The sequence below is a fragment of the Haladaptatus cibarius D43 genome, from assembly GCF_000710615.1.
Taxonomy (GTDB): domain Archaea; phylum Halobacteriota; class Halobacteria; order Halobacteriales; family Haladaptataceae; genus Haladaptatus; species Haladaptatus cibarius.
In genome coordinates this window covers 1-57671 of record NZ_JDTH01000012.1, presented here as the reverse complement: position 1 = coordinate 57671, position 57671 = coordinate 1, and the positions used below count along the sequence as shown (strand labels likewise).

At 55.3% G+C, this 57671-nt stretch carries 49 protein-coding genes and 4 pseudogenes (1 of these 53 running past the window's edge); 23 read left to right on the top strand and 30 right to left on the bottom strand.

The window, feature by feature from the left end; all coding sequences use genetic code 11:
* Positions 1–247: the start of a nucleotidyltransferase domain-containing protein gene (locus HL45_RS19190; RefSeq protein ID WP_084157181.1), read on the bottom strand. It extends 464 nt beyond the left edge of the window; 247 of the gene's 711 nt are visible here — the first part of the coding sequence; its start codon is at positions 245–247; the stop codon falls past the left edge of the window.
* Between the two features lie 165 nt (positions 248–412).
* Positions 413–832: a hypothetical protein gene (locus tag HL45_RS19185; RefSeq protein WP_049972826.1), complete on the bottom strand. Its 420-nt coding sequence runs from the start codon at positions 830–832 to the stop codon at positions 413–415.
* A 328-nt stretch (positions 833–1160) separates the two neighbouring features.
* Between HL45_RS19185 and HL45_RS20175 the strand changes: the two genes are divergently transcribed.
* On the top strand, positions 1161–1397 hold the full coding sequence (locus HL45_RS20175) for a hypothetical protein (RefSeq protein WP_084157180.1): 237 nt from the start codon (positions 1161–1163) through the stop codon (positions 1395–1397).
* A 789-nt stretch (positions 1398–2186) separates the two neighbouring features.
* Here the strand turns inward: HL45_RS20175 and HL45_RS21015 are convergent.
* Positions 2187–2333, bottom strand: a complete 147-nt coding sequence (locus HL45_RS21015) for a hypothetical protein (protein ID WP_162472542.1) — start codon at positions 2331–2333, stop codon at positions 2187–2189.
* A gap of 382 nt (positions 2334–2715) precedes the next feature.
* On the opposite strand from HL45_RS21015, the gene uvsE reads away from it, so the two are divergent.
* Positions 2716–3624, top strand: a complete 909-nt coding sequence (gene uvsE, locus HL45_RS19170; RefSeq protein ID WP_049972823.1) for a UV DNA damage repair endonuclease UvsE — start codon at positions 2716–2718, stop codon at positions 3622–3624.
* 889 nt (positions 3625–4513) lie between these two features.
* Here uvsE and HL45_RS19165 read toward each other — a convergent pair.
* Together HL45_RS19165 and HL45_RS19160 are read right to left on the bottom strand one after the other, a co-directional pair.
* Positions 4514–5335, bottom strand: a complete 822-nt coding sequence (locus HL45_RS19165; RefSeq protein ID WP_049972822.1) for an ABC transporter permease — start codon at positions 5333–5335, stop codon at positions 4514–4516.
* Positions 5322–6317, bottom strand: a complete 996-nt coding sequence (locus HL45_RS19160; protein WP_233274861.1) for an ABC transporter ATP-binding protein — start codon at positions 6315–6317, stop codon at positions 5322–5324. The genes HL45_RS19165 and HL45_RS19160 overlap by 14 nt, the downstream gene beginning before the upstream one ends.
* Before the next feature lie 199 nt (positions 6318–6516).
* Here HL45_RS19160 and HL45_RS19155 point away from each other — a divergent pair, with 199 nt between their 5' ends.
* Positions 6517–6969 (top strand): SHOCT domain-containing protein, encoded by a 453-nt coding sequence (locus HL45_RS19155; protein WP_049972820.1) that lies wholly within the window; start codon positions 6517–6519, stop codon positions 6967–6969.
* Between the two features lie 504 nt (positions 6970–7473).
* On the opposite strand, the gene HL45_RS19150 is transcribed toward HL45_RS19155, so the two are convergent.
* The 3 genes from HL45_RS19150 to HL45_RS19140 form a co-directional block, all read right to left on the bottom strand.
* Positions 7474–8364 carry an ABC transporter ATP-binding protein gene (locus tag HL45_RS19150; protein ID WP_049972819.1) on the bottom strand — a complete coding sequence of 297 codons (891 nt, stop codon included), beginning with the start codon at positions 8362–8364 and terminating at the stop codon, positions 7474–7476.
* Positions 8365–9231: an ABC transporter permease gene (locus tag HL45_RS19145; RefSeq protein ID WP_084157191.1), complete on the bottom strand. Its 867-nt coding sequence runs from the start codon at positions 9229–9231 to the stop codon at positions 8365–8367.
* 186 nt (positions 9232–9417) lie between these two features.
* The gene (locus HL45_RS19140) at positions 9418–10758 is read right to left on the bottom strand and encodes an acyl-CoA thioester hydrolase/BAAT C-terminal domain-containing protein (protein ID WP_084157179.1); all 1341 of its coding nucleotides are present in this window, start codon (positions 10756–10758) and stop codon (positions 9418–9420) included.
* 118 nt (positions 10759–10876) lie between these two features.
* Between HL45_RS19140 and HL45_RS19135 the strand changes: the two genes are divergently transcribed.
* Positions 10877–11488: a CPBP family intramembrane glutamic endopeptidase gene (locus HL45_RS19135; RefSeq protein ID WP_049972816.1), complete on the top strand. Its 612-nt coding sequence runs from the start codon at positions 10877–10879 to the stop codon at positions 11486–11488.
* A 75-nt stretch (positions 11489–11563) separates the two neighbouring features.
* Here the strand turns inward: HL45_RS19135 and HL45_RS19130 are convergent, their stop codons facing one another.
* The 5 genes from HL45_RS19130 to HL45_RS19115 form a co-directional block, all read right to left on the bottom strand.
* Positions 11564–12859: a YcaO-like family protein gene (locus tag HL45_RS19130; protein ID WP_049972815.1), complete on the bottom strand. Its 1296-nt coding sequence runs from the start codon at positions 12857–12859 to the stop codon at positions 11564–11566.
* A complete protein-coding gene (locus tag HL45_RS19125; RefSeq protein ID WP_049972814.1) occupies positions 12860–13987 on the bottom strand; it encodes a TOMM precursor leader peptide-binding protein in 1128 nt (375 codons plus the stop codon).
* Positions 13977–14906, bottom strand: a complete 930-nt coding sequence (locus HL45_RS19120; RefSeq protein ID WP_049972813.1) for a SagB/ThcOx family dehydrogenase — start codon at positions 14904–14906, stop codon at positions 13977–13979. Before HL45_RS19120 ends, HL45_RS19125 begins: the two co-directional genes overlap by 11 nt.
* A 201-nt stretch (positions 14907–15107) precedes the next feature.
* The gene (locus HL45_RS20980; protein ID WP_158413735.1) at positions 15108–15281 is read right to left on the bottom strand and encodes a hypothetical protein; all 174 of its coding nucleotides are present in this window, start codon (positions 15279–15281) and stop codon (positions 15108–15110) included.
* A 110-nt stretch (positions 15282–15391) separates the two neighbouring features.
* Positions 15392–18511: a type 2 lanthipeptide synthetase LanM family protein gene (locus HL45_RS19115; RefSeq protein WP_049972812.1), complete on the bottom strand. Its 3120-nt coding sequence runs from the start codon at positions 18509–18511 to the stop codon at positions 15392–15394.
* Between the two features lie 299 nt (positions 18512–18810).
* Here HL45_RS19115 and HL45_RS19110 point away from each other — a divergent pair.
* The 3 genes and pseudogenes from HL45_RS19110 to HL45_RS20640 form a co-directional block, all read left to right on the top strand.
* A pseudogene (locus HL45_RS19110) lies at positions 18811–19545 on the top strand (ATP-binding protein); the annotation flags it as partial.
* 210 nt (positions 19546–19755) lie between these two features.
* Positions 19756–20112 carry a MarR family transcriptional regulator gene (locus HL45_RS19105; RefSeq protein ID WP_049972810.1) on the top strand — a complete coding sequence of 119 codons (357 nt, stop codon included), beginning with the start codon at positions 19756–19758 and terminating at the stop codon, positions 20110–20112.
* A gap of 730 nt (positions 20113–20842) precedes the next feature.
* Positions 20843–21712 carry a winged helix-turn-helix domain-containing protein gene (locus HL45_RS20640; RefSeq protein WP_144240153.1) on the top strand — a complete coding sequence of 290 codons (870 nt, stop codon included), beginning with the start codon at positions 20843–20845 and terminating at the stop codon, positions 21710–21712.
* Here the strand turns inward: HL45_RS20640 and HL45_RS19100 are convergent.
* The 3 genes from HL45_RS19100 to HL45_RS21500 all read right to left on the bottom strand — a co-directional run bounded on the left by HL45_RS19100 (position 21690) and on the right by HL45_RS21500 (position 23702).
* The gene (locus HL45_RS19100; protein WP_049972809.1) at positions 21690–22862 is read right to left on the bottom strand and encodes an MFS transporter; all 1173 of its coding nucleotides are present in this window, start codon (positions 22860–22862) and stop codon (positions 21690–21692) included. The genes HL45_RS20640 and HL45_RS19100 overlap by 23 nt on opposite strands.
* 205 nt (positions 22863–23067) lie before the next feature.
* The gene (locus tag HL45_RS20975) at positions 23068–23277 is read right to left on the bottom strand and encodes an SWIM zinc finger family protein (RefSeq protein WP_158413734.1); all 210 of its coding nucleotides are present in this window, start codon (positions 23275–23277) and stop codon (positions 23068–23070) included.
* A 158-nt stretch (positions 23278–23435) separates the two neighbouring features.
* Positions 23436–23702, bottom strand: a complete 267-nt coding sequence (locus tag HL45_RS21500; RefSeq protein WP_049972808.1) for a hypothetical protein — start codon at positions 23700–23702, stop codon at positions 23436–23438.
* 75 nt (positions 23703–23777) lie between these two features.
* Between HL45_RS21500 and HL45_RS19090 the strand changes: the two are divergent.
* Positions 23778–24953, top strand: a pseudogene (locus HL45_RS19090) (restriction endonuclease); the annotation flags it as partial.
* 108 nt (positions 24954–25061) lie between these two features.
* On the opposite strand, the pseudogene HL45_RS19085 reads toward HL45_RS19090, so the two are convergent.
* Both HL45_RS19085 and HL45_RS19080 read right to left on the bottom strand, forming a co-directional pair.
* Positions 25062–25616 (bottom strand): annotated as a pseudogene (locus HL45_RS19085) (SIMPL domain-containing protein); the annotation flags it as partial.
* Positions 25617–26081: 465 nt separating this feature from the next.
* Entirely contained in the window at positions 26082–26636 is a 555-nt protein-coding gene (locus HL45_RS19080; RefSeq protein WP_049972805.1) for a hypothetical protein, read from the bottom strand.
* Positions 26637–26989: 353 nt separating this feature from the next.
* Between HL45_RS19080 and HL45_RS19075 the strand changes: the two genes are divergently transcribed.
* A complete protein-coding gene (locus HL45_RS19075) occupies positions 26990–27916 on the top strand; it encodes a hypothetical protein (protein WP_144240152.1) in 927 nt (308 codons plus the stop codon).
* A gap of 77 nt (positions 27917–27993) precedes the next feature.
* On the top strand, positions 27994–28842 hold the full coding sequence (locus HL45_RS19070; RefSeq protein ID WP_158413733.1) for a DUF429 domain-containing protein: 849 nt from the start codon (positions 27994–27996) through the stop codon (positions 28840–28842).
* Positions 28843–28914: 72 nt separating this feature from the next.
* Here the strand turns inward: HL45_RS19070 and HL45_RS19065 are convergent, their stop codons facing one another.
* A complete protein-coding gene (locus HL45_RS19065; protein ID WP_049972802.1) occupies positions 28915–30426 on the bottom strand; it encodes an amidase in 1512 nt (503 codons plus the stop codon).
* Between the two features lie 284 nt (positions 30427–30710).
* Here HL45_RS19065 and HL45_RS19060 point away from each other — a divergent pair, with 284 nt between their 5' ends.
* On the top strand, positions 30711–31694 hold the full coding sequence (locus HL45_RS19060) for a hypothetical protein (RefSeq protein ID WP_084157177.1): 984 nt from the start codon (positions 30711–30713) through the stop codon (positions 31692–31694).
* A gap of 369 nt (positions 31695–32063) precedes the next feature.
* Here HL45_RS19060 and HL45_RS22005 read toward each other — a convergent pair whose 3' ends face one another.
* Positions 32064–32471 carry a Zn-ribbon domain-containing OB-fold protein gene (locus HL45_RS22005; protein ID WP_158413732.1) on the bottom strand — a complete coding sequence of 136 codons (408 nt, stop codon included), beginning with the start codon at positions 32469–32471 and terminating at the stop codon, positions 32064–32066.
* The gene (locus tag HL45_RS19055; protein WP_158413731.1) at positions 32461–33705 is read right to left on the bottom strand and encodes a thiolase family protein; all 1245 of its coding nucleotides are present in this window, start codon (positions 33703–33705) and stop codon (positions 32461–32463) included. The genes HL45_RS22005 and HL45_RS19055 overlap by 11 nt, the downstream gene beginning before the upstream one ends.
* A gap of 308 nt (positions 33706–34013) precedes the next feature.
* Here HL45_RS19055 and HL45_RS19050 point away from each other — a divergent pair, with 308 nt between their 5' ends.
* From HL45_RS19050 to HL45_RS19040, 3 genes are all read left to right on the top strand, one after another.
* The gene (locus HL45_RS19050; RefSeq protein ID WP_049972800.1) at positions 34014–34649 is read left to right on the top strand and encodes a hypothetical protein; all 636 of its coding nucleotides are present in this window, start codon (positions 34014–34016) and stop codon (positions 34647–34649) included.
* A 91-nt stretch (positions 34650–34740) separates the two neighbouring features.
* Positions 34741–35397: a nucleotidyltransferase domain-containing protein gene (locus HL45_RS19045; RefSeq protein ID WP_049972799.1), complete on the top strand. Its 657-nt coding sequence runs from the start codon at positions 34741–34743 to the stop codon at positions 35395–35397.
* Positions 35394–35879 carry a hypothetical protein gene (locus tag HL45_RS19040; RefSeq protein WP_049972798.1) on the top strand — a complete coding sequence of 162 codons (486 nt, stop codon included), beginning with the start codon at positions 35394–35396 and terminating at the stop codon, positions 35877–35879. Before HL45_RS19045 ends, HL45_RS19040 begins: the two co-directional genes overlap by 4 nt.
* Positions 35880–35979: 100 nt before the next feature.
* On the opposite strand, the gene HL45_RS19035 is transcribed toward HL45_RS19040, so the two are convergent.
* A complete protein-coding gene (locus HL45_RS19035) occupies positions 35980–36660 on the bottom strand; it encodes a hypothetical protein (protein WP_049972797.1) in 681 nt (226 codons plus the stop codon).
* Positions 36661–36772: 112 nt separating this feature from the next.
* Complete coding sequence (locus tag HL45_RS19030; RefSeq protein WP_049972796.1) at positions 36773–37009, bottom strand: hypothetical protein; 237 nt, start codon at positions 37007–37009, stop codon at positions 36773–36775.
* Positions 37010–37677: 668 nt separating this feature from the next.
* On the opposite strand from HL45_RS19030, the pseudogene HL45_RS19025 reads away from it, so the two are divergent.
* The 3 genes and pseudogenes from HL45_RS19025 to HL45_RS19015 form a co-directional block, all read left to right on the top strand.
* A pseudogene (locus tag HL45_RS19025) lies at positions 37678–38862 on the top strand (orc1/cdc6 family replication initiation protein); the annotation flags it as partial.
* 427 nt (positions 38863–39289) lie between these two features.
* Positions 39290–39892: a DUF7437 domain-containing protein gene (locus HL45_RS19020; RefSeq protein WP_049972794.1), complete on the top strand. Its 603-nt coding sequence runs from the start codon at positions 39290–39292 to the stop codon at positions 39890–39892.
* Positions 39892–40434, top strand: coding sequence for a hypothetical protein (locus HL45_RS19015; RefSeq protein ID WP_049972793.1), 543 nt, complete (start codon positions 39892–39894; stop codon positions 40432–40434). The genes HL45_RS19020 and HL45_RS19015 overlap by 1 nt, the downstream gene beginning before the upstream one ends.
* Before the next feature lie 177 nt (positions 40435–40611).
* Here HL45_RS19015 and HL45_RS19010 read toward each other — a convergent pair whose 3' ends face one another.
* The 5 genes from HL45_RS19010 to HL45_RS18990 form a co-directional block, all read right to left on the bottom strand.
* Positions 40612–40920: a hypothetical protein gene (locus HL45_RS19010; protein ID WP_049972792.1), complete on the bottom strand. Its 309-nt coding sequence runs from the start codon at positions 40918–40920 to the stop codon at positions 40612–40614.
* Positions 40921–40946: 26 nt separating this feature from the next.
* Entirely contained in the window at positions 40947–41879 is a 933-nt protein-coding gene (locus HL45_RS19005; RefSeq protein ID WP_049972791.1) for a hypothetical protein, read from the bottom strand.
* 395 nt (positions 41880–42274) lie between these two features.
* Positions 42275–42922, bottom strand: coding sequence for a CHRD domain-containing protein (locus tag HL45_RS19000; RefSeq protein WP_049972790.1), 648 nt, complete (start codon positions 42920–42922; stop codon positions 42275–42277).
* A gap of 184 nt (positions 42923–43106) precedes the next feature.
* Positions 43107–43835 carry an ABC transporter ATP-binding protein gene (locus tag HL45_RS18995; protein WP_049972789.1) on the bottom strand — a complete coding sequence of 243 codons (729 nt, stop codon included), beginning with the start codon at positions 43833–43835 and terminating at the stop codon, positions 43107–43109.
* Positions 43836–43888: 53 nt separating this feature from the next.
* Entirely contained in the window at positions 43889–46897 is a 3009-nt protein-coding gene (locus tag HL45_RS18990; protein ID WP_049972788.1) for an ABC transporter permease, read from the bottom strand.
* A gap of 399 nt (positions 46898–47296) precedes the next feature.
* On the opposite strand from HL45_RS18990, the gene HL45_RS18985 reads away from it, so the two are divergent.
* From HL45_RS18985 to HL45_RS18975, 3 genes are read left to right on the top strand one after another with little or no spacing between them, the layout of a single operon-like run.
* The gene (locus HL45_RS18985; RefSeq protein WP_049972787.1) at positions 47297–48334 is read left to right on the top strand and encodes a DUF1616 domain-containing protein; all 1038 of its coding nucleotides are present in this window, start codon (positions 47297–47299) and stop codon (positions 48332–48334) included.
* Between the two features lie 4 nt (positions 48335–48338).
* Entirely contained in the window at positions 48339–51323 is a 2985-nt protein-coding gene (locus HL45_RS18980) for an FtsX-like permease family protein (protein ID WP_049972786.1), read from the top strand.
* Positions 51316–52938, top strand: coding sequence for a hypothetical protein (locus tag HL45_RS18975; protein ID WP_049972785.1), 1623 nt, complete (start codon positions 51316–51318; stop codon positions 52936–52938). Before HL45_RS18980 ends, HL45_RS18975 begins: the two co-directional genes overlap by 8 nt.
* 55 nt (positions 52939–52993) lie before the next feature.
* Here the strand turns inward: HL45_RS18975 and HL45_RS18970 are convergent, their stop codons facing one another.
* Positions 52994–53884, bottom strand: coding sequence for an NAD-dependent epimerase/dehydratase family protein (locus HL45_RS18970; protein WP_368085959.1), 891 nt, complete (start codon positions 53882–53884; stop codon positions 52994–52996).
* A 273-nt stretch (positions 53885–54157) separates the two neighbouring features.
* Here HL45_RS18970 and HL45_RS18965 point away from each other — a divergent pair, with 273 nt between their 5' ends.
* The 3 genes from HL45_RS18965 to HL45_RS18955 are packed head-to-tail and all read left to right on the top strand — an operon-like array spanning position 54158 to position 57373.
* On the top strand, positions 54158–55501 hold the full coding sequence (locus HL45_RS18965) for a glycosyltransferase family 2 protein (RefSeq protein ID WP_049972783.1): 1344 nt from the start codon (positions 54158–54160) through the stop codon (positions 55499–55501).
* 13 nt (positions 55502–55514) lie between these two features.
* Positions 55515–55730, top strand: coding sequence for a hypothetical protein (locus HL45_RS18960; RefSeq protein ID WP_049972782.1), 216 nt, complete (start codon positions 55515–55517; stop codon positions 55728–55730).
* Positions 55727–57373 (top strand): alkaline phosphatase family protein, encoded by a 1647-nt coding sequence (locus tag HL45_RS18955; protein ID WP_049972781.1) that lies wholly within the window; start codon positions 55727–55729, stop codon positions 57371–57373. Before HL45_RS18960 ends, HL45_RS18955 begins: the two co-directional genes overlap by 4 nt.
* A gap of 55 nt (positions 57374–57428) precedes the next feature.
* Here the strand turns inward: HL45_RS18955 and HL45_RS18950 are convergent.
* The coding region (locus HL45_RS18950; protein WP_144240151.1) for a glycosyltransferase at positions 57429–57671 on the bottom strand (243 nt) is incomplete at its 5' end.

Here is a 57671-nt window from a genome sequence, read left to right as displayed (position 1 = left end):
CGAGGTCATTCGACGCGAGCACATCGACTGCTTTTCCGACGGTTCGATGTGTTACGTCTACGATCGACGCAAGCGTTCGAATCGTATACTCCTCGAAAGGGCGGTCTACTAACAATTGAAGTAATTCATCCGTTGCTTTGTGCCGATAGAGATTGGGATTGCTGGCTGGTACAGGTACCTGTATTGTCGCTCCGGATGTTTCTTCACTTCCTCTTGGCCCCACTTGATGGACACTCTCATTCTCCATAGGTACTCTAAGTAGCCACTAATATAAAAACTTTATACGTATACTCCCGGCTGATCATACAAGAATCGGTATGAGAAATGTGGGATCAGAGTGCATTGAAGGGTGATAAAAGGGAACCGGTTGGACTAGGGTTAGTATGTAATATTAACCTGCGACGCAACCCTTTCAGACCTGTTCTTTCCGAATCGTCACTATATCTGCCGCCACACGTCCCGATCCTTCTGCTGCAATCACGAGCAGATTTGGCGCTGGTGTGCAGGGTGCTCGATCACCGACGTGAAATCCAGCATCTGCAGCACCCGGAAGTTGGACTTGATACCCATTGCCTGCGATTTGGAGAGAGGCGTTTGCGACTCGATGAATTGAGACGGTGTCTAAAGCGGCTGACGTGGCGAGCTCGACGATATCCTCGTTACTGATGCGGTCGATGTCGACGACGAGGAGGAGACCGTCGAATGCAAACACGCGAATGTCTGCTAGGCGGGCGGGCTCGTTGTCAGTTTCTTCAACGAGCCCAGCGGTTCTGGCAGGCTTTGTGACTTGGAGAGCAAGCCCATCGCCAGACCGTTTGATTGTGTTAGGCATTGTTGGTTAGTATTATATGCTAACCCAAGAGCGTTCGCCTTGGCGGATGCGCTCTCGGGTCGGCGTTGTCGATAGGAAGCGTTGGGGCCGCAAATCATCTCATGTTTTCAGTTTCACTTCCGCTCTGGTTGGCTGAAGTCTTTATCCATCACGTACGAAGCGTCATATGCAGTCAACGTAACCTAGCAGGCGATGTGGACTCGTGTGCCCAGACCAACCCATCCGTCCACGTTGTTTGCTCATTTCCCTTATGGTACTACAGTAGCTGTCGATAGCCCTCGCTCCGTCCAAGGGTTTACCTGTTCTGTACTCGAATCTCCGAACACAGATGGTCTCTACTGATGAATCGCCACTCACACCACTTGCGCAAGACGCCCTTGAGGCACTCGCGAGCACGATCCCACCCGGTGATGAACTCACCTACGAGCAAGCCTATGCTGTTCTGGCTGAGAAAGAAGATCTCGAGCGACCTACTGCCGAAGATATCATCGAACGGCTGTACAATAAGGGTCATGTGTACGAAGTCGAGGGAAAGCTTCGACTCACCGATTATGGGTCTGAATAGCTGGACTCGCGTCGGTGCCAGCGTTAAATTCAGGACGCGTATTCTGCACGAAGTTACACCAGCTTCCAGTGATACAAACAAGAAAATACAGATCATAAGATAGTTTCTGTCCTCTGATGAGTACAGACCTATCGACGCTTGCGAAATATGGACTCGGTGTCGCTGTCGGCCTCGTTGTGATGGTTTGGGCTTTCGAGTCGTTTCACTGGTATAATTATATGAAGGCTAATCCTCAGGTCGGATCCATTTCGGGGGGTGGTATGTGGCTCTACTATCCGGTGTTCATGCTGGGCGCTGTGATTACGTTCACCGCGTTGATGATCGGACTACAGCGAGCGATTCACGGCGAAGCCGAAGGATGAGGTTTCCTACCGCCTGAGTGCCGTCTCGTCGGAATAGCCTGTTACAGACGCTCGCTCATTTTACTGAATCTGTCCACTTTTGATGGGCTGAAACGAATCGACACTATTTGCTGAACTTTGCCCCTCTAACATGCCCTTCCTAACAGGTCGCTGGTGGGTGACGCTCAACTACTGGCTCGTCAGCTCGAACCATGTCGGCACGATCTCATTCACCCTGTCCTCACCTGTCGCTAGCGGGAGTAGTCGATTATACCGTTGTATAAAGGGGGACCGAGAGAGCGACCCCCTCCATTTCGCAGAAATAGGCGCACTCCACCGTAACCAACCGATTACTACCACCATGTGTCACCGGCAATGCGGTGTGAATCTCGTGTGGCGGTGCCGCCAGAATGGGGGTTCTGCAAACCCCGTGATTACAACACTATAATCAGCGCCCTCCGTTTCGTTCCGCGTTCGCTTCGTGTGCTCGCATCCATCCGGCTAAGTCGGGATGTGCGAACGTGATCTCGATGTGGTGGCCACCGACACCCATGGCGTCATCCACGGACAGCGTTCGAGATTCCTTATAGGTCACGCCGGGCACATTGGGTCTTCATCTGTTCAATCGTCGTTTAGGAAGCGGTCTGGCAGTATAAAGGCTACAGGCCACCAACCCGCCATGCGCCATCTAAAATCGATATGAGCGTTACAATGTTGTAACGCTCTCCTTGTCGGTGGTGTCTTTTACCATCCGACCGTAGTGTCTGCCGTGTCCGATCGGGTGACACTCCGATGTAACAGAGTCCAATCGATCATCTTGCTAGGTGCGTTTTTTGTCCTCGAGATGCTCGCTGATTCTTTCACTCGTTTTGATCCGCAACGAGTGGAAACCGGATATAACTCACCTTTGCTGTCGAAGGATTTGACCGAAGAAGCCAGTAGTGCGGATGACGTAGTACCGGTACTGAATCACTCTAATGACACGCTATGGCTATGCGGCAATGAATATCACACTTCGAGAAAAAGGCGTGCGAACGAACCGTGGAATGCGGAAAACGACCTTCCAAGAGCGTGGTCTCACATATGCTGGCGAACTCGCCGAGCAGAACTGCCGCGATCTCAAACGTATCATTGAATGGAATATTGATCATGACATCTACTACTATCGAATTTCATCCGATCTTCTCCCATGGTTTAGCCAATATGATCTCGGGGAACTACCCAACGCCACGACAGTTCGTTCGCTCCTTGCAGAGGTCGGCGACCATGCTCTTGAGCAGGATCTCCGTCTTACGTTCCACCCAGATCACTTCGTGAAGCTAGCAAGTGACGACGACGCCGTCGTCAAACGGTCGATAACAGATTTAGAGAATCACGGTACTATTCTCGATACGATGGGACTGCCGCGAACACCCTACAACGCTATTAACATCCATATTGGCGCTCACTATGGTGATAAAGAAAGAACCAGCAAACGATTCTGTGACCACTTCAGGCAACTCTCACCGGCAGTTCGAAAGCGACTAACCGTTGAAAACGACGATACCGAATCCCTGTGGAGTATTCCCGAGCTGGTTGACGCAGTTTATGACTGTATAGAAATTCCGATTACGTACGACGATCTCCACCATCAGTTCACGAGCCGTGGATTGACGCGCCGTGAAGCGCTCACTCGCGCAACCGACACGTGGGAGACGACGCCAATCATCCACTATAGTGAATCTCGACGCCTCCACGAGGCCGATCCATCGATTCGGCCACAGAACCATAGTGACTACGTTATCGGACCAATTCGCACTTTCGGTACAGGTGCTGACGTTATGATCGAAGCAAAGCAAAAAGAATTGGCGGTGCTCCGATACCAAAAAGCCACACGGACAGCGTAATTAAACTCTATTCACACGACCGAGTTCTATCCAGTCACTGATCAACAAGAAGAATAAAGGGTTGCGCCTGCAAACCTACTGCGAGCTCACCGGCAGTGCGATATCTATTGAACAATGATGCATCACCGAGGTACTCTGTGAAGTGTCGACTCTTTCAAAGGAAGAGAGCCTCGTCCTCGACTACCGGCGAGAAAATAGTGCATTGAGACCGCAAGCCACGCCTTCACTCTTACCGAGACGGCGGCGGCCATAGAGTACGAGCAATTCGGCAGTGTCGCTCTAAAACCGAGACTGCAGCGTGTCGAGTCCCTGCTCCCGGTTGACGAAGCGTGAGCGAGTCATACAACTACTTCGAGGAGGGCGGTAGATAGTGTTGGTGATTATCTAAATCGTGATTTTACTAATTTTGATTTTACTAATTGGCGTTCAATATCTGTCAGCCGATGTAACTGGACACTTGATACAGAGACAGAAACGTACCACTGACGCTATCTGGAGTAAAAGTAGGCGTGTCAAACATTTCTACTCCGTCCACAACTCGGCAGTCCGCGCTTCGACTTCGTCAAGGACGATCCGTAACACGTCACGATGGTCAGCGAGCCAAGACGCATCGTCACCTGGTGTTGGGGCTATAGTTGGCGGAGGAAAATGGTCGCGAGTGTTGTGAGAGTTTGGATGTCGATCCTATCGACATTCCCAAGCATGATCCGGATGCACCTTCCGATAGTGGATTTTGAAGTCATCGTTCGTGTACCAGGGACTAGCTAGACTCGTCTCTTCGACGGTTGCAGGACAATATAAGAATGCAAGCATGGCACGAAGTTGATACTGGCTTGCTCGGGGGTCTTCTAAACGGGCACGAATTGCTGACGGAAAATCGGTCAAACAGTTAGTAGTGACCGAGCAAGCCATTCTTGCGCGCTTTGATTCCTGACCGATAGAAACTGTAGTAGCCGATTACAAGATAGATGACGCTAGTGGCCACAAGCAGGCCGATTTCAGTGGGCTGAAATTCCCAGAGTCGGAGACTGTCCTGCATTGCTCTTTGAGTCAAATGACTACCATGAGTGACTGGGAGCAGTTTCAGTGCTTCAACCTCTCCGGCGGGGGCAGCAATCAGTCCGACAAATGCGAATTGTACTATTTGAAACAGATTTTCGATACGCTTGTACACCAGTGCGAGTCCTGCGAAGAAAAATCCGATACCGACGACAGACATCAGCGTGAGCGCTAACAACGGAACAATCGTTAGCGGATCGATGGTCAGCCAACGACCGGTCGTCGCCATCATGAACACCAGTAACACACCACCCCAGAAGAAACTGAAACAGATGTTAACAACCGATTTCACGGCCATGATGGTTCCAAACCCGTGCGGTGACATGAACAACCGTTCTAACGTTCCCCACTGAGCCTCGTGCGTAACGTTCCACGCGAGTCCCGAGTAAGACGTAATCGAGAGCGTGAAGAGAAAGAAACCGACGATGATTCCGTTGAGTGAGTCGCTCAGCGAAGGGCCTGCAATGGCCCTTCCGCCGAAAAATATCAGCGTGAAGAACGTGATGAGCGTCAAAAGCAGGCTCGCCGTGTTGATAGGGTAGCGAACGAAGAGAACGTACTGTTTGTAAAAGACAACTTTTACCAGTGCCAGCAGGGATGGGCTATCGTCGTCGGCAGATTCGGTCGATTGTCCCGTCTCAGTCGTTGCCAACGTTGCTCACCTCCTGTGCGACGCCTGACCCATCCGATTTCGGGCCCGTTTCGGTGAGTCGAAGGAACACGTCCTCCAAGTTCGGTTCGACAGAAGTGATGTCCCGAATGTCCTGTTCGTTGTCCTGAAGGATGTTGACCGCGTCGTATATTTCGTCCCCCTCAACGACGGTGAACACAACGGTGAGTCGGTCACCCGCCTCCGTGATGTCCGCGTCTATCACCCGTTCAAGTTGCTGTCGGACGTGACTGCCAACCGGACGTTCGAGAGTAATTTCGTACTGGCGCGTGTGGAATAAGTCCAGCAACGCGTTCACCTCGTCGTACTCGATGATGGAACCGTTGTTGAGTATTAAAACGCTGTCACAGACCGTTTCGATGACATCCATGTCGTGACTACAGAGTACGATGGTTACGTCCTCGTCGGCGAGTCGCTTGAGTTCGGCACGGAGTTCGAGTGACGTTTCGATGTCGAGTCCGAGGGTCGGTTCGTCCATGAACACAACGTCAACGTCACGCGCTAGTGTCGATGCCAGAGAGGCTTTTTGTTTCATCCCCCGGGAAAGGTCGTTAACTGGGGTGTCAGCGTAATCGTCGAGGTCGAACTGTTTCAGCAGTGCTTCGTGTCGGTCGTATAATTCGCTTGGGTCGTCTCCGCCGATGCCCGCAAAAAAGGAGAGATTTTCCTGCACCGTGAGTTTCCAGTAGATGTTCCGTGCACCTTCGAGTATCGCACCGACGTTTTTGTACGCGCGGCTCGGCCGTTCGTGAACATCTTGTCCCGTGATTTCGACGGTTCCTGCGTCGGGAAGTACCAGCCCGAGCATCGACTTGATCGTCGTTGTCTTTCCGGCCCCGTTCGGGCCGAGTATCCCGACGACAGTTCCGCTCTCGATTTCGAACGAGATATCGTCGATAGCAGTTACGGCAGCCTCATCGTCCCCGAACGTCTTTTGCAATCCCTCGACGCGTATCGCTGGCATCTCGGCTATCTCCATACTATTGTCTATCATATAGTTATATGACATTAATGTTTTAACTGTTCTGAAGTTAGGAATCTGTAATTCCGATGTGAACGTCTGCGTTAATATCTGTCAGATGACATCAGTGGTACTCGAATGCGCATTCGGCAACCGATGGGGACAGCAGTAACTTTACTTTCAAGAGTGTATAATCCATTATATGATGAGTAGAGACTGGAACGAACACACTGCTTCCAGCGAACCCCAGTCGCTCACGTCTGTCGTTGACCGGATGGTGCCGACGCTGATAGTCTTCCTCGGAATCGGACTGTTGCTGCTCGGCTATTCGATGTTCTGGATAGTCTTCGTTGTCGGATTTTCGGCGGTGCTCCCGGCTGCTCGAACCGCCGCCCAGTGGTACGACTCGAACCACAGAACGCAGACGCAGAGCCGTTCTTCCCCGACTCGTCCGGACGAAGACCACGCGATCAACACTCTTCGTGAACGGTACGCGCGCGGCGAAATCGGGGAGGCGGAGTTCGAAAAACAGGTCGAACGACTGCTGGAAACGGAAACCGTCGCAGACGGTCGGCCGAACGACTCCGGGTCGGGCTCCAACCGCTCGAACCGCCGCGACTCGACGGAAGAGGCTCGGCAGCGGAACCGCAACTAATCCTCGAATCTCTCGCGGGTTGCCAGCGAGAACTTCTACGGTTCGGCGTGGCTATTATTAGGGACGACTATCGGTCTGACGTGTTCGAAGCAGAGACGACACTCTCACCGTGACGACAGATTAGGTCACCGCGAGAAACGCTTGGTTGTGTGCCTGTACCGCCTACTCACATGATTATGCGCTGTTACAGCTACAGGTACAGCAGCACGTACACGTGTGGGAACAGGAACAGCTTCCCGCTACACCGGCGCTAACAGGGGCATTGCGACCTCGTTCGGACTCGTCCGTGATATCTAGCTTCATACTGCATTCACACATTATTACGTATACTTATAAATTTATCCTTCTGACATAATTATTGTAATATATATTGTCTAGAATATGGTTTTCACGAATCATTTCAACTCGTAGTCCTGTACCGCAGGTAAATCACCGATGCGAGAGACGTATATTTGCAATGATTATTAGCTTTTTCTTAGTGTTCGGTTGACGACGGCGAGAGGCTCACTCGGCCGCGTGAATCCGAGTATAGTAGTTGAACATGTCCTCGTGACTGGTTCGTTCTACCGTCACCTCCGCACGCTGCGTGTCTATCGCCGAGCGCACCTGCTCGACGTCGGCGTCGTCCCGCAGGAATCCTCGGCGATCCTGTCCGCTCTCGAACAGCCGTCCGTTTCGGACGAACTCCGAAATTTGTTGGTTGTCACTGTCTCTCCCGCCAACGATTCGGACGACTGACGGGACATTGTCCCGTAGTTCGGTTGGCTTTCCGGAGGCGACCACGCCACCGTGGTTGACGAAGACGATTCGGTCGGCGATGTCCACGTCGCGCGGGGTGTGACTCGTCATGACGACGGCCTTCTCGCGCTCCAGTTCGTCTTGTAGCAGCGAGTGCAGCTGGTCGATGGTCGTCATATCCAATTCGGAGGTCGGTTCGTCGAGCAGGTACAGCGGAACATCCGTGCTGAGGGCGATGGAAAGCTCTAGCTTTTGTTTCATCCCGCCGGAGTAGTCTCGAACCGGACGGTCAAGGTCCTCCGTGAGGTCCATCATGTCCACTATTTCGCGCCAATCTTCGGTCGCGCTCGGGTGTAGTCCCTCGTAGAACGAGATGTTCTCGTAGCCGTTGAGATACGGGAGTGCAAGCCCGCCCTGAATCATGAAGCTCATGTACGACCGTGCTTCCTTGGGCGATTGGCCGAACACGCGGATACTACCGTCAGTCGGATTCAAGCCGCCAGCGAGACACGCGAGTAGGACAGTCTTTCCGGCTCCGTTCGGACCCATCAGCAGGGTCAGTTCGTCGTCCTCGATTTCGAGGCTCAGTCCGTCTAGAATGCCGCCTTCGTCGAAGCTCTTCGATACATCGTCCACTTTGATTATCGTTTCGCTCATCTACTCACCACCCTCTCCGTAGTACATCATGCGACGCATAACAAGTACGGAACCGAGCCACAACACAATCGCGTATCCGGTGAGGAGCGCGAAGTGTTCGATGCCGTTCGGTACCGGTGGCGGTGTCAGTCCGGTTCCTTCGACGGAGAAGTCAGTCATGTAGTACATCTGCATTCGAGTCGCCAGCGAGTTCGGGAGCACGTTGACTATCCAGCGATTCCCCTCCGGAATCATGCGCGGTGACGCGCCGTTGAATCCCGTGATGAAGTAAAGAATCATCAACACGGTGTTCGAGATGGCAGTGAGGTACTCACCTTTCTGGACGACGACGGCGAGTAGGACGGCGATTGACATCCCGATAATGCAGAATAGGAAGAGCGCCACTGCCGTGATCGGAATCGACATCGAGCTACGCGGGTTGAACGACGCACCGTGCAGGTAGCCCGCGACTAACACGGAACAGAACGATACCGCTCCGAGCAGCGTCCCTGCGAGAAAACGACCGGTCAGGTCTGCCGACGGGGAAACCGGGAGCGAACGGAGCTTTCGGTAGCGCTTTGCTTCCAAGTCGTCGGTGAAATTGTTGGCGAACGTGACGAGCGAGACGGTGAACGCCCCAAAGATACCGAACGAGATGGCGTTGCTCGCCTTTATACTTGACAATACCGTCTCCACTTGGTCTGCGGGCACCTGTTCGGGAACTTCAATGAACAACGCCATCGTCAGGAAGTACCAACCGATGGGCCAGCCTATCGACCAGAAGAGCGCAACTCGACTTCGAAAGAGTTCCTTGATAGCTCGGACGAAGAAACTCTTCACCTGTCGCGGCCACGAGGAGTGGGACGACGTACTATAATGTGTATTCATTCGTACCTTCGATTCGTTTTCGTTACCCATGACATTCTAATTCTCTTATGATAGACAGTGAGAATATAGGTATATAGTCTTTTCCCAGTAAGTTGTCGTATCAAAGTGGATGCCGTCTTCGAAAAACGCCGGGTGTCCCGAGTCGGCAAGTTCGAGAGGGAGAGAGTCGCCGGTCACTGATGACAGCTATGGTGCACTAGCTTCGGTCGCCGCGCGTAGCCCTTCATCTAAAAATTCGAGTACGTACGGCCACGTATCGGCTTCCGCGTTCGCCGTCCCCTCGGGCGTCCCACCCAAGGCGAAGGGGAGGCCGGGCATGAACTGCCCGCTAGTCGTCGAGTCAGTCGTCGGTCGGTACGGAACGCCGATGCCATGACCGGCATTCTCGTAGGTAAGGTGTTCGTATCGATGCGAGTATCCCTTTTCGTCAAGTCGCTCGACTACCTCATCAGCCATCTCGGAGGCGGGCCACATGCGGTCGTCTTGACCGCTGACGAGGAGTACCGGCCCTCCAATATCTTCGACCGAAATCGTGGCCGATTCGACCGTCTCTTCGTCGGCTTTTTCGAGGCCGCGTCGGTACACCGACCCGAACGCGAGCGGTCGTCGAATGACCCACGATTTCAGAGCGCTGAGGAGCGTCCACATCGTGAAGTCGTAGGAGACGTACGGGACTTGTGAGCCTTCGGTGTTCCACGCGGACCCGGCCGTTTCCCAACCCTCCGGGAGACCTTGGAAGACAACGTGACTCGGTGCGAACGCGACGACGGTACTGATTTCGACGTTGTTCGCTCCGAGCAACAGCGCCAGTTCGGCCCCGCGAGAGTAGCCGACAATGCCGATGGGCGCGCTCTGAATGTCGCTCCGAGCACTCAGCCAGTCTATCGCGGCTTCGAAATATTCCTGGCGCACGTGCTGAAGAGCGTCCGGAAGACCGTCCGTGCCGAAGTACGCCAGCGCGAGAACCGCGTAACCGTTGGAGGCCAACAGTGACGCCGTCTGCCAGTTCGGGAGACCACCTTCGGACCCGCCAAGCAGTATCACCGGTTCGTGTGGGCCGTCTCCCAGCGGTTCGTAAAACTTCGCCACGAGTCCCTGCTCACGCACGTCCGTCGTTTCGATACCCGGGACGGCGAAGTGGCGCTCGAACTCCGTCGATGCGATTTCCTCGCCGTCGTCCATCGCGGTCAAGTGCGCGACGACCGAAGTCACGTCTTCGTCGGAACCTTCGGTCATGTCTTTGGCCGTCTCCAGCGACATCGACCAGAACAGTCCCATCGGATCTGCGCTCTCGTAGGTGCCGCTAATCGGTGCCTGAGATGATAGGTCTATCTGTCCCTCGTCGTCCGCTTTGAACGTCGCCCTTGACGCCCAAATGCCGTCTTCGAGCGGCATTCGCGCCTCGACAGTGATGTTTGCGCCCGGCTCGATACCGGCAACGAGTATTTCGACTGGCTGGCTGAACAGCGGCTGTTCCGGCTCCACCTGAATTGTAGGAGACTCTGACTTTCCTCCCTCAACAACCATAATAATTGTTCCTTCCTGATGATAAATATAAGTATCGTGTTCAGAACGGGGGAGAACGTTTTTTATCGGAGCGTTCGCGCCGGGTTTAAATACTGGTGGTGAATATATAAGATAACAGATGAATTTGCTGTGGGGTCTGCTGGTCGTTGTATTTCCGGTGTTGTCCGGCACGTATTACTTTGTCCTCTCGGCAGTTGGCGGACGGGTTTTCGGCTACAAGTTCCAGGAAAGGCACAATAGCTGGCTGTACGTCCCCTTCGTCGCTGCATTCACAGTCGCAGTCCTGTATTCGTTCCCGCTCGAACTTCCGTTCACGTTCCGCCCGTACTACCTCCTCTTTCTGGTAGTGGGTGTCGGTATGTACCAGTTTGACGTGGCGATAGTGGCGTACCAAACCGGCCGCCGCGCTACCAAGGGTCGCCAGCGACTCCGCTGGATGGTTCCGGTTCTGGCTATCGCACCGGCTGAAGAAGTGGTATTCCGCGGTATCCCGACCGTCGTGCTCGCCGAGTACGGTGCTATCGCATACGTCGCGTCGTCGTCGGTGCTGTTCGGTATCGTTCACCACCGCGAAGGAAAACGAGAAGTCGCGCTCAAAACCGCCAACGGCGTCGTCTACTGTCTCCTGTACGTCGCTACCGGGTCGTTGCTATCGCCGATGCTGGCCCACGTCGGCTACAATCTCGCGTACATCTACTGGGCCGTCGGCGGTTTCGGAAACAAACGGTGAGTCGCCGAGAACGGAGCGGCGAGACTGGTTACGACCTTCGTCCAGAAACCGATAAAAAGTATTGGAGCGGTCGTACTACGGGTACGGGTGCGGCTTGTCGGTGACTTCGACGTCGTCTAACTGCGGATGGTTCGCCGGGAGAAGAGACGGCGGCGACAGCATTACGAGTTCGGGGATGAACACGCGCGTCACCCTGAAGCCGAGTTCCTCCACGTCGCGCGTCCCGAGGTCGAATGCGACCGGCGTGCAATCGGCCGCTTCGAGCTGGTCGAGACAGTAGTCGAGTTTCTCACCGACGAACCAGTCGCCGACGTCAGCCGGGAAGTCGTACTTCGACTCGATGTCTACCGTGTCGCCTTCCAAGAGGTGAGAGACGTCATCGAAGTTCTCCGGACGCGCGTAGTAGAGGACGTTCACGTCGAAATTGTCGTTCATGTCCGACCGGACGATTTCGTCGCCGTCGTGCTGTATGACCATCTCTGTGGCGTAGGGCCAGCCTTGGATGGTTTCCACGAGTGCGTCTATCATGGCGGTTTCTAGGTCAACCGCCGCTCCCCCACCGAGCATGAAGTTTGGCGTCTCGTCGCGCTGGTTGACGGTGATTGCACCCACCGCCGGAATATCGAACGACGAACCGAAGTCCACGAGCGTCACGTCAAGGTGTTCGTTGTCGATGTGTTCGTCGCGGAACTCCTTGACTCGTGGATACGCGTCGAGGTCTATCTTATTCGGTCGATCCTGTCTCGCCCACATCTGCATGAAGGCGTCTCGCTCGACGAGTTCGTATATCGACCCGAGAATCGCCGACTCGAGCGAGCCACCGGCCGCACAGCCGTTCGACGTTCCCATGAATCGCGTCGGGCGGTCGGCCATCGGCCCCATGCTCATCCAGACGTGTTCTGCGGGAATGTGCACCTCTTCGCCGGTGTGCATGTTCGTGCCGCTCGTCCAGTAGATTGGTGTGTCGTACTCGAAGGGGGCGAGTTGTTCCTCGCGCACCGCCTCGGAGAAGATGTCGAGATGCTCGTACTCGACGACAGTCTCGCGCTCCTGCATCTCCTCGTAGGTTGCTTCGGTGATTTCCTCGACACCTTCGGGCCAGCACAGGCAGTAGCGTTCAACAGTCTCCCCGATGCTGCTCATCAGCGTTTCTTCCAAATTCTTCCCTTTGCCGCCGAGTCCGAGGCTGACCTCGCCTCCGAGGTCGGCCAACTCCGCGAAATCACAGGTCGTCGGTTTGCTGAGGGAGGCGTCGGGCGCTTCCCGCTCCATCTGGAGCGTGTGCACACCGTTGACGATGCCCGTCCGATTACCGAGCAACCGCATGAACTGCGGTTCGATGGCCGTTTCGACCGGCGCTCGAGGTTGCATCTAGTCGTCCCCCATCGACCCGATTCGGTCGGCCTCGACCAGGTCGTCGAGACTGACGAGTCGGGCATCGTCGTCGCCGGTCGTCTTGCCACAGACCTCACAGCGCGGAAGTTTGAGTACGTCGTTGATTTCGACAGAGAGATCCATCGAGTCGAACTTGATAATCCGCCCGGCGGTGTACCCCACACCGTACGAGATGAGGTGAAGCAAATCGAGCGCCAGATAGCCCGCGATGGCCCGCGAGAGGGACGGTAGACCGACCGCCGCGAGGTCTTCCCTCTTCGAGACAGCGTTTTGGTAGCTGGCGTAGCCTTCCACGTTCGAGATGTTCGACAGCATACGTTTCTCGAAACACCGATAGCAGGCAGTCTCGCCGGGGAACACGGCAGGTCCGACGATACCATCGAAGCCGAGCACGTGCGCCGAAACCCACGGCGTCGTCGTCTCGTGGGCTATCTCGTTGATGTCGGCGACGATTTCCGCGTACCTCCGGTCGGCGGTGTAGACGACGAAGTCCGCGGCCTCGATTGCGCTTCTGAGGTCGAGGTCGTCTACCAGCGTCACGCCGTCTTCCTCGGCGATGTCCGGGTCGTCGGGGTCGCTTTTCGGTCGGTAGAGCGCAACTTCTGCCACGCCCATTGACAAGAGGTCTTCGGCCACCATCGAACCCATTTTGCCGAGCGTGACGATGAGAACCTGCTTGGATTCGAGTCGTTCCCGATCAGTTCGTCGGAAGCGGGACTGCAGCGCCAGGTGCGGATACACCTCGTCGCCCTCGTGTTCCGGTCGGTCGTAGATGATATTCTTCTCTTGGAGGTTGTCGAGCGCCTGCGCGACCTCGTCGGTCTGGTCGTCGGGGAAGGTGTGGAGAATCTCCTTGACGTGGGTTTCTCCGTCGATGAGGTCTACGAGTCGCATTATCGTGTCGTCGTGTTCGGTGTCCTCGATAGTGACGATTGGACCGCTCCAGGGTCCGGAACGAATGTGGATGGTGTTCGCGTCCACCTGCGTGGGGACGAGCGCGGGGTTGAACACAGGGTAGGCCAGTTCGTCGGTGAACTCCTCGATGAGTTCCTTGGTTTCTGGTTCGAGTTCCTTCGAAGTAGCGCCTTGGTTCTCATTCGTCATCGTTCTCACCTCCGTCAACCTGACCGATAGATACAGTGTACAAGCTAGCCTCGTCGACGCCGTTGACGTTTAGGAAGTCGTTCATTTTCTTGTCGTAGTAACCCGCGAGTGGTACTGCACCGAGACCCATCGCCTCGGCGAATAGGAGCATGTTTTGTGCGAGGTGGCCGGACTCCTGAAGGATGAACCGGTAGCCTCGAGGACCGTACTTCGCCATCGACCGCCACATGGTGCCCGTTAGCGTGAACGTCACTGCCGAATCGAGTGGGTCGTAGATGTCCGCGGAGATTCCGTACGTCTCCGCGAGACGGTCACCGATGTCTTCATCGCGTTCGAGTACGCGAAGCGCGTGGGACTCGGATGCGTAGTAGTAGAGTCCGGCGTCGAGGTTCGGACCGGGATTCGGGATTGTAAGGTAAATCTCGACAGGGTACAGCCCGCCACCGGACGCATACGCGCGGAACTTCTTCGTCACGGGGTCGCCCTCTTCCGGTTCGCCGACTGCTTTCTCACCGGTCTTCCCGCAACTGTGTTGCAGCAGTGTCGAGAGCTGCTGAAGCGAAATGCCTTCGCCGGTGTGTTCGCGGTTGCTGCGGCGGCTGGCGACGACCGCGTCGATGCGTTCGTCAACCTCCTCCGGTGCGGGGAGTTCTATTTTCTCCTTTCCGCGGTAGTCGGGCGCGAGCTTCGCCTGCATGAACTGGAAGCTCGTCTCACGCGTGAACAACCCCGCCGACGGGCCGAGCCGAAAATCCTCGACTTCTGTGTACTTCGTGTTCTCGTGAAACAGCTCGGCAATGTTGTCGTCGCTGAACTCTTTCTGGGAGTATTTGTCCAGATAGGTGTCCGACGGCGATTGTCTTGTCGGGTCGTAGTGTTGACTCCTGAACTGTCGTAATTGTTCAACTGACACTTTCATAATAATAACAGATAAAAGATACACTATAAGAATCTTCCGACTTTAGAACAGTCTAGAAGATATTTTACTCAAATGACCTCAATGATGGTGATAGGACTCAACGGCCGAGTGTTGTGTTCGTCGCGGATCAGTTTCGTCGTCAAAAAACGCGACTGTTTCGTCGCGGTAGCGACTCTGCCGCCCGAGTCGTCTCGTTCGTCGTTAGAGGAACACTGTCGTGGTCGTGACCGTCGTGACCGTCGTAGGTGTCGTGAGGTGGAACACCATCTCTTCGGCGGCCTCTTTACCGGCTTCGACCGTGAACTCGGCGTCGAGGTTGTCTTTGAAACTCTCCATCTCGGGGCTCATGTTCTTGTTTGCTTGAACCACTGACATGGCTACATGAAGATAAGTTATTATGATATAAATAATTTACTTATACTAATACGTGTTAATGTAGACTTGTCTATAATATTATCGTTAAAAACTATGTCGGTTGTTTTAAATCACTCAAGGCGCAGGACGCACGGAATCTCTGTGGGATTCGACGCTCTGAGTAGCCCGTACGAAACGCCAGCGAGGCCGTCGAAGAGCGTCGGATTGACGAGTTCTGGCGAGTGACCTGGAAGTGCGAACTCCCCAGTTTCTGCGGCGCGGCTAGCGCACGCAGTCGCCGACGTGCGGGCGTCCTCGAACGCTTCGTTTCCATACCGAGCAGATTCGAGCAGGAGCGTGACGCGGCCGAAGTTCCCACCACGGAGGGCATCGTTCGCGTGCAACGTCTCTTCTATGTCACTCCCCTCGCTAGCCGTCAGCCTCCACTCGGACGCGCCGGACGGCCGCTCAAACGTTGTCTCCGCAGGGAACCAGCGACGGAATTCGGAACCCGACAAGCGGTCGTCCGTGGTATCGTTCGCAGCAGTCACAATCTCGTTGGCGGTTTCTACAAATCGTCGCTCGCCCGTCACCGCGCTCAGCCGAGAGAGTGCATACGCGAATTCGGTGGCTGGCTCGGACTGCTCTGACGTCCACGCACGACCGGAAGACGTCCCGCGATACTGCTCAAGAAGGTAGTCCCCGCGCGCGACCGCTGCCTCGTACATCTGGTCGTCGCCGAGCCGTTCGTAACCCGCGACCAACGCCAAGAGCGTCCCGGCTACACCGTCTGCGATGCAGTTCGAACCGTCTCCGTTCGGAGACTCTGCTCCAATAGCGTCCGCGATTCGTCTGGCGCAGACTCGCATCTTTTCGTCGTCCAGTAACTCCGCCAGTACGGAAAACCCGTACAGCAGCCCACCGACGCCCTGCGCCCCGCCTCGTTCAACCGGAATTTCATCATCCGAGACGAGGTTCGCGAGCGGCGCTATCGTCTTCTCGGCGGTGGTTTTGAATCGACTTTCCCCGGTTTGCGCATACAGCCCGGCCGCCGCGATTGCGATGCCCGGACGACCGGTGTCCAATGACGTGTCGGGTAACCGAAGTTGGCCCGACGGCTCGTTCTGCTTCGATTCGACCCACAGCCATGAGTACCCGCCCTCTTCGGAGTCGGCTGCCGCATCGACCACGTGGTCGAACACGTCGGCCGACAGTTCCAGAAGCGTCTGCTCGGTCGAAGGTGTCGTATCGGCGGCCGATTCGGCCACTGTCCCTCGTTCCGAGAGCGCGTGTTGCCCGAAGCACGCTTCCAGTATATGCATCTGTTCGCGTCTGTCCGATTCGCAGAGAGAATCCAACCGTCGCTTCGCGCGCTCGAATCCCGACTCGCTCGCCGTAATACCGAGAGAACTGCCGTCGAACGTCAGGTCGTCGCCGTCGAGCGTACACGTCAGACGAGGCGGGTCCAGTCGTTCGAGAGCCGTGCGCTCGGCCTCGTACACCGGGAACTCTCGTTCGGGATAGCCATCGTCGCCGAAGAACGACCCGGCCAACTGGTCGATTTCAACAGAGTAGCGCGCGCCGTCGCGGAGACAGTCTCGGGAACAGAGCGACTCGACAACTCGCATGTACTGTTGGGTCGCTCGGTAGACTAAACGGTTCTCGACGTTTCGAATCTCTTCGACGTCCACCACTTCGTCTAGTAACCGTCCGTCCTCGTGGAGCGATTGGAGCGTCCCGTACGCGTCCGTGAAACCACGGACGATGGCGTCCGTGTACTCGTCTGGCGGCTGTTCGGTACCGTCCACGCGCGGCGTGTTCTCGCGTCTGTCGATGACGGGATGCTCCATCGAAATCGACATCACGTCGGTGTTGGTTGCTTCGACTCGCGGCCCTCTGTACACCGAAATGCGAACCGAATCGGAGCCATTCCCAACGCCTGACATCACGGACAAATCTGGTCGCCGCTCGTCGTCGTCCGTTTCGATGCTCCACGGAACCATCGAAGTCAGTAAGACCGAATCGGAGAGGAACGACTCCACGTGGTCTGCGAACTCGCCGCGTTTCGAACCGACGTGTGGGTGCATGAACGTTTCGCCGTCAACCAACACCGGCTGTGACCCGTGGACGACTACATTTTCGAAGTGGCAATCGGTGAACTCGAAAGCGTACGCCGTCGCAATCAGCGCGCCCGCCCGCTCGTAGTATCGCTCAACCGCTGACTCGTCGGGACACTCCTCGTACTCAATCCACTCCATCCAGCCGTAGGTGTCCCGAGAGATGAACGAGGGACACTCGAATGCGGGCACCGAGAAGTCGTCGTTGAGCCGCTCCAGTATCGAGTAGAACACCTGCCCGGTTCGAACGCTCCGGGGTTTGTAGACGATTCGAGTTCCGCCCTCAAAGGTAACTTGAACCACTGCGCGACCGTCTTGGTGGGTATCGTCTGCGAGCGGTCGGAGGTCGGCGACTTTGCCGAGGGTGTCACCGCCGAACGACTTCGACAGCGCCTCCCGGTCTGTTCGAACTCGTTCAGCCACTTCACGGATGATTTCACGCCAGCGCCGTACCTGCCTCGTCAGCAGGCGCGCGAAGACTGGGTAGTTGAGGCACATATCCGTGAGGTCGCCGTCCAGCAGACTCCCGACGAATGTCTCATAGTAATCGGTCGGAGGCTCTTCGAATGCGTCAGGATTCGCCGCGGCCAACTCCTTATCCTGAGAGGCCACAAACGCCTTGAACTCAACGTAGAAAATTCGCGTGAAACGGCTCGAAAAGCGCTCGTGGAGCCACTCTGCCATGGTGTCGATAGCGGCGCTATCGACGTTCTCTACGTTGAGGTCGGTAACGAGGTGTTCTTTGGCGATTTCGACGACGACCGCGAACAGGTGGGTAAACGGGTGAGCGGGGTACGCCTCGACCGCCCGCCGCCGCGCCTCGGGCGAGGTTTCCCGAACGTCGGCTACCAGTCCGTCCAGGGTTTCTATCCACTCTGGGAGCGGTTCATCCTCGGGCCAGCGTGTGGCCGCTGCCGCTGTCGCACACTGCGATGCGGAGTACTCGGCGTCGACGAACCGTTGACGGAACTGCTCTTTGCCGCCCAGTTTTCCCTCCCAGACCGAGAGCAACTCTTCCGGTTCGAGCGGGGCGGTTTCACCGGATTCATTGGCCGGTCCGGACAGTCGTTCGTGGAGCGTCCGCGCACGCCCAGCAATAACTCTTTTCTCTTCGTTGCCGAACGCCGAACTCATCGATACCGGCTATTTCCACCCACTCATCATAAACCCCTTTGAAATCATATATGATTTAAAATTGAAACATAACTCTATCCGGGGAACTGAAATCGAACTGCGGGGAAGCGTCGAGAGTCGTTCTCTTGGTCACGATGAACACAGAGAAAAGATGGCTCGGCAAGTTTCGATAACGGATTCGACGGTCGCTATTGATGCGTTTTTAGCAGGAGAGTCGGCACTTTTCCCGATAGAGCGGGAAGAACTCGGACCCGTAGATGGTGCGACCTGTGGAATTGCACTGCTGCGTAGGGTTTGAGTCGATTCTCTACGACGAACCGGAGTTCCTCCTGCGGACGGAACTGCGGAATCCCTCTCGATACATGAGCATCCTCGAAGCGATTGCGAACGGTCACACGACTCCGAACGAAATCGCGGGCCAGACCGACATCAGGTCGGAGCCACTTTCGGGCTATCTCCAGCGACTGCGGCGTCTCCGACTGGTCGACCGGGAGGTGCCGGTAACGGCACATCAGAAGAAGTCAAAACGACCGCTCTACCGTATCGGTGACGAATTTCTGCGTTTCTGGTTTCGGTTCGTCGAGCCGAATCGCTCGAGCATCGAACAAGCGCCGAACCTCGTTCTCGAAGACCGCATCCTGCCGGAACTCGACCGATTCGTTGCGACGACGTTCGAGGACGTGTGTCGGGAAGCACTCTGGAAACTGGCTCGGACAGACCAGTTGAACGGCTCGTACGGCGCAATCGGTCGGTGGTGGTACGGCGGAGAGGAAATCGACCTCGTCGCGCTCGACGACCGGACGCCGTCGGCACTGTTCGCCGAATGTAAGTGGACGACCACGCCAGTCGGAATGAGTCTGGCTGACGACCTCCGAGAGAAAGCGAGCGACGTGCGGTGGAAGGTTGGTGAACTGATCGAAGAGTTCGCGTTGTTTTCGAGAGCGGGCTTCGAAGAGGGACTTGCCGACCAGCTTGGGAATCAGTGGTCGCTATTCGACGTCGAATCGTTGTCTGCGGTGTTCGAGAACGGCTAACGTCTGGCGGGAAGCCAATTGGTGCAAAGCCCCGGAAGTGGAAGGCACGAATCGGTGAGTGGACGAATCTGCGTGGCCGAGGGCGGCGACCTGTGTCACCAACACCTGTTGATTCTCTATCGGAATCAGTAATCCGAAGTAGCGATTCAATCCACTCGTACACTACGTACAGTACGTACACTTATGTTTGCAGAGTACAACTAGATACATATGCCCATTGATATCGATACATTTGAAGCTGCCTCTGAGAACGACCTCAAGCACCGCGGGACGAATGCTGAACAAGTCCTGTCGTTTCTCGCGGCCCATCCCGACCAAGCGTTTACCCCTGCAGAAATCGCCGAGGAAACCGGCGTCCTTCGAAACAGCATCAGCGCCGTCCTCGGTCGATTAGAAGAGCGTAATCTCGTTCGTCACCGGGGCCATTATTGGGCACTCGGTGATGATGAGGCACTCGCAACCTACACATCGACGCGCTCGACCGCCCGAGCAATGACAGATCGCTTTGGAGCCGAAGATCCCACCGAGTGGAACCCAACCGACGACTCCGAGTCAGAGGACACCTAAATACCATCCGCAGTTCGCGGTGAAGTGTGGTGGGGGCCTGCACTGTTCAAAGATGGGGGATATCTATCGCCCATGGCCCGTTCTCAGTGACGATTCACATCCATCCGGGACTGATGAATGTGTTGCGGTTGGCCTCACAACGACACCGCATACAGAAGGAATTCAAATTACTCGTACTGACTGGGCAGCGGGCGGGACGCCACAGCAAAGTTATGTTTCTCCTTGGTACTGTACAACGATTAAGTTCGCAGATTTCGATCGTCACCAGGGCACTCTTGAGACGGCACTCACCGAGCGTGTCGCGACTGAACTCGGTCAGTATATCGGAATTACAGTTGAGCGCTGACTCTGGCGTTCACTGGTTTCTCCTTCTGCCTGGAAACCCATAAGCAGAAGTGTAATCCCACAGGTCGCCGCCCTCGGCCACGCGCGAAACCTGTGTCCCACCAAACCACCGACTGTCATCGGTTCAATCACTTTTATCGTTTCTCTGAGGACTACTTTGTATGGAACAGAGCTATCGCCGGAGAACCGTTCTTAGAACCAGGGCTGTCGGCACGGTACTCACGCTCACAGGGTGTTCATTATTTTCTTCCGAGTCAGACAAGTCGGACTATCTCCCACTGCTCGCAAATATAGAAGGCGTGAATCGGCATCCCAGTCACATACTGATGCTGTCTCAAACAATCCGGATAGGAATACTGAAAGGTCAGCGTCCTCAGATGCGTATATGGAGTCAAGTGAATTGAATCCCTTCGCACTCATCAGTGATGAGATACGGGCGAAGATAATTAAAGCACTAGGCGATGCGAGGGTAGAGAAGGGAACAAAACCGATACTCACATTTACCGAGCTGATGACCCGGACGGCTGTTGACATACCAAGCAGCCACTTCAATTATCACCTACAGCGTCTTCAAGGAATCTTCGTTGAGAGGGTCGATGAGGGGTATCAGATGCGAGTGGAGGGACGCATCGTCTATCATGCACTCCGATCTGGAACCCTTGATCGACCTGATGTAGACTGCAAATACACGCTTGACACAGCCTGTTATTACTGTGGTCAACCAATGGAGGCAATATTTGAAAATAGCGTCGCTCGAATCCAGTGTAGTGACTGTAACCATCTTTACGAGATTATGGGTATTCCACCAGCCCTTGACCCTACAGGGACAGATCCGGTCACGCAGTTCGAACGATATTGTCGTCAAATGCAATTTGCATTCACAAACCGCAGCTGTAGGACGTGTGGAGATCGAACAGATATCGACGTCCTCCGACCGCCACATATTCCATTCAACACAGATAACCGGGAAGTAGTAAGCATATACAGTTCGTGTCCATCCTGTGGAGACCAATTTTTCCTCTCAGCCGGGGAACTGATTCTGTACGATGAGGGCGTCATTTCGTTCTGTCACGATCGAGGGCTCGATGTCCTTAATCAGCCGGTGTGGACGATTCCATTTGCGGCAACAGATCGTTCAGTCGTTGTTTCGAGTGAGGAGCCGCTAACTCTCTCGGTTCGTATCGAACTAGGTGGAGAAACTCTTCTGGTTCGAGTAGATACCTCTGCAGAGATTATCGAACGAATTCGTTCCTGACCGGTGTCGTACGTATCCAGAGCAGTCCGGCAGCACCTACTGACAGACAGCCAGCAACTGCAAGGAATACAATGAGACCGACACGTTCGGCAAACTGACCGGCAACGAGATTCGCCCCACCACCAGCGAGAGATAGAGCCATCGAAACGCCAGATAAGACTGTCGCTCGTCCCACATCGTCTGCTCGGTCGTTCACGTATTGTGCCCGCAGCGGCTGGACGATACTCTGTATCGCTCGGATGAGGAAAACAACCGGAATAACAACGACGGGTAAAATTCCAACCAGAAGAAATGCGATGCCAACAACAGGGATGAGAAGACGGAACGAGTTGCTTACACCAAATCGGTTGGCAAACCAGCCGGTCGCTGCAGCCGAACACGCAGAAACCAGTTTGAGACCTGCATAGAGGACGCCAAGTGCGGCAACCGGAACACCCACACCTGTCACAGCAGGCTGTTCGAAGGCGCGGAGGACGTCAAAGAGTGCATAGAAAATGGCAGAGTAGACAATGAACCACCGGAGACCAGGGTCAGTAACAGTGGTTGAAAGTGTCCGAAGACCATCGACAAGCGTTAGACGACGTGTGTCGACAGTCGCTGTAGGAAGAGCCACAAGGACAGGCAGACCAGCAGCGGAGAGAGTTGCGGCTGCAACGAACGGCAGCGGCCACGCTACGGTAACCAAGACGCCAGCAATGACGGCACTAATGGCTGAAACAAGGAGTGAGACGGTACTGCCACGGCCACGAACTCGCGCAAACTCGTCGGAGTCAAGACGTTCAGAGAGAATCTCATAGAGCCACGCCGATCCAGTACCAGACTCAAGACTCCATCCAATTGCCCATAATATATACAGAAGAACATAGGCAGTTGGTGTGGTAATAACGGTATACAAGGCCATGACGAGAGTGGTGATAACGCTTGAAAGTGCGAGAGTTGACCGACGGCCGAGTCGATCACCAAGATAACCAGTGGGGATTTCAGCGAAGACAAGTGCGAGTCCAAATGCTCCCTGTGTCAAGCCAATTATACCGAGACCGAATCCACGTTGTTGTTGGAGAAAGATGATACCGACAGGAAGGTAAAAACCATTTGAGAGAGTTGCCTGGTAAAGGTAGTAGAGGAGAATTGTTCGCCGGGTAGTGGGCATAATAAGGGCTGGCCGTGCATGGTACTTGGCATCTCTCGAAAGCGCGTTTTAGTTGGAATTCCGACTATATCTCGGTAGTTCACTCTCCTACTGGCGACTAATAACGTTTGACCGCTACATCTGTGCTTTCTGTGAGCGTTCGCTGGTCGGTGATATCCGAGACCGTCACTTGGCGTGTCATGGAGAAAAAGAGCTGAAGCGGTGGTTAATTCGGCAGTTCCTTCCGTCCCGTTCGCACGCATGGCCAGCACCGGAAGTCACCGAGGCCGTCGCAGTCGCAGTCATCTGGTTCGGCACCGTTTTCATCCTCCGAGGGGAAGGCGTCGAGTGTCCCGTCGTTAATTGCGTTTTCGACGGCGGCCATGTGTTTACAGAAGGCGTTGCGGTGGACGTGATGTGGGCACGTGCATGCCATCAGTTTGCCAGCACGTCGTCGATGGAGACGGTGACTGGTTGTCTACCGGATTCTCGTGGCTCTCGTTGGTCACTTCGATGAGGCCTGGGACATCAACGTCGAAGGAAAACTGGTCTCACTGTGCGCGTTTCTGTGCCGTCTCGTCAGCTTCAAGTTCACTAGGGGATTTCGTTGACATGGTCTTTTAGTCTATTTAGGAGTTCGAGCGTTTCGATGACCAGCAGATTTCGTTGGTCGATCAGACGAGCGCAGTGCTTGCTCGAGAGCACGAGATAGAGCATTTGTTCGCCTTCGACAGTGATTTTCGGACGATGGGTTTCAAGATGGTGTCGGTTGATCGAGAGGTCTGAGAGACGTCCGAGATGGACATCACGCCCGGCGAATATGTCGCTGAGGCCAACAACGCGTGCCGCTAAGAGCGGCACGACAAGGGCACGCGATAGTCGAAGGAGATGGCCGACGACGCCTACGTGCGCATCGTGGTCGTGCCATTTGAGGTCACCGTCGGCCGACCCGTCGTTCAAAAACTCCACTCTGCAATTGCGACCTTCGACTACGACGGTCCCAAACGAGGGATGGTCGTTACGACCGGGCGATTCACCGAGCCAGCACAAGAGTATGCAACGCGTCTCAATAACAACAATGACCCGTACCCAATCGAACTCATCGACGGGAAACGATTGCGGGACATCGCCGACGAGGTGGGACTTGACCTCTATAATGGCTGCATCGAGATTCTATGCAACGAGACACTACGACCGTTCGATCCGACAGGCACCGTTGAAGCCCCTGTAAGAGAGGCGTTTCGTGACATCGAAAACATCGAACCGACAGACATTCCGAACTCCACGGCTCATGTGACGTTCGAACCAACCGCTGTAATCACTGCCAAAACGAATGCTGTCTTCGAAACGACTGTCGGCGTCATCCACCGCATCAACGAGACAGACAAGATAGTCGTTCACGCCGACCAGTCTCGCCCAACGGTTCTCGATGACGACGTCGGCCAGCTCATTGCAACCAACTTGCGCCGGAGCGTAAACCTCGATGAAGACTCGTTCCGCGACGAGTTCGACGACCTCGATGTGAAGCGATTCGGCCAAACCGAGACCGAGTACAAAGATTGGGCCGTCGACCGGATACGGGCCCGGCACACGACGACGGTACACTACACTGGCGATAACAACGTCGACTACGAGAAGACCTGTGAGCCGAAACAATCGGATATTTCAATGCAGTCCATTACGCCGATGTATCTTCCGAAAATTCGCCAGCGGACGGAATTACAGCAGTATTCGTACCCTTACGAGTATTACGCCGCTGGGCCATCACGCGTCACGATCGAAGACGGCATTCATCAATGTGTGCAATGTGGCGATGAGAACGCATCGACGTTCACCTACTGTGCGAACTGTGGCAGCATCAGCTGCGGTAGTCACACCAAGACCGAGCGAGTCGAAGGGACGCCAATTTGTACGGGCTGTGCAGTGACCGAACGGTTCGCATTCAAGACGAAGTACTTCTACGACGAGGAGAACATGGAGTCATTCAATGAGGAGTACGCCGCGATGCCAATCCAACAAAAGGCGATGGAGAACAAACCACTCGTCGCTGGCACGGTAGTCTCGGTTGTGCTAGTGGTGTTGCTAGTTCTTACGTCGGTTGGCGCTCTCTGAAGCGTGAGGAATGCATTGCTTTTCGGTCACTGACTAGAATTGGTCTCTCGTGTTCGTCGAACCAGTTCCGCAAATAGTAGAAAAAGAATACAACGAGAGAGTCACATTTCAGGCTTCTTCGAGGTGATATTCTACTTCGACACTAACCGAAACGTCGATTGGGCCACTTGTGACGCTTCCTGGCTCTGCTGTATCCATCGCCAATACCTGCCCCGCCCGCAATCGGCGAGGGCGAGAGTCAGGGTCAGTCACGATTGACTGCACACTCCCGACGGTCAGATTCTCAGCGGTGGCTGCAGCAGTAGCGTTCTGTCGCGCTGTGTTGACTGCATCCGTAATGGCCATCTGCCGGAGGTTTCGTTGAGTTTCTGTTTGGAACGTAAACGCAACCTCGTTGATCTCGACGCCAGCATCGTCAACCGCAACCGAGAGCACATCTCCGAGGCGATCCAGGTTCAAGAGAACGACACTGATGATTTCGGTTGCTTGGTACGGTTGGCTCTCGGGATCGGACTCTGAATGTCTCCCATGGTCTGGTGGCCGCTGTCGGATTCGAAACCGACTCGTTCGGATTCGCTCGTCGGGAATCCCCACCGCATCGAGTTCCTCCCGAAGCACCAGCGCTTGGTCTGCTACTTCGCGACGAGCGGTCGTAACGTCCGGATTGACCGCGCGGGCTTCAAACTAGAGGTCGACTTCGTCGGGTGGGGCACTCGTCCGACCAACGGCGGTGGTCGTAATCGTCTGCTCGGTCATACTCGAATATTCACTTCAATTGTGAAATCTGTTGTCGTGGCTGTGGTAGAACAGCTCTTGAAATTGGTTCGGTCCATCGTTGCTCTGTCGGCACTTGTCATGTAGATCGGTCTCCGAGCGCCACGGTTGTACAGTAGTCAAACGAACGCAAGTCACCGAGACCGTCGCAGATATGAGTGGGGAAGTTGAGTCCCCGCGTCGTTATCTGGGGGTTTCCCAACGAGTAGTCACCCAACAGCACATCCCTACCGTTAATTAAGGTTGCTGTAGAACCGACAAGACAGCATCAAGTCCTATGGCACTGCGTAGTTCTTACCTATCTTGGCAGAGCAAGCTAGAGAAATTCGAGCATAAAATCATCATCACTTGATCTCAGTCGTCCGATTGCGCCGTACTCACACCTGCTCGTTGCCCACCCGAGACGACCCCAGTCCGGAAGTATGTCCCGAGATACCCAGCAATCACACCCACTGCCCCAGTTGGGATACCGACTTTCAACGCTGTCGTGAGCGTGTTCCCGAGGTCGAAAAGGCTCTCGGAGGATCCACCCGAGCTACTTCCGCCGTCGTAAGCCAGCGACATGACGACGACTGCGACGACGACCATCACGTAGAAGCCGACGAATGACCCGACTCCGTTGACGACGGCGGCCTGCTTGCCGTCAGCTGTCGAGAGGCCACTAATTAGGCCCGTGACCGTTGCAATCGTTGGACCGGTGAAGAACGCGAGGATGATGCTCTGCAGGAGGATGAGACCGACGAACAGTTGTCCGAAGGAGTTCGCTATCTCGCCCTGCTCCGGGTTCGTGAACGTCCCCTGCATCCAGCCGACGCTGATGAATCCGGTGAGACCGATTCCGATACCGACAACGCCGAACACTGCGATTATCAGCCCGATGTTCTTGCCCGTGTTTGATGTTCTATACATCGAGCTAATAAGATGTGCGGAGCCACATAAATCGTTCACCACTGTTAACTTGTTTTGGCGAGAAAGAAGCGAAGAAGTTACCGACCGAACTCCACTTCGTTGCTTCTTCTACAGTTCCCCACGTCGGAAATCCGTCCAGCGAATCGTCACGTAGCGACGTTCCATCTGGAACGGCGAACGTAATCTAGCCGCTCCCGACGACACCAGCACCGAGCGAGTAGTCTGCATTGACGCACACCAAGGCGAACGTCTCCCCGAACCAGCGCGATCGGCGAGGGCCTTCGTTTCCCCATTGTTTATTTAGATATGTCTCTTTCCACAGTATTTATTTCGTATGAAACGAACAACCGCGTATGACCCGCCCTCCTCTCGAATGTAGTCGGCGACGAGCACTCCAAGCAGTGGGATGTTCGGGCGTTGCAACCCTTTCGGGGTGTCTGTCGTCGATTTCCAATACAGCATCGTCGTGTTCGGAACGCACCACCTTCTCTCTGGACAGAGCAAAAGACTCCTACTTGCTGAATGAGTTCACCACACCCGTCGATAGTCTGTCGTACGCTAGTCGGATTGCCGTGAGAGATGCGCTCGAGACTAACGAAGCGACCACGCTGGGATACTACGTTCCGCACCCACGGACGGAGTACGTCGTCACGGAGCAAGGAGAAGACTACTACCAAGTTGAGTACACCGTACACGACCGGATAGAGACACCCGGATACGAATACTCCGTGAAAATAGGAGTCGACGAATCGACCCTCTCGGACGACGAGATAGTCCATCACTTTACAGAGCTCCCCGCCCAAGACCGCAAGTCGATTCACAGCGCGTTGGAGAACAAGGTGAAAATCCACGCTCCACACTTCACCTCGTTTTCAGTCGTCTTCGCGTATGTATCCGACGAGTTGCGACAGGAGTCCCAGTTCGTCCCGAACACTGACACCGAGTACGTCGAATGGGAAGACACACTTTTGCGATTGACATTCGACAATGAGCGACCCGTCAAGGTCACACGTGCCGCCGTGACCGCCACCCTCGTCGCCGAGTCGTACGACGAATTCGTCGAGCACATCCACAGAGGAGAGAGTGTCGTTCTCGATGGCCTCACGCGCCAGCAGCGAGAAATCGTCATCCAAGCAATCGAAGATGGATACAACGAGTGTAAACCGTATTCGGAGGCGTACACTGCTCTTCTCGATCAACTTTCGATGGGTGAACGCGACTTCGTACCGCTCGTTCAGTATGAATCTGACAGATACTTTACACACATATATCGAAGATGATATTACGTCTACCCCGATCTGGAAATTGTAACTATACAGTCATCCGCTCAAACACCGTTCTACTCCCCGTTTTGAGGATGATGTCGTCCTCGCTTGAAGAGGTCTGGCGTTCAGAATCCGGCGGCTCTATCAAACCCCGTACATTAAAGCGCGCTCTATATTTTTCCTTTCGTATGGTATCATATCTTGGAGTAGACTGGGCTGGTGGCTGTTGGGCCGTCGTCAAAACAGGCAACGAGACGCTCGTTACCACCGAACCGTCGATACTCAACGTCTGGCACGAACACGGACAAGATGACGATGTCCGATCGATACTCGTCGACATCCCGATTGGACTTCCCGAAGATGGTGTTCGAGCGTGCGATGAGGAGGCGAGTGAACGACTGAAAAGCCAGGGAAACACCGTCTTTTCGATTCCTCGGAAAGCAATCGTCGAAACCGAGCAGTATGGTGATGCACGGGAAATGAACGGTGGTTCGCTGGGAAGCCAGAGTTGGTGGCTTTTCCCTCGAATTCGTGAGGTCGACGTCTTCCTCCAAGAGTACGAAGACGCACTCACAAAGATGTACGAGAGCCATCCAGAGATTTGCTTCCGACGCTTTGTCCATGATATCGAGTATGCGAAGGATACAGTAGCGGGGCGTGAAGAGCGGCTTGAAGTGCTACGCACTGATTCGGATCTTCATAAAGAGGTCGAAGCGGTCGTTGACCAGCGAAAGGATAGAGTGGAGTGGCACGAACGGATTTCGAAAGGGCGACTGGACGACGTTCTCGACGCAGCGGTACTCGCGCTGACCGCGAAGAGAATCGAACTAGGCCGTAGAAGTGAGTCGAATGAGTATCCCGCACTGCCCGAAGAGGATGATCCAGGAGAGGACGAAAAACTCGGGATATCGCCCGAAATCCTGTACCCTCGAGCCTTGTAAGCCAAAAACGCGCTTAATACTAGCATCGAGATGAGATCCTTACCAACGTTGTCTATAGACCTCAAGAAGAAATTAGGCAATTTCTCCGAAATCATCTGGTGGTTGTCGGTGTTTCGTTGCTTGTTCGTACGAATAGGCGAGTTCAAAGAGTCGCGGTTCGGCAAACGCTCGTCCCAAGAGTTCGACTCCAACCGGGAGTCCATCATCCGTGAAACCGGCTTGCACAACTATCGAAGGCAACCCTGTATGTGCAGCCAACTCGCAGGGTAGTTCGTCAAACGGCTGGTTATTGGGACGTTTGACCGGTGGAATCGTCGATGGGGGATACAACAGTGCGTCGAGGTTCTGATCCACTAATCGTTGTACGGTGTCTGTTTTGATTTGCTTCCGTCTTTCGAGTCGCTGGAGGTACTCACGGTTCTCATCAAGCGTCTCTACGTCAACATCGAGAAGGTCACTGGTCGCAATTCGAGACGCTATTGCTTCGGCAACTTGGCCCGTCTCAATGATTTCTGTGAGCGTGCAATACGGGAGTTCATTTTCCAATTCCGCCAAGTAGTGGTCGAAATCACGCTTGAATTCGTAGGGGATGACGCGAGCAGATGCCAGAAATTCCTGATCGATTATCTCGACAGAATCGATAATCGTGGCTCCCGCCGCTTCCATCTCATCAATTGCAGTCTCAATGACGGAGGTTACTTTCGTGGCCGCTGATTCGGGAGCACTTTCCTCGTTTTGTAACCCGAAAAATTCTTGGACAACACCGATTCGTGCCCCGTCAAGTCCGTGTTCGTCAAGATGGGAGACGTAGCCGTCATCGGGAATGTTCGCCACGCTTCGTGCCGTAATGGGATCCGCTGGGTCGTAGCCACTCAGGACATCAAGCATCCGTGCGGCGTCTGTAACAGTTCGAGTAATCGGTCCCGCCGTATCTTGGGTTTCACTCAGGGGAATGATACCGGTTCGGCTGACTAGCCCCCTCGTTGGTCGAAACCCGACCAGATTGTTGAACGCGGGGGGCGATCGAACGGACGAACACGTGTCCGATCCCGTCCCAACTACCCCTAAATTGGCTGCGATTGCCGCAGCGGTGCCGCCACTTGAACCGGATGGGCGTCGATCGAGGGCATACGCGTTTCGCGTCTCTCCACCGAGTGAACTGATCGTATCGACGCCGTACGAAAATTCCTGTAAATTTGCTTTTGCGAGAAGTATGCCACCCGCGTTACGGAGGCGTTCGACGATGAATGCATCCTGCGATGGCACTGACTCTGCTAGGGCCTGTGATCCTGCCGTGGTTGGCATGTCGTGAGTATCCTGATTGTCTTTGACGATGATCGGCACACCATGAAGTGGGCCGACAAAGCCGTCAGTATCGAATTGAGAATCGAGCTGTTTGGCCCGCTGGCGAGCGTTGGGGTTTACCGTTAGGATCGAGTGTAAATCGCCGTCGTATTCGTCTATTCGCGCCAGGTAATTGTCGATGAGCGATTCGGCAGTGACTTCCTTGGCTTCGATAGCCGCATGGATTTCGTCGATGGTTGCTTCGATGACGTCGAAGGACTTGGTGTCAGTTTTGGGCATTCTTTGTGCACTGTTACCAACCCAGTACCAAACAAACTCCGATGAGAATCTCCGTTGACACCCCAAACAACCCGTGAGACTAGCACATTATTTGATATTTTCAATATTTGAATTTCCAACTAGCTGGATCTGTATTTCACAGGGTGAGTATCTAAAGTCGTGTCATCGACCGAAGATTACATCTGGATAACAAAGAGTAACAGTAGCTGAAGAACAATTACACACGGATGTCCTATTGTCACAACGCCGAATCAAACTCCACCACGACCCACCCAACCTAATCGATGACCAACCCACTCTTTTCGACATACACGCAGGGCGAAAACCGCGTTACCTCAACGCTGATCAGCGTCCTTCAACACGTGAATAGTTCGCTGACCACCGATATTCTCGAAGCACTCACCGACGAGTCAGACCTCTCGTTACTTAGCTTCGAGAACCAAGTTACTGGTGTCAAGTCCGTGCCTGATGCCGCAATCCGATCCTCGAGTGCGATCTGGTTTGAAACCAAAACCGCACGGGATGCCGTCCGTAAGGAACAACTCGAAAACCATCTCCTTGCGCTTGACGAAGATGGTGCTGAACTCCAACGCCTCGTCGTTCTCACGCCAGATGGTGAGACGCCACGCGCTGTCGCTGCACTGGATGACGAACGACTGGTTTGGGCGAACTTCGATGATCTCGTGGACGTTGTGGAGGGAATCATGGCGAGAGATATCGCAAGCACGGAAGAGACGACTGCAGTTCCCACAGAGCGTGAGGCCTTTCTGCTCCGTGAATTAGCGCGCTTTGTGTACGATGAGGATCTCGTGAGCGGGAAGGAAGACCGTGTGCTCGTCGTGGCAGCGCGTCGTGCGTGGCCGGAGTATCAAGCTCATGGCTTATATTACTGCCAGCCAGGACGGTCGTTCAAGCCGGTCGAACACTTGGCGTTCTACACTGACGGAGAGGTCAAAACGGCAGTGCCGCGCGTTATCGGTCGTGTCGATGACGTACTCCTCACCGAAGAGGGTATCGAGGATGCAAATGAGTTGACCGACGAACAGCGTGAGCAATTACGACAGGTTCTGGATCCGGATTGGGAGCGATACGGTGAGCGCCAACAAGTACTATTTCTCGCAGACGATTTGGAACTGTCACAGTCAGTGCGCAATGATAAAACAGCGAGTGAGTCGGATCGTACGGTGGCATTCGTACAGGGACACCGTTATGTCTCATTCAGTGATCTGCAAGCAGAACCGGCAACGACGACTGAGCTTGAAGACTGACTCCAACCTCAACATCAGGGTCTAGCAAATACGCAGCGGGGCGAGTTGCTGATTGCAACTTATCAGATGTCGATTGAAGAATACTAGTGATTAAACAACTGTGCCAGAATTGGTGTTATATGGCTGAAAACTGGGCAGTGAGTAGCTATTCAGGGAGATTTTCTTCCGAGACGAAACAGAACCTTCGCAATCTCTACTCGAATCGCTGTGCGATATGTGGACAAAACGTGAATCCCCGTTTGGCCATCCTGAAGTCGAAGCTGCAGCCGTTGACGAAGACATTGACTGGGGTCTCAACGCGTGACAATTGCTGCCGTTGTGAATTTATGCCCACTGGTTTATCTTGCAGAAATTGATTTGCTGAGTTTCTTACTTCGTTAGTAGTTCGAAGGTGAGACGAACGTTGTCTGAGGAGAGACCTGACGTATCGAGACGGACTCGGGTTCCGACCGCAATTGCTTCAGAATCACACGCGACACGTCCCATGAGCCGTGGCCCTTCGTCTAACGTGATGATAGCGGACACGATCGGGGTATCTGACGCGAATCGCTCCGTTGGACGGTGAATACTGGTATAGCCGTACACCGTTCCAGTGCCTGCAATTGGCTCAAACTCCCACTCGTCGGAGTAACAGTCTGGACAGTATCGGCGTGGAGGATGATAGACGTGGTCGCATGCTTGACAGTGGGCAATACAGACATCACCGTTAGCCACGCGCTGCCAGTATTGGTGTTCGTATTCGGTCGTCGATGTCGGAATCGGCTTGTTAGTCGGCATGACACTCACCTCGTTCGAGGATTGCCACTGCTTGCGTTGAGAAGATTCCTCCGTTTCCATGAACGAGCGCTGTCGATGCGTTGTCAACTTGCGTCGCTTCGGCTCGTCCTTGTAGCTGACGGAGTGCTTCGGTAATATGAAAAATCCCACAGGGCATTCCTGGATGTGCTTGGGCGAGCGCCCCGCCGTGAGTGTTGAGTGGCCACTTTCCAGTTAATCGAAGAGCACCACTGTCAACGAGGTCGCCACCGTTCCCGCGTTCACAGAAGCCGAGGTCTTCGAGGATTCGAAGGACGGTAATCGTAAAGCAGTCGTATATTTGAAGGACGTCGATATCAGCATGATCGACAGTTGCTTCGGCCATTGCTCGCTGCCCTGCTTCTATCGCCCCCGTCTCATTGAACGATGGCATCTGAGAGATGTGATCGTGAGTATGTCGTGCGCCGAACCCGGTCAGACGGACTGGTACTTGATCAAGCTCGGCTGCGTTTTCTTCGGTGGTCACGATGAATGCCGCTCCGCCATCGGAAATTAGAGCGCACTGATCTGCAGTCAACGGAGTTGCAACCATCGGAGCGTCGAGAATCTCATCAGCTGATTTCGCTTCCTGTCGGTGTGCACGTTCCGCCCGCTGCAGCGACGCGTGCTCGTGAGCGATGGCTGCGATTTCGGCGAGTTGTTTCCGTGTCGTCCCAAACGTATCGAGGTGCCAGTTTGCAACATGGGCATAGAGCGAGGGAACGATGTTGGCGGGATCCTCGAACTCGCTGACACTGTCGGATAGTTCTTCGATAACTGTTCGTGGTCCGATGTCAGAATGGAGAGCGTCTGCGGCGACGACGAGGATCGTCTCGGCCTGTCCATTTTCAATCGCACCGGCCGCTCGGTGAATCGAGGTCACGTGGGATGCACCACCGACGCCAGTGAGTTCTGCAAAATTGAGTGGAGCGATTCCAAGATATTCGATCAGCCGAGGGAGTGGAAATCGCTCCGTTCGAAAGGGTGCAGTCGCGATAAGTCCGTCAATATCGTCTGGTTCGAGATCGACATCTCGCAATGCTTCGCGTGTCGCCCACATGTTCAGCTCCTCGTATCTGCAGTTGAGTGACTCTCCGACGCTCGTTTCGCCATACCCGATTAGCACTGGCTTCATTGGTCTCAATTGCATACGATACCGATCTCCAAGAAGGTTAGAGGAAATCATTGGTGCCAGAACGTGTTGGAAAACATCCATCAGCGGTACTACCACACGAGATTCACACCGCACTGTCGGTGACCCATGGTAGTAGTAATCGGTTGGGTACGGTGGAGTGCATCTATTTCTGCGAAATGGAGGGGGTCGCTCTCGCGATCCCCCTCTATTACAACGGTATAATCGATTAGTCCCTGTCTTGGTGGCGTCCAATGAGTGGAATCCCTGAGCGCGTGGCCGTGTAAACCGCTCCGTCAACCTGGTTACTTCGAGGGACATGCTCACGCTCGTCAATAACCTGTTCCGCCACCCAAATAGCAAAGATACTATACACGAATGATTCCGGTACAATGCCTTCACTCCTCGAACGACTCCTCGGCAGTGACACTCCAGACGAGCAAGTCGATTTGGAATCGCGACAGAACAAAGCGGATGAAGCACTCCACGAGGCCGTTGAACGTGGCGGCTATGCCGTTGAAGATTGTGGTGTAACAGGTGTCGCGGTTGTCAACGAAGGGCCTGACGGAGAACCAATCGTCGTGCCGATCGCTCGGTTTTCTCTCGGAGAGGATGTCGAAAATCCCGATCAAAATCTCGTGTGGGACCTCGTCGGCGAAGCTGCACTCGCGATGCAAGCCCCCTTTGACGATGTCTTCGTCCGCCACTATGATATCCAGTTCACGTTTGATGGCGACAAACTCTTCGAGGCAGAGGAGTGTCGGCGCGTTCTCCTAACAGACGAACTCGTCGACCGATATGCAACTGACGCTAGCTTTACGCTCGCGGATCTGCGCGACGCTGTATTCGCTGCAAATGATATTGACGATGAAATTGCACCAGTTGCGTGGGGCGAGTGTACAAACTATAGCCAGACGAACAATGCAGCGATCATCGTTGCCGGGACGACTGCCGCGGCGAGTGCAAGCGCAAGTGCAGCGAGCTGTGCTGGTGCTGGAGCGGCTGGTGGTGCAGGTGGCACGTGCTAACTGGTTGCTTTCTGACTTGCCTGCAGAGCGATTAGGTGCCATAAGCACAACAGATATATGAGGTGTAAACGTTTATGCCACATATAACAGTATGCGTGTAGAGTTACGCCTTCCATTGCCAGACGAACAGATCTTCAGGTATGAAGCGATGGACGATATCCTCGAAATCACGGCTCAAAACCCGACACAAGAATTCTCGAATCGTGAGTTACAAACACTCACCGGATTCGGCGGTCCAAGCGTTTCGAAGGCACTCACACTGCTTGCTGCACTTGGGTTGGTTACACGCCGGGACGTTGGTCGAAAAACCCTCTACCAAATCAACGACGATCATCTGCATGAAGCCGACGACCCATTACTGGGGATCCCGCAATCGATCTTTCGACAACCGCTCAAACGATTCACAGACCGCGTCACCGAGGAACTTTCATCGATCGCTGGCATCGTTTGCTTTGGCAGCGTCGCACGCGGCGAGGCGGATCGCGTCAGCGATATCGATCTGTTCGTGCTAACAGACGACGACAACGAACTCGTAGCCACACGACGAACAATTTCGAAGATTAAATCGGATCTCGAAACACAGGCGATCAACGGGCAGCGATACGAATTCGAAACCTTCGTCGAATCACCAGCCAGTGCCCGCCGACGAGGCGCAGATCTTCGACCGATTTTCCAAGAAGGAATAGAACTCTACACAACAGACATGCTCCAGGACATCAAGCAAGAGATCTTCGGAGGGAATGAATGACGTCGAAAGAAATTGAGAACGCACTCGCTAATGCTGAAGACGCGTTCCAACGCTCACCTGACAATCCAGAAACAGGGTTGGAGTTCGTGACCGATCCAACTATTCTTCAATTGCGGAAGGCCTGTCGGTTGCTCGATGCAGCTCAATTCCTTATCGATCGTAATGGCCACTACACGGTGATCATCGAAGCATCATTCGTTGCAATCGAGCGCTCAATCCAATTCTATGTCGAAGCAAGTGGGAACGATATTCCTGGACAATCGCACACCGAAGTGTACGAGTACGGGGTGCAGGCAGGACTCTTCTCGGAAGATGTTGCAGATCGTCTCGAAGCACTCTGGCAGGAAAACCGATCAGAATCGTACTACCGGACCGGCATCGCTGGTGAGTACCGTGTCCAAACGATCTATCAACTGGCGACGAAACTTCATGAGGAAGTCGTCAATCTCACTCGAACTACGGATTGTCTGTGTAGCGACTGATCAAAAGCACCGTCAATCAAAGCAAAAATCCCTCGGCTGGGGAGAGAACCATCCGACAGGGGCAACAAAGAAAGAGAGAACATAGCAGTTCGATAGAATGTTACCCGAACGACGCCAAACTGGACTCGGAATATTGCTCCAGTTCCTGCTCAATATCAGATTCACGCCACCCAAGCGGTGACAATACACTCGCTACCGCACGAATCAACAACTCCCGGTAAAATCCAGTATCATACTCGTCTAATTCCTCGCTCGCTAACATCACTCGCTCCCGTGAGTGCTTCGAATCATCAACCACCACATACCAGACACTCTGATCAGACGGCCCCGTCAACCCCAAATCAGCCGCTCGCTCCAACGCCGTCACACTCCGCGTTGACTGCGTGTAGTCCTCCCGCTTCTTCGAGACACGATTCGTGATCACCAACTCATTCGGATCGACCGCCCCGCGCTCAAGCCGATCAACCCACAACCGCAATTCCTCACAAACCGCCTCTGGATCACGGTACGCATCGACCGCTCGAATCAACGCTTTCTGTGCCTCGTCGATATACGCAGGCGTACTTCGCTGGCGACACTCGATGCCCCGATACTTGTACTCATCTTCACCAGCCACCTTTCCGAAGTACTTCGTTAACGTACCAGCGTCCGAATCACGTAACGGCATAAACGCAATCCAGTCGTAGTGGGCGTCATGCTCAAGCCGAATCTCCACCTCTTCAGAAATCTCCGATACAAGCGCACACAGTGACATCTGCTCCTCGCCTTCGATCGGCGTCACCCACACGCTATCGACAATGCCATGGACAATCCCTGATGATCTGTCTCGTGAAGGAGCGTGGCGACGTTGAATTTGAGACCAGAATATAACGCTGGCACCGACGCGAGTCCAGCTATTCAGACCCATAATCGGTGAGTCGAAGCTTTCCCTCGACTTCGTACACATGACCCTTATTGTACAGCCGTTCGATGATATCTTCGGCAGTAGGTCGCTCGAGATCTTCTTTCTCAGCCAGAACAGCATAGGCTTGCTCGTAGGTGAGTTCACCACCAGGTTGGATTGTGCTCGCGAGTGCATCAAGCGCGTCTTGCGCAAGCGGTGTGAGTGACGACGTCTCGTTTGGACCCATTCGTACGACCAAATTCGAGGACGCGATAAGTAAACCCTCGGACAGAGTCTCTTCGTGACACTACTTAGCTCATTATGACAAGGGGAAAAAGCAGACAACATGGGTACATGGGTTGGGATGAGCACAAGAACCCACGTCACCTGCTGGGTTGCGCTGACTGCAGTCTACGCTTCGTACCCGACGGATAAAGAGTTCAGCCAACCAGAGCGGAAGTGAAACTGAAGACACGAGAGGATTCGCGGTCCCAGCGTTTCTCGCCACCAACGCCAAGGCGAACGCTCTTGGGTTAGTATATAATACTAACCACCAATGCCCAACACAATCAAACGGTTCGGCGATGGGCTTGCTCTCCAAAATCATCAAGAGTGCTCAAGCAGCGGAACTCGTTGAGAATCTCGAGGGATAGGGGACGTCCCCCACCATGTCCGCATAATTTAGCCGCGATAGCGTCAGACGTTCTCACTGACACTGGGTTCTCACTAGAACCATTCAATTCTATTTTGATCTTTCGCTAGTACGGGTTTGATTGAACGACTACTATGTTAGTTCTTTGCCTATTCTAGTACTCTTGCCGACTCCAGTTGAAGAGGTGGTTCTCTCACGAGGGAATTTATCCGGACATGGTGGGGGGCGGGGGTATATAGAGAACCGAGTATGCGGACACATATGAAAGTGTTCTCAAAGAGGAGTGGATACCCGAGAAACTTCCCGAGCGGGAAGGTGAACTCGAAGAAATCAGGAACGCTCTCGCTCCTGCAACAAGAGGGGTTAACGCTCACAACCTGTTCCTGTATGGAAAAACTGGTCAAGGAAAGACCGTCGCTATCGATCACGAGATCAATCTGCTTCAGGAGTACGCTGAGAACCAAGATGATCTCAACCTAAGCGTTACCAAGACCAGCGCAAACAACCAAACGACGAGTTACCAGCTTTGTGCTCATCTCATTAAGGAAATCCGCGGTGGTACAAAGAAACCGAGTGGCATCGACCAGCAGTCGATGTTTGATCTCCTGTACGATGAAATCAGCGAGCTTGAGGATACAATCATTATCGTTATCGATGAGATTGATACAATCAGTAGTAATGACGAACTCCTTTACGAGCTTCCGAGAGCACGAAAGAACGGGCATATCGAAGATCAATGGGTTAGCGTTATCGGCATTAGCAACAATCTCCAGTTCCGTGATAACCTGTCGCCAAAGGTCAAGGATTCGCTGTACGACTCGGAAATCGAATTCGCCCCATACGATGCGACCCAGCTAACGTCGATTCTTGAGCGACGTGCAGATCGAGCATTCGTTGAGGGTGTGCTTGAAGATGATGTCATTCCACTCTGTTCGGCCTTTGCTGCTCAGGACGAGGGAAGTGCCCGCCAAGCCATTCGTCTTCTGTATAAATCGGGCGAAATAGCCCTCAACCACGACGATGAACTGGTCTGTGAATTTCACGTACGCGAGGCTCGCGACATTCTCGAACGCAAACGTATCGAGGAAGGGATGCGCAGTTTGACGACACAGGATCAGTTCGCTCTCTTGTCGGTTGTTTCGCTTGCGATTGATGAAGAGACCCCAGCTCGGACTCGACAGGTGTACCAGAAGTACAAATCAATCGTTGACCGTCTTGATGGGAATCAGCTTGTCGAACGTTGTGTACGCGACCATCTCCAAAGTCTCGGGATGCAAGGATTCCTTCTTGCAACAACTCGGAATACCGGGATTCAAGGTGGGTCGCACTATCGATTCGAGTTGAAAACCGACCTAGAAGCAACACTCGATATCCTTGCCGAGGACAATCGTATTGACTCCGTCGTCGAAGACCTGGTCAGCGTTGCGACGGCGAAAAATTTGGTCTAGTGTTCTTTCGTCGGTTCGTAGTCGAATTTTGAGCCCAGACGATATCGCGTCGCTAATTTAGCTCAGATGGGACTGATGGGTGTCTTTAATCTTAAGGTTAAAATTAATGGTGTGATTGTTCCCCGATCTCTTGCTCTGCTATCGCTCGTTCGAAACGCTCCTAGATGTCTGCATTGTTACAAACTTCCAACGCTGATTCAGAGTCAAAGCTATTGTATCAAACTTAACCTTAATCTTAAGGTTAGCATCGTATCTCGACTTCTCGTATAACAGGTTTACTTCCTGTTTTTTCGGCGGATCACCCCCCACCGAGTCCGCATAAATTCGAGACCAGGAGAGATCATCGAATCCATGCTTTCCGTGGTGTCTGAGGTTCCATGTCCAATGCTGCGGCAGAGCTATACGCTTTCCGCGGAAAGTGGAAAGTATGGCAGCGACCAAACGTGATACCCATCCGATCGCCACGATGCTCGCGATTTCGGATGTGCTCACGCATCCGCGACTAGCCCAACTATACACGCGTGTCCGGGAACGTGATACCGCGACTGTCGATGAACTTGCAGCCGGTCTCGACAACTCGTCGACGACGATCTACGAAGATGTAAACTGGCTTACCGATATGGGTCTGCTCGAACGCGTGACTGAGACACAGCCCCACCGATATCGAGCGCCGCATCTCTTGATCACTGTTGAGGTTGACGAGGGCTCTTACGAGATCACTCCGACTTTGATTGCCGCTCTTGCCCGGTGTACGGACAATCAGAATCTCGAACTCTACCGCGATCGTCATGGAACCGCGGGACTCGCAATCGCGACCGAGTATGCACGTGCATATGTCAAAGGAAAGATGACGTCGCGAATTATGGCCCGTGAGTTAGATCTCTCCGTGCTTGAGGCCGAAACCATTCTTCAAGAACTCCGTGAGATCATTGTCGATGTAGAACCGGACGCTCAGGACGATCTCGACCTTGATGCAATCGACGCACAGGTGGATCTCGACGACGAGGATCTCTCCGAGCACTCCAAATAATGCCGCTCTCAATTATCCCAGACACTGAAGATCATATCGCCGACACCAATCTCTTCATTGCCTTCGGTCGCCCTGAGTCTGGTCGATTCGCGCTCTTGGAACGCATTGCTCAGGAACACGATATCGTGTTCACGATTCCACAACGAGTGTATGAAGAGCTGAGTGGTGGGCCAAATGGATATGCGACAGCAGGCGAGCCAATCGATTTAGCACTTGACCGTGGCTGGGCCACGTTCGCAGATGAGCTTGCCTATGCGAATCCGGTCGTTTCGAACACGATGGATATTGTGCAGCGCTATATTGCCACTGCAACTGAACAAGACGCCGATACGGTCGAAAAAGCTGACTCTGCAATCGGCGGCGTCGCAGCACAGCTACTTGACCAAAATAAAGCTGAGTCTGTTACCGTCTATACCGCCGATAAAGCTGCTCGTCGTGGGATTGAAGTAGCACTCACAAAGCATGGGTACGGTGACCGAGTCAAGACCGTCGATACATTCGCGCTTCAGCGTGAAGCACATGAGAGATACGAATCTCCATGACAATTTATCTTCGAACAATCTCCTTATCTTAGAGTTAAAATTAACTTGGCTAGCTAATCAGTGTTCTCTCTAAGATGGTCAACCTTCTCTGACTCCTCCTCTCACACCACATTCCAAAGATCAAACTTCATCCAACGTCCATGAACTGCGAAAAATGTGTTAGACTTAACCTTAAGATTAATATTCTCTATCGATTTCCCACTTCCGCATCGCGCGTTCGAACGTTTCCGGATGACGACGAGCTAACTTCTTTAGGTGTTCGCGGAATGACTCGGCCACATTGAATTCGATGTTGTCGTCGCTCTGGAGTTCTTTGTAGAATCGGTGCATCGGCTCGTCGACCGAGAACCCAACGGTCTGTTCTTTCGGTCCCTCCCCGAGTTTGTTCAGATACTCGTCCGCGTCGAATTCGCTTTTCGACGTCTCCTCGTTTGTCTCCCCATCCGATTCCGCTGCATCCATCGCATCGTTCAGTGGATTACTCATTGTTAATCTTAATCTTACCTTTAAGCTTAAGTGTATTGCTCAAGTGTCGAGTCGTCAATCTCTACGGTTTCGATGTCATCGAACTGCCGTGCACCAGCACGGAATGCGTGGTAACACTGTTGCCGAATCGAGCGGGGAGTCCCGTCACTTCGATCGACAATCTCGTCAATTGCGCTTGCACTGTAGGGATCAGATGAATAGCCATCACTGTACTCCTCTTCGCGTGCGAACGCGAGCCACCGTCCGATCAGTTCATCAGTCTCGGCAAAGTCGAAGCGTTCCAGCGATCGATCCTTCGCGACGAGACGAGAGGTAAGTGTCTCGCGAAGTTCGTCGATTCGCTCACTTGCTACCGGTGTGCCGAACAGGAACAACAGGAAGACTGGTTCTTCATCACCGAGGTCACCGACACTCTGCAACGCGGCGAGTAGTTGTTCGAACGTCCGTGTGTTGCGTGCTGCGTCCTCAAGCTGATCCACTTGGATGATGCAGGCGATATCCTGTTCTTCGAGCTGAGTTGCTACGTTTTCGACGATCTGTCGAACTTCATCGGTCGGATGCGGATAGTTATCCGGTATCTCCAGGTTCTCATACTGGGATAGTTCGTCTAGTAGTCGCGTGTAGAATCGTCGTGTTGTGATAGACTCGACTTCCCGAATCCGTGCAATGTGGAACTCTTCGCTTCGGGGGCCGTTTGCGAGTGCGTCATAGACGAGATCGCGAAAGTGGGTCTTCCCTGCACCGCGCCGGTCGATGATCGAGACGTGTCCTGCTCGATTTAGAATATGTGAGGCAACCTCGTTTAGTAAGTCATCGTTCACACGGACGGCAACCTCAGAATTTGGTAGCGTCTCTGCTGTGAAGGGAATTCGATCTGGTTTGATTCCTAGCTGTTTTGCATAGCGCTTTTGCACGCTTTCAGTGTCGTCAAGTGCTTGTGTGAATTGGTCCGTTCCCATACATCGACACTGGAGTGTATAACCTTAAATCTAATCTTAAGATTAATCTGCTGGTTGAGTTGGGAAGTGGCACTGAGCCGTTTTCCTCAACTACTAATCCCAGAGCTAAGCGTCTTCACTGCAACTCTGGATAACCGACAACCCACTGCCACACTGCTTAATTTTAATTCTAATCTTAAGAGTTGTGCCTTGTTCTGGTTGAGTAGTGATGAGTCCTAGAAGGACATTAAGATTAGAATTAACCTTAAACACCCGTAAAACAGCAGATAACGCTTTAGCGCTGAATAATCCGTAGAGATACTCTACATGAATCGATATTTGCCCATGGTGAGTTGCTACGGATATTGGTTGTCTACGTCTGACTTAAGCCATCCATAGGTTCGATCGGGAAATCGTTAACAGTCGTCTTTGGGGCGGCGAGCCTCTTTCAACTTCACTTTTAAATCCGTCGAGTAGTCCAACTCGAACTCGTCGCTCGCATCGACTTTGACATTCATTTTGAAATCCACATCTAGCTTCCGAACGGCACAGACCTGACTTCGAATCTCTCCTTCCGGGTGTGCGGAACTCTGAACTTCGACATACGCATCTTTTTCCCAGAACTTGCGAGTCACGTCTCCGAGGGCTTTCACCTGTGCTAAGTCGTCCATTGTGATGGAACCGACGATGACCGCACCGGTTCCGTCAAGGGCTTTCGACTGCTCCGATGCGGATTGCATTAGATCGACGACGATCGGGCCGTTTTCCCCTTTCGAACCGAGAGAGAGCTTGACACCGTTGAGCGTCTGCTTTAGATTGTGGAATACCAGCGCGTAATCTATTCGCTTTTGTTCCCAGCGCGGAACGAAAGCGGCAATCCCTTTCCCGGGGGATTTTACCGGTGGAACCACCTCTTTGCCGGTCATGAGACCCGTACTGAAGAGTGTGGAGGTGGGCATTTTCGACCGCTTCGCCGTTGTCGTCGAGCCGACGCCGAGACCTGCGAGGGCGGTGGTAGCGGTTCCGACCAATTGGAGCGTTTGTCGCTTTTTTGAATCAACCATGCTCATTCATATATTGGATGATTTAACGTAAATAGATTGCCAAAAATAATAGTAAAATTATAAAAAGATTAGTATATATTAAAATCTATACCAAATCGTGTGTACTGATTTGTAAATTGATTTTACGAACACGATAGTGCTGGCTGCCGTCATCGCTGTGCGAGCCGCCTCGATTTGCCCGCGATCACTCACCTGAATGCGTCGAACCTTCACGAAGCGGTTCACTCGACCCACTCCGGTTCGGATTTCCGCCCTCTCCTTCGACGATAGTTCCGTTTTCGAGTCGAACAAGACGGTCGAACTGTGAACTCAATTGTGTATCGTGACTAATCGTTACGAGCGAAGTTTCCGTCGTCGCTTGGAGGGTAAAGAGAACTTCGAGAACTCGATCAGTCGTTTTCGGGTCGAGTTGCCCCGTTGGTTCGTCGGCGAGAATTACTGCGGGTCGGTTTGCGAGCGCGCGCGCTATCGCTACGCGTTGCTTTTCCCCTCCGCTGAGCGTCGCTGGATACTGGTCGCGGAGGTCGCCGATCGCCAATCGGTCGAACAGCGATTTGAGCCACTCCTCGTCACGGTCGCCGGTATGATCTTGGGGGAGTGCCGCGTTTTCCCACGCGGTGAGGTCAGCAATGAGCTGGAAATCTTGAAAAATAAAGCCGATCGCTTCGCGTCGGAGGCGGGCCCGCGCCCGTTCTTTGAGCTTCGACGTGTTGTCACCTTGCACGAAGACCGTGCCGGACGACGGCGAATCGAGGAGTCCGAGCACATTGAACAGGGTCGTCTTCCCGGCACCGCTCGGCCCTTGGACGAGCAAGCGGGTATCCGTTTGAATCGAAAGAGAAACGTCCGCGAGGATTTCCGTACCGCCGCGCATCACGCTGACCGAGTCGACTTCGAGTACTGGTTCGGCCACAGTTATGAATATTTTAGACCGGGCATAAAATTATTTTCTACATATTGAACTTATCAATCGGGTGCCGGGCTTCGAGTGAGAAACGGAATCGTGGCGACGATAGCGCTCACGCTCGCCAGCACGAATGCGCTCGCCCCTGTCAGCGCGAAGACGAACGGCGACGGAGAGACGGACAACTGGATGCCGAACAGAATCAGCAGATCGGTCGCTTCGAGGAGGTAAATCACGGCTATCGCCGCCCCGAGCGCGCCGAGCGTCGCCGGGATGGAAATCCGACACACGTCGACGAGGACGAGTCGGAGAACTTGCCACCGAGTCGCGCCCGTCGAACGTCGGATTCGAATCGCCCGTCGTCGGGCGTGAACCGCCTGTGCGAACGTCGCCGTCGTACTCCCGACAGTCGCCAACCCCGCCAAGAAGGTCATCACGACGAGCAAGAGCTGAAGGTTACCGAGAACGCTTTGGACGGCCTGTCCAAGCCCGGTTCCCTCTGAGTATTCCCCGTTCTGGGCGAGGACGGAGTAGACGCGCTCGTCGCCCCTGACTGTGTAGCTGGCCGAGTCGAGCGTGTTTCCGTCCGATGTGAGGCGAACGGTGTATTTCCCAGGCGCAACGCGTTCGTTCCGAGATTCGTTTCCGATGCGTACCTCGAACGTCGAAACGTTCGTCGCCGGAACCGTCACGGTTCGGGTTTTCGTCTGTGCGGGTGTGACGACGCTGATACGTCGAGTTATTTCGCGCTCCCACGGGTTCAGCACCGTCACGTCCGCCGTCGGGCGTGCGTAGACGCTCGCACTTTTGGGTCGAACCTCGACCCGCCCGGTCAACTGCCGAGATGCGTCCGTCGCCACGGTGAGTTCGGTCGTGTTGTTCCGCTCGCCTTTCTCGGCCGTCAGCGAGTATGTTCCCGGATTCGATGGAACCCGAACGAGCGCGATGCCGCGCTCGTTCGTGCGAGTCATTTGGTCGCCGAGACGTACCGTAACCCCCGAAACGGCGCGACCGTCCGTATCGGTTACGGGAACCGCCATCCTCGCATCCGACGGTGCCGCCTCGGGAACGCCGGCGAGCGAGAGCGGCGGTTGTCGATAGACGGTGAGACGCCGCGCTCGGGAACCGACACGAAGAATGTGGGTTCCGGGGCGGTTCACCGAGACCGGAATCGTGACGCGCCGCTGTTGATTCGGTTTGAGGGTGAGGACGCGCGACTCCGAGGTGTTGCCGACGCGAACCGTCAGCCGTCTCGTCTGTTCGGCATCTTCGAAGTTTCGAACGTCGAGTTCGACCGGAACCGGTTGTTGTGTCGTCGCAGTCGAGGGGAGTGTCAGCCCAGTCACCGCGATGCCGCCCGGTGATGCGGAACCCGACTCGGAGAAGTTCGGCTGTCCGCCAGCTGTTCGGATGAACTGGACGGTTCCCGGTTTCGTTGAAATGTCGTGGGCAGTCGAGAGCGGCACGACCAACTGGTCGTCGAGTATTCCCGGTGCTCGATACATGCCGACTATCGAAACCCGCGTCATCGAGGGTGTCGTCGCGCCGCCGACCGTGATCGAATCGCCGACCGAAAGGTCGAGTGTCGCCGCAAGGTCGCGGCCGATGACCGCCTCGTACTTCGTCTTCGGTTGTCGGCCCCGAACCAGCGACGCGTCGGAGACGGCTGCAAACGACCGATACTCCGCCCCTCGTGCGAGAAACGGTTGACCGTTTCGAACCTGCACGACGAGTATCTCCGGACTCGCGGTCAGCCCTTGCGAACGGAGCACGGACGCGTACTGTGCGTCGATGCGACTCGCCATCGGATACGATGCTTCGGGTTCGGAGACGGTTCCGCTGGACGTGCTCGCCAACGGTGCGACTGCACCGAGCAACGAACCGGAAAGGAGGATGACGAGGGCGAAGATGGTGAGCGTCGTGGTCGCGGGAACGATGGAACGCCAGTTCAGGAGTTCGGTCGTCAACACGGCGCGGATACGACCGACGCGAGTAGTACTTGCCGACGCTCGCTCCGTTTTGCTCTCGACGGTCGTTAGATTCCCCGGCGGAACTCTCACCGTCGGCCACGCGGCCGCCACGCCCGCGACCCCGCCGATTGCTACGAATCCCGCGAGTATCGGAACCAAAAGGCGGACGCTCTCGCTCGTCACCGTCGGGTTCAGCGAAATCCGCACGCCGCTGTAGATGACCGCGTTGACCAGAAACCGCGTCACGATGACACCGGCCGCATAGCCGAGCAGGACGCCTGCAAGGGCGATGAGTCCTGCTCGAATCCCGAATAAAGCAAGGATCTGGCGCGGCGTTCCGCCCGTCGAACGGATAATCCGAATCGTCTCCATTCGATTTCGCACGCTCATCTTCGTCACGTTGTAGAGGACGATGAGGATGAGAACCGATGCCCCGATAGTTACCATCGACAGGACGCGGACGATTTCCTGAACGCCTGCCAAGAAGTAGAGGAAAAGCGACGGACTCATCGTTCCCGTTCGAGCGTCACGGAGACCATTTCCTCCATCGACTTGGACGACGAACGCACCGTCGGCACCCAACGAGCGAACCGTCGATGGGGTCGAAACGTACCACGAGTGAGGGAAAATCGAATCGGAATTCGTGTACGGAACCACCCGGTGACGCGTGTCCTGCGATGCGCTGTGGAACCGGCGAACGCCCGGCTTCGCGACGGAGCCTTTCAGGGTACCGTCCTCCGGCGGCGGTGGAATCCGCGCCGTTTTCCACGAGACGGAAAGCTCCGAGAGCACCGTCGGCGCTGAGGTGGGCACGCCGACGACCCGACTGTTCGTTCCGTTCTGCGACACGGTAGCGGTCGGGAGGACGATGTCCGACTGCGACGCTGCGCGCTCGGCGGCGGGGTTGGTGTCGTAGTGCGACACCGACATCGAGTTGGTAAACTGGGCCGCCACCCCTGCGGTTTGGGTGCTCGTGGCGAGCAACAGCAACGTCGCTCCGACGAGAAAACCGCTTGTCACGGCGATGATGGCGATGGTGAGTTTGTCGCGGCGCGACCATCGAACCAGCAACAACTGTCGATAGGTTCGACGGTTCGTCACTGTCCGAGTACCCGTTTTCGAAAACCGATATCGGTTCGCCGATTCGGCCCGTTCGAATCAGCCGACTCGGGATACGACCTCACTCCGGCAGGGTCGGACTCGCGGTGGCGTTGACACTGTTGTAGGGGATCGAATAGGGTGATTCGGACGCACTCGGTGAGGGACTGACCGGGGGTGAGCACCGACCGCGATAGCAGTTGCACGACTACAATCAACACGCGTTTCGATTTTAACTTATTGAATTCACAAATATCACAAATGTATATTAAGTGATGGTTCATAGATCAAAGAAATTTAAAAAATTCAATACTAACAGTAGCATACTTTTAAGTTTTAATATTTAAAAAATTTTGTATTATACGCGAGTTTTTTGTGAGAGTACGACCAGTGTCCGAACGAATGCCTTCCAACACCGGTTCTCGCTTGCTCGCTCGACGAACAGTTGGCTCCCTTCCAGCCGATCTGCTGTTCGTTTCTCTCCTTTCTCTGGCCGCTTGTGCGACTGTTTTGCTTCCGGTAACCCGCGGGACGCCGCTACAGTTGTTGTTCGGTTCCCTTCTCGTCTTCGTCCTCCCCGGATACGCTCTCGTCGCCGCGGTGTTCCCACTGCGGACGGGGTCGAACGAGTCGGACAATGCAGAGGCAAAGCACGGTATTGACGGACTCGAACGGGTCGTCCTCTCGATTAGCATCAGTATCGCCGTTGTCGTTTTCGTCGGCATCGCGCTCCACCTAACGGACACGGGCATTCGTCCCGCTCCGATAACGCTCACAACCGGTGGAATTGCGATTGTCGGGTCGGTCGCCGCGGCTATTCGTCGAAAGCGGGTATCCGACGACCGCTGTGTCGATCCATCCTTCGGTGACTGGGTCAGTGCGGCCCGAGCCGAACTCTTCGACACGGAGACGCGTACCGACATGATTTTGAATGTCGGTTTGGTCGTCGTGCTCCTCTTCTCGGTCGTGAGTATCGGCTACGCAGTCGGGGCTCCGAAACAGGGCGATTCCTACACGAAATTCTATCTACTTACCGAGAACGAGTCCGGAACCCTCACCGCAAGCGATTATCCGACCAACTTCAGTCGCGGCGAGTCGAAGCCGATACACGTCGGCGTCAAGAACGTCGAACATCATCCCGTCTCCTACACTATTGTCACGCAACTCCAGCGCGTCTCCGGCGGGAACGCCAGTACGGTGACGGAACGCGACGAACTGTGGCGGGCACAGCGCCCGCTCGACTCCAGTCAGACATGGCGAACGGAACGCTCCATCGACCCGACCATGACCGGCGAGAGACTGCGACTCGTTTTCCTTCTGTACAAGGGGTCGGTTCCGCAATCCCCGACGGTTTCGAACGCCGACGAGGAAACCCACCTCTGGATTTCGGTTTCCGGAACGAACTCGACGGCGAACACCACGGCGCGCCAGCGGGGGTAACATCATGGGGTACCGACGACTGTTGCTCACGCGGTGGTCACGACGGGACTCGTTGGCCATCGTTGTCATTGCGACGACCGTCGCGTTTCTTACCGGAACGACGCTGGTCGTCGGAGCCATGGGGGCACAGACCGCGGCCATCGCCGACGAGTACGACGTGAACGGACAGGCGATCTACTACGAGTCGATGGCGTCAGCACAAGCGTCGAACGGCGACGACGCGCTCGTCGTTCCCGTCGCGGTCGTCACGGAGCCCAATGATACCGACGCCTACGTAGTCGGAGTGCCGTCCGACACTACACGCGAATTTCGGAACCGAACGTCGATTGCGATAGCGTCGCCGCCCCAAAACGGGGTCGCCCTCGAGAGCATCCGAGCACCGACGAACCGAACTCTCGCGGGCACAAACGCTCGCCGAACCGTACAGGTAGTTCCGCAGAATCGGTCGAACGGAATCTTTCCGCCGCACTGGTACACCGCTTCGACCGAAACAGTTGAGCGGTTCGGCGTGACCGGCGCATTCGTCGTCGAACCGCCGTCCTCGTCCAACGGCGGCGGAACGCCCCTTCGCTCCGCATTTTCGTTTTTCGTAATCGGGACGCAGCATGTTCTTTCCGTCCTCCAGATGATGGCCATCGGGGTCGGAATCATCGTCGGTGTGGTCGTGTTCGGTATCACTCGGATGACCGTCCGTGACCGGCTCCGAGCCATCCGGGTCATTCGGTCTACGGGAGGGTCACGACGGAGCCTCGTCCTCCTGTTTGGAGCGCGAACCGGAGCGCTCGCGCTCGTGGGGACGCTTCTCGGCTACGCCGCCGGTGTCATTCTCACGAACGTCGCAGTGAGCATTGGCGTCTCGGCGGGCGTTCCGACGTCGCTCCAGACGCGGGTAACGACTCGACTCGCCAGTGTCCTCCTCCCGATGTACGCGGGCATCGTCGTCATCGGCGTGGTGGCGGGCGTTCTCGCAGTTCGTCCCGCTGTCCAACGGTTACCGGCGCGGGCCGATAGCCTCCCAAACGGGAGAAAATCCGTTCGAATACCGTCTCGAAACAGGGATCTCGGGTCGCTCAGCGTGCTCGACTGGCGGCTTCTCGTCCCAAGTCTTGGAACGCTCGCTGTGTTCGTGACCGCCGTGATTCTGGTTGCCTCGGTCGGCACCGTCGTCGCCACATCGACGACAACAAGCGGAACCACGATTTCCGACCCGAACGCCGCACATCCCATCGCAAGCAAAATTCCGGCAGAGTACGCGAACGTCCTTCGAAAACAGGGGATGAGCGCGAGCCCCGAAATACTCTCGTTTACGGTTCACGAAGGGCAACCGATGCTCGTCCGCGGCGCGGACTACTCGTCGTTCGAGAACGTTTCGGGCGCAACGCTGGAATCGGGTCAACGACCACAGCACGCGGACGAAGCGGTCGTCGGTGCCGACCTCGCACGAACCCTCAACATCGAACTCAATGAGACGCTCACGGTCGGGGGGAGTACGGACACGGCGGTCGCGCGGGTTCGCGTCGTCGGCATGTACTCCGCCACCGGCACCCTCGACGACCAACTCCTCGTTTCGCTCCCGGTCGCACGGCACCTTTCGAGGGTTGAGCAGGGACGGGTACACCTAATTCGAACCGCGAACTCCACCGAACAGTTCGACGCTCGGAACTCGGTCGCCGTTCTTGACGTTACCACTCCTTCGACGGTCACCGCAGACAACACCATGACTGCTCAAATCCACCTCAAAAATTTCGGCACGGGAACCGCAACGCGAACGATACCGATACGGTTTGGAGCGTACTCGGATTCGGTTACGACCTCGGTCAAGGCCAACGAACGCATCACGGTGACGGCGCAGATACCGACCAACCGGACTGGAACGTTCACGCTCAGAGTCGGGTCGTACCGACAACCAGTCTCCGTCGCCGCACGAGATTCCATTGCCGTCCGTGGTGTTCCGAAGCGCGCACCGCCCGGTAGCACGCCGCTTGTCAGAGTGGTCAATGCGACCGGTGCCGCCATCGAAAACGCGAGTGTTTCCGTCGGGAACGAAACGGTTCGAACCGATGGAAACGGACGAGTCCGGGTTCGATTCGCGGCGACTGGGCCGACAACCGTTCAGGTCGAACATGGGAACAAGGAGACGACGCAGGAGGTGCTCGTTTCGGAACAGGCCGATCGAACGCTCTCCTCGCGATTCCGAGTCGAGCCGAAGAACCCCGGTATACTGACGCGCCCAAGCGCCCGTCTCACGCTGTACAATCCGTGGAACGAGACGCTCCAGCGAACTGTCGAACTCGTCGACGGAACCGAAACGCACCGCCGAACTCTCACACTTTCGCCCGGCGCGCGCCGACCGGTAGTCGTCCGACTTGATCGGAAATCACCGGGAAGTCACCAGCTTACGGCGACCGCCGACGGTCGCACATTGGCGCAGACGAAATACGTCGTCTCTGGCGACGAGCGAGTCGTTGCTGCGGTTGCAAGCGGCGGTGCCGAGGGGACGTCGGCGATAGGAACTGCCGTTCGGACGGTGTTCGGTAATCTGTCTCTCCTCGTCGTCGTTGTCCTCTGTCTCGCGGGAGCGATGACCGTCGGCGGTACGACCGCGACGGTCGCGTACGTCGTTCACTCCCATCGACGGAGTATCGGCATCCGCCGAGCCACAGGTGCCTCACACAAGCGCGTTCTTTCCTTGCTCCTCGAAGACGCACTCAAAGTGGGTGTCGTCGCTGTGAGCGGTGCACTCGGTGTCGCGACCCTGGTCGTCGTCGCTCTCTCCCGAAGTGGACAGCTCGTCTTCTACGGCGTTCGGGCCGCGCCGAGCGTGACCGCACCGGTCATCATTGGCGTCGTCGCTGGATGTTTCGGCCTGTTGCTTGTCAGCGTGTTCGTCGTGGCGAAATCGCTCCTGGCGGGTGCTCCCGCACCACTGCTCGTCGAGACGCCAGCACGCGAGCGTCGTGCGGCGTCAGGAGATGATGCCGATGAGTGACCGACGACCGTTAGTCGTCGGCGCGCTCGCTGTCTTCGCCGTCGCGGTCGCAGTGCGGACGCTACCGCTATACTGGACGCCGCTCCCGTACAATCTCGACGGGTTCCACTTCGTTGCGCTCGCACAGGAGACCATCGCACAGGGCCACTTCCCCGCCCGGTCGAAATTGAATCCTGACGAGTACGCGTTCACCACGTTCGTGGCCGCGGCGAGTACGATGACCGGCGTTCGCCCGATCGTCATCGCACAGCCGCTCATCGCGGTCATCGGGGCCGTTCCCTGCCTCGTTGTCGCCGCTATCGCACGACGATTCGCGGAACGACTCGGCTGGACGGGAGCGCACGTCGGACGAACGGCGATTCTCGCCGGGCTCTTCCTCGCAGTCGAGGGAATCTATCTCGGTCGGTCAGTCGCGGTCACCAGCGAAGGACTCGGTTTGCTCTTCGTCGTTTTGCTCGCGCTTGCGTTCCACCGAACGGTCCACACCGCCCGTTTCGGGTGGGCGGGTTTCTCGATACTGCTCGTTGGCCTCCTCCCGATCACGCATAACTTGGCGTCGATGGTCGGCGCGCTGGTTGTAACGGCGATATTCGTCTCGTTCCTCTTTCGTCCGACCGCTCGCGGCGGGGTTCTCGGCGGCGGCATCCTCGTCGGCTTCTGGGCGTATCTCGGAAGCTACTACGCTATCGCCGGACTCAACGAAGTTGGGCGATTGACAGCCCTTCCCGGCCTGTTCGTTGCGTGGGGAATCGTCCTTGTGGCACTGCTCGTCTGGCTTCCGACGACGACGCCAACCATCCAACGCGTCGTCCCAAGCGCGATACTCGTCGGCGGCGCGCTCGTCTTCCTCGCCAACTTGTTCCTCCCGGTATTCCCCGGGACCGCAAGCACGGAACCGCTCGCGGTGGCGCTGACCGCACCGCTGTTGCTTGTCGGATTCGTGGCCGTCTGGGGACTCCCATACGTGACGGGTCGGGAGAGTAGCGTTGCGACCGCGCTCCTGTTCGCTCCTATTGTTCTCGTCGGGTTCGCCTTGAGTGGAAATCCGACCGTCGAGTATCAGGACATCGCCGCTCGCGGACAGATTTATCTGCACCTTTCGGTCGCCATTCTCGCGGCACTGGCGGCCGTGGATATCGGTTTCCGGCGGACGAGTCAGTCGTCCGGCTATCGACGGCTTCGACGTGCCGCTGTGCCCCTCCTGCTCCTCTGTCTCGTCGTCAGCTCGCCGCTCGCGTTTGCGGGGCTTCGCGCCACGCCCGCACAGCCGACGGTGACGCCCGCGGAACTGCAAACCGCGACGTTCACCTCGAACCACGTTCCGGGCCAGTGGGCGAGCGATGGCCACATCGCCATTTTAGCCACGAACTATTACACGGGTACTGATGCTCGATACACGCCGATTTACGAATGGTTGCGGGGTGGAACCGCGCCGCCGAACTGTCCGGTCGTCGCACAGCGGTCGTGGACGACGGTCGGCGCACAACTGTTTCCAGCGTCACCGGCCACGGTCAACGCGACGCAATACGACCGATTGGTCGAACGACGAAACGTCGTTTACACGGTCAGTAGCGACGACCCGCTCGTCCTCGTCTCGGGGAGCACACGGTGCTAACCGCCCGCGGGAAGGAGGCGGGGAAGCAAAAAAAGTAAAACGTTCGCCGACCGGTTTACGCGCTCATCATGTCGGCGAGTCCGTCACCGAGTTCAACGGTCGGTCGATATCCGAGTTGTTTCTGCGCTTTCGTGATGTCGGCACCGCTGTGTTCGATGTCCCCGTCTCGCGGTTCCGTGTGCGTTATGTCCGATGGAGAATCGGACACGTTTCGCACCGTTCGCGCGAGTTCGTCGATGCTGATTCGCGTCCCCGTGCCGATATTGTACGCTTCGCCGACGTGGTCGGTGGTGGCGGCGAGGAGGTTGGCCTGTACGACGTCGTCAACGTGGACGAAATCCCTCGTCTGCGTTCCTTCCCCGTGGACGGTGAGCGGTTCGCCGCGCTGGGATTGATCAAGGAACACACTGATGACGCCGCTGTAGTCGCCCGCGACCTGTCCGGGGCCGTAGACGTTGAAATAACGGAGCGAGACGGTCTCGACACCGTACAGTTCTCGATATCGCTGTGCGTACTGATCGACCGTCAGTTTGCTGATTCCGTACGGTGAGTTGGGGTCTTTCTGCGCACACTCGGGGACTGGTACTGTTTCAGGATCCCCGTAGATGGCGGCGCTCGATGCGAGGACGACCCGCGCGTCGTTGGCGCGGGCCTGTTCGAAGACGTTGAGCGTCCCGTTGACGCTAACACGGTGACACTGCGTCGGGTCTTTGATTGATTCAGCCACGCTCACGACTGCGGCTTCGTGAAAGATAATGTCGACACCGTCGGTAGCCGATTTAACCGTTTCGGGGTCGCACACATCTCCTTCGTACAGTTCCGTGCCTTCGGGGACGTTACTCACGGTGCCACTGGAAAGGTTGTCGAGGATGCGGACGCGGTTGGAATCAGCAAGGCGCTCTGCGATGTGACTTCCGATAAAACCTGCGCCACCGGTCACTAGAATATCATGTCCCGCGATATTATTTTTAACCACAATTAAATATGTACTAAGTACCTATATGAGAATTTTTGAAGCAGGAGGACATGTGATATATTTACAGTAAATTATATTTTATATTAAAACGCTAAAAAAATACTTATTCCTACAAATTATAGAATTATCTGTGATGAATAGAATTTCACAGTAAATACGCAGGTCTATTCAGCGATAAATCACAAGGATAAATGATTGCAAATTCGCTCACCCCCCCGTCAAGCGAGTACGGAGTCCCTCACTATGGAGAAAAACTACGAAGAAACAACAGTTGAACGCAAATCCACCGCAAACATCGGACTCGAGTTCGACCTCGATTACGAAAAGCCGGGAATCGGTGTAATAGCGACTGAAAACAACAGTGACGAGATTGTCCGTGTGATTCTCCGAGCCTATCAGCATGGGTGCCAAGTGCTGGTAGTATCCATGGACAATTCGAGTATCGAGTCGGTCCGGTTGGCACGCCGACTCGGGGCGATCATCGTCACCGACACAGCACTAACCTCGGACGAGGAATCGCTACGGAACACGTTACAAAGGGCCGCCGAAGCGAACTCGCTTCCCGGCCTGATATATCACTCTCGCGTCGACCGACGTATCGACTTCAAGCGAAGTCTCTCTCACGCCGAGGAGGATTCCCTTGTCGATTCCGTTACCGAATTCGACGCAAACGAGGAACCTTCCAACGTTGTCGTCGGTATCCCAGCGTACAACGAGATGAACACCGTCAGTAGCGTCGTCGCCGAATCGTCGGTTTACGCAAGTGAGGTGGTCGTCGTAGACGACGGCAGTTCGGACGACACCGCCGACGCGGCGCGCCGCGCGGGCGCCACCGTCGTCCAACACGAAACGAATCGGGGATACGGTGCCGCCCTCAAGACGGCGTTCGCTGAGGCCGACAAGCGACGCGCGGATCACCTCGTCATTCTCGACGCTGACGGCCAACACGACACTACGGATATCCGACGACTGGTGGAAACCCAACAGGAGACGGACGCAGACGTCGTTATCGGAAGTCGATTCGACGGTGGTTCCAAGACTGAGATGCCGCTTTACCGTCGATTCGGGCTGAGCGTCGTCAACTTTCTTACGAACCTCAGTATGGGTGTCGTTCGACCCCGTTCGCGCATTCATGACACACAGAGTGGATTTCGAGCCTACAGCGACCGAGCGATTCGAACGCTCGCGCACGACGACGCAATCGGTAATCGCATGGATGCGAGTACGGATGTCCTCTATCACTGCTACCACCACGACTACTCGTTCGAGGAAATCGGAACGACGATCGACTACGATGTGGAAGACGCCAGCAGTCACAATCCAGTCTCTCACGGACTGATACTGGTTCGGAACATCCTCAAGACGGTCGAGCGAGAACGACCGATCATGTCACTCGGCGTCCCGGGCTTTTTCTGTTCTTTCGTCGGGCTCGGATTCGGCTATTGGACGTTCTCCAACTACCTGCAGTCGGGGACGTTCCCCCTCGGACTCGCCATCGTATCCGCGTTCACGCTACTTGCAGGCATTTTGTCCTGCTTCACCGCAATTATCCTGCACGCGCTGAACAGCACACTGCAAAACCATTAGATCCTCCGAAATCATGACCACAGATATCACTGTCACCGACGCGCTGTACGCACGCTATGAGACGCTTGCGACGGAACTAGACGGGTTCGACTCCGCGGACGACCTCATCGAGTACGTACTCTCTGCGTCCGCGACCGAACTCGAACGAACTACCGACGCCGAAACTGCCGACGAGGTGGACGACGAAGCTGTTCACGACCGTCTCAAACAATTGGGATACGTCGAATGAGTCGCACTGTCTACACCGTCGGTCTCGACGGTGCACCGCCGTCCCTCGTTGACCGGGGGATTCGGGAGGGAAGGTTGCCGACGCTCGCGCAGATTCGTGACGGCGGTATCGAAGGAACCACACGCTCCACTCGTCCGCCGTTGTCGATGATGGCTTGGAGCACGTTTGCGACCGGAAAGAGTCCGGGTAACCATGGCATCTACAACTTCATTCTGAAAAACGCCGACGGGTACGATGTCGAGTTTGCGGATTCGAAACATCTCCGTGAGAACTCCATTCCGGTGTGGGAGTATCTCGACGCGAACGGCTACCCGACGGGCGTAATGAACGTCATGCCCGGCTATCCGCCGTCGGAAACGGACGGCTTTCATCTTTCCGACCACATCACGACACCGCCGGGCGCGTGTCACACATACCCGAACACGATAGAATCCGAAATCGATTCGCTCGTCGACGAGTACGAAGTCGGGCCGCTGACCGGCTACGGGCCTGGAGACGGGGCCGATTCCCTCGACGCCTACGTCGAGGATTTCTTTCACATCGAGGAGAACAGGGTTGCGGTCGTCAAACACCTTATCGAAGAACACCCTGCGAGGGCGATGTTCCTCGTCTTCAGCGGACCGGACATCTTTCTCCACGAGGTCGGTCACCTCCTCGATTCGGAACATCCGAAGTACGAGCATCGACTTGCGAACGAGTACGGCGATGCGCCGCTCGACCTGCTATCGCTGTACGACGACTTTCTCGGGTGGCTCGTCGAGACGATGGATGACGACGACGTACTGATGGTTCTGTCCGACCACGGCCACGGGCCGGTGTACAAAGCGGTGAATCTGAACTCGTGGCTGTATCAAAACGACTACCTCAGCCTCGAATCCGGGGCGTTGACGCGGCTCAAAACGTTCGGCTACAACTATCTCTTCGACGCCGTTGAAACGGCGCTCAAGAAGACCAACCTGTACGACCATCTCAAACTGATGGTCGCACGGTCAAGCGGCGAGGAGAGCGACTTCGACATGGCAGGGTTGCTCACCATCTCGCAAGGTGACATCGACTGGTCGGAGACAACCGCGTTTACGGTCGCTGGAGACGGACAACTGTTCATTAACGGAAGTCGAAATGGCTCGGACGGCGTCGTTCCGGCGTCAAAGTACGACTCGTTCCGCGACGAACTTCGAACAGCGCTTCTCGGAATGGCCGACCCGGCGACCGGGGATACCATCCTTGAAGCGGTTCTTCCCGGTGAAGACGTGTACGAGGGCAGATACACGGAGACACGACCCGACCTCGTCTGTATTCCGAAGCCGACCTATCGGCTGAAGTTCCCGCAGACGATGAAGACGAATCAGTTCCTCGTCAAGCCGCAAAAGTGGGCCAGCCACACGTCGGAGTCGGAGATGGATGGGATTTTCTACATGTGGGGCGACGACGTCGAACCGCAATCCGACGTGCAGGTTCGTCTCGCCGATTACGCGCCGACGACGATGCATCTCCTCGGCTCGCCGGTTCCGACCGCAATGGACGGGGACGTTCGAACCGACCTCCTCGCCAATTCGCGGTCGCCGGATTTGGCATCCTACGACGGGAAGGTGCACACGAAGCGTGCCGTCCGATCGGTCACGGACGGTATCGTCTCTGACTGACTGAAACTTCTATTTTGCCGTCGGTCGGACCGCCAGATTGTCGTCTTCGAATCACTCAGTACAGCGATTCGTACATTTCGCGGTGCTCCTGTGCGATGGTATCCCACGAGAGACGCTCTGCCATCGCCGCAGAGTTGTCGGCCATTCGCGCCCGTTTTTTGTCGTCATCAAGGAGTTGTACGAGCGCGTCGGCCAATGCGCCGACGTCTCCCGGTGGAACGACCAGCCCCGCTTCCGACTCCTCGACGAGCGTTCCGAAATCGCCAGCCGTCGTCGTTACGGCGGGGACGCCGAACGA

What these genes read in the sequence shown, in the direction of transcription:
- HL45_RS19185 (WP_049972826.1), bottom strand. Translation starts at nt 832, where the DNA reads ATGCCTAACACAATCAAACGGTCTGGCGATGGGCTTGCTCTCCAAGTC.
- HL45_RS20175 (WP_084157180.1), top strand. Translation starts at nt 1,161, where the DNA reads ATGGTCTCTACTGATGAATCGCCACTCACACCACTTGCGCAAGACGCC.
- uvsE (WP_049972823.1), top strand. Translation starts at nt 2,716, where the DNA reads ATGACACGCTATGGCTATGCGGCAATGAATATCACACTTCGAGAAAAA.
- HL45_RS19160 (WP_233274861.1), bottom strand. Translation starts at nt 6,317, where the DNA reads ATGCCAGCGATACGCGTCGAGGGATTGCAAAAGACGTTCGGGGACGAT.
- HL45_RS19155 (WP_049972820.1), top strand. Translation starts at nt 6,517, where the DNA reads ATGATGAGTAGAGACTGGAACGAACACACTGCTTCCAGCGAACCCCAG.
- HL45_RS19150 (WP_049972819.1), bottom strand. Translation starts at nt 8,364, where the DNA reads ATGAGCGAAACGATAATCAAAGTGGACGATGTATCGAAGAGCTTCGAC.
- HL45_RS19145 (WP_084157191.1), bottom strand. Translation starts at nt 9,231, where the DNA reads ATGAATACACATTATAGTACGTCGTCCCACTCCTCGTGGCCGCGACAG.
- HL45_RS19140 (WP_084157179.1), bottom strand. Translation starts at nt 10,758, where the DNA reads ATGGTTGTTGAGGGAGGAAAGTCAGAGTCTCCTACAATTCAGGTGGAG.
- HL45_RS19135 (WP_049972816.1), top strand. Translation starts at nt 10,877, where the DNA reads ATGAATTTGCTGTGGGGTCTGCTGGTCGTTGTATTTCCGGTGTTGTCC.
- HL45_RS19130 (WP_049972815.1), bottom strand. Translation starts at nt 12,859, where the DNA reads ATGCAACCTCGAGCGCCGGTCGAAACGGCCATCGAACCGCAGTTCATG.
- HL45_RS19125 (WP_049972814.1), bottom strand. Translation starts at nt 13,987, where the DNA reads ATGACGAATGAGAACCAAGGCGCTACTTCGAAGGAACTCGAACCAGAA.
- HL45_RS19120 (WP_049972813.1), bottom strand. Translation starts at nt 14,906, where the DNA reads ATGAAAGTGTCAGTTGAACAATTACGACAGTTCAGGAGTCAACACTAC.
- HL45_RS20980 (WP_158413735.1), bottom strand. Translation starts at nt 15,281, where the DNA reads ATGTCAGTGGTTCAAGCAAACAAGAACATGAGCCCCGAGATGGAGAGT.
- HL45_RS19115 (WP_049972812.1), bottom strand. Translation starts at nt 18,511, where the DNA reads ATGAGTTCGGCGTTCGGCAACGAAGAGAAAAGAGTTATTGCTGGGCGT.
- HL45_RS19105 (WP_049972810.1), top strand. Translation starts at nt 19,756, where the DNA reads ATGCCCATTGATATCGATACATTTGAAGCTGCCTCTGAGAACGACCTC.
- HL45_RS20640 (WP_144240153.1), top strand. Translation starts at nt 20,843, where the DNA reads ATGGAGTCAAGTGAATTGAATCCCTTCGCACTCATCAGTGATGAGATA.
- HL45_RS19100 (WP_049972809.1), bottom strand. Translation starts at nt 22,862, where the DNA reads ATGCCCACTACCCGGCGAACAATTCTCCTCTACTACCTTTACCAGGCA.
- HL45_RS20975 (WP_158413734.1), bottom strand. Translation starts at nt 23,277, where the DNA reads ATGGCATGCACGTGCCCACATCACGTCCACCGCAACGCCTTCTGTAAA.
- HL45_RS19080 (WP_049972805.1), bottom strand. Translation starts at nt 26,636, where the DNA reads ATGTATAGAACATCAAACACGGGCAAGAACATCGGGCTGATAATCGCA.
- HL45_RS19075 (WP_144240152.1), top strand. Translation starts at nt 26,990, where the DNA reads ATGACCCGCCCTCCTCTCGAATGTAGTCGGCGACGAGCACTCCAAGCA.
- HL45_RS19070 (WP_158413733.1), top strand. Translation starts at nt 27,994, where the DNA reads ATGATGTCGTCCTCGCTTGAAGAGGTCTGGCGTTCAGAATCCGGCGGC.
- HL45_RS19065 (WP_049972802.1), bottom strand. Translation starts at nt 30,426, where the DNA reads ATGCCCAAAACTGACACCAAGTCCTTCGACGTCATCGAAGCAACCATC.
- HL45_RS19060 (WP_084157177.1), top strand. Translation starts at nt 30,711, where the DNA reads ATGACCAACCCACTCTTTTCGACATACACGCAGGGCGAAAACCGCGTT.
- HL45_RS22005 (WP_158413732.1), bottom strand. Translation starts at nt 32,471, where the DNA reads ATGCCGACTAACAAGCCGATTCCGACATCGACGACCGAATACGAACAC.
- HL45_RS19055 (WP_158413731.1), bottom strand. Translation starts at nt 33,705, where the DNA reads ATGGATGTTTTCCAACACGTTCTGGCACCAATGATTTCCTCTAACCTT.
- HL45_RS19050 (WP_049972800.1), top strand. Translation starts at nt 34,014, where the DNA reads ATGCCTTCACTCCTCGAACGACTCCTCGGCAGTGACACTCCAGACGAG.
- HL45_RS19045 (WP_049972799.1), top strand. Translation starts at nt 34,741, where the DNA reads ATGCGTGTAGAGTTACGCCTTCCATTGCCAGACGAACAGATCTTCAGG.
- HL45_RS19040 (WP_049972798.1), top strand. Translation starts at nt 35,394, where the DNA reads ATGACGTCGAAAGAAATTGAGAACGCACTCGCTAATGCTGAAGACGCG.
- HL45_RS19030 (WP_049972796.1), bottom strand. Translation starts at nt 37,009, where the DNA reads ATGGGTCCAAACGAGACGTCGTCACTCACACCGCTTGCGCAAGACGCG.
- HL45_RS19020 (WP_049972794.1), top strand. Translation starts at nt 39,290, where the DNA reads ATGGCAGCGACCAAACGTGATACCCATCCGATCGCCACGATGCTCGCG.
- HL45_RS19015 (WP_049972793.1), top strand. Translation starts at nt 39,892, where the DNA reads ATGCCGCTCTCAATTATCCCAGACACTGAAGATCATATCGCCGACACC.
- HL45_RS19010 (WP_049972792.1), bottom strand. Translation starts at nt 40,920, where the DNA reads ATGAGTAATCCACTGAACGATGCGATGGATGCAGCGGAATCGGATGGG.
- HL45_RS19005 (WP_049972791.1), bottom strand. Translation starts at nt 41,879, where the DNA reads ATGGGAACGGACCAATTCACACAAGCACTTGACGACACTGAAAGCGTG.
- HL45_RS19000 (WP_049972790.1), bottom strand. Translation starts at nt 42,922, where the DNA reads ATGGTTGATTCAAAAAAGCGACAAACGCTCCAATTGGTCGGAACCGCT.
- HL45_RS18985 (WP_049972787.1), top strand. Translation starts at nt 47,297, where the DNA reads ATGCCTTCCAACACCGGTTCTCGCTTGCTCGCTCGACGAACAGTTGGC.
- HL45_RS18980 (WP_049972786.1), top strand. Translation starts at nt 48,339, where the DNA reads ATGGGGTACCGACGACTGTTGCTCACGCGGTGGTCACGACGGGACTCG.
- HL45_RS18975 (WP_049972785.1), top strand. Translation starts at nt 51,316, where the DNA reads ATGAGTGACCGACGACCGTTAGTCGTCGGCGCGCTCGCTGTCTTCGCC.
- HL45_RS18965 (WP_049972783.1), top strand. Translation starts at nt 54,158, where the DNA reads ATGGAGAAAAACTACGAAGAAACAACAGTTGAACGCAAATCCACCGCA.
- HL45_RS18960 (WP_049972782.1), top strand. Translation starts at nt 55,515, where the DNA reads ATGACCACAGATATCACTGTCACCGACGCGCTGTACGCACGCTATGAG.
- HL45_RS18955 (WP_049972781.1), top strand. Translation starts at nt 55,727, where the DNA reads ATGAGTCGCACTGTCTACACCGTCGGTCTCGACGGTGCACCGCCGTCC.